Annotated in this window: 48 protein-coding genes, 3 tRNA genes and 1 riboswitch (2 of these 52 only partly in view); of the genes, 19 read left to right on the top strand and 32 right to left on the bottom strand. The window is 67.5% G+C overall.

All coding sequences use genetic code 11. From position 1 onward, the window contains the following. Window positions 1-833, bottom strand: partial view of a NifU-related iron-sulfur-binding protein gene (locus tag AC6CH3_RS16990; protein ID WP_498133522.1) — the 5' portion only. 361 nt of this gene lie to the left of the window's left edge; only the first 833 of its 1194 coding nucleotides appear in the window; the start codon lies at window positions 831-833; its stop codon lies beyond the left edge, outside the window. A gap of 208 nt (window positions 834-1041) precedes the next feature. After that, window positions 1042-1215, bottom strand: a complete 174-nt coding sequence (locus tag AC6CH3_RS16985; protein ID WP_498133521.1) for a hypothetical protein — start codon at window positions 1213-1215, stop codon at window positions 1042-1044. A gap of 88 nt (window positions 1216-1303) precedes the next feature. On the opposite strand from AC6CH3_RS16985, the gene AC6CH3_RS16980 reads away from it, so the two are divergent. Beyond that, complete coding sequence (locus AC6CH3_RS16980) at window positions 1304-1609, top strand: hypothetical protein (protein WP_498133520.1); 306 nt, start codon at window positions 1304-1306, stop codon at window positions 1607-1609. A 28-nt stretch (window positions 1610-1637) separates the two neighbouring features. Here AC6CH3_RS16980 and AC6CH3_RS16975 read toward each other — a convergent pair whose 3' ends face one another. Continuing rightward, window positions 1638-2255 (bottom strand): DedA family protein, encoded by a 618-nt coding sequence (locus AC6CH3_RS16975; RefSeq protein WP_498133519.1) that lies wholly within the window; start codon window positions 2253-2255, stop codon window positions 1638-1640. A gap of 80 nt (window positions 2256-2335) precedes the next feature. Here AC6CH3_RS16975 and AC6CH3_RS16970 point away from each other — a divergent pair, with 80 nt between their 5' ends. Further along, the gene (locus tag AC6CH3_RS16970; protein ID WP_498133518.1) at window positions 2336-2878 is read left to right on the top strand and encodes an O-acetyl-ADP-ribose deacetylase; all 543 of its coding nucleotides are present in this window, start codon (window positions 2336-2338) and stop codon (window positions 2876-2878) included. Here AC6CH3_RS16970 and AC6CH3_RS16965 read toward each other — a convergent pair. Further along, a complete protein-coding gene (locus AC6CH3_RS16965; protein ID WP_498133550.1) occupies window positions 2875-3864 on the bottom strand; it encodes an RluA family pseudouridine synthase in 990 nt (329 codons plus the stop codon). The two genes, AC6CH3_RS16970 and AC6CH3_RS16965, sit on opposite strands and share 4 nt — an antisense overlap. A gap of 93 nt (window positions 3865-3957) precedes the next feature. Beyond that, window positions 3958-5448 (bottom strand): MocR-like transcription factor YczR, encoded by a 1491-nt coding sequence (gene yczR / locus AC6CH3_RS16960; protein WP_498133517.1) that lies wholly within the window; start codon window positions 5446-5448, stop codon window positions 3958-3960. A gap of 60 nt (window positions 5449-5508) precedes the next feature. Between yczR and yczE the strand changes: the two genes are divergently transcribed. Further along, window positions 5509-6159: a membrane protein YczE gene (yczE, locus tag AC6CH3_RS16955; RefSeq protein WP_498133516.1), complete on the top strand. Its 651-nt coding sequence runs from the start codon at window positions 5509-5511 to the stop codon at window positions 6157-6159. A 133-nt stretch (window positions 6160-6292) separates the two neighbouring features. On the opposite strand, the gene AC6CH3_RS16950 is transcribed toward yczE, so the two are convergent. From AC6CH3_RS16950 to AC6CH3_RS16900, 11 genes are all read right to left on the bottom strand, one after another. Next, on the bottom strand, window positions 6293-7285 hold the full coding sequence (locus AC6CH3_RS16950; RefSeq protein WP_498133515.1) for a DNA-formamidopyrimidine glycosylase family protein: 993 nt from the start codon (window positions 7283-7285) through the stop codon (window positions 6293-6295). Next, window positions 7278-12320 (bottom strand): ATP-dependent helicase, encoded by a 5043-nt coding sequence (locus AC6CH3_RS16945; RefSeq protein WP_498133549.1) that lies wholly within the window; start codon window positions 12318-12320, stop codon window positions 7278-7280. The genes AC6CH3_RS16950 and AC6CH3_RS16945 overlap by 8 nt, the downstream gene beginning before the upstream one ends. Before the next feature lie 162 nt (window positions 12321-12482). Continuing rightward, a complete protein-coding gene (locus tag AC6CH3_RS16940) occupies window positions 12483-14003 on the bottom strand; it encodes an FAD-dependent oxidoreductase (protein WP_498133514.1) in 1521 nt (506 codons plus the stop codon). Window positions 14004-14129: 126 nt separating this feature from the next. Continuing rightward, window positions 14130-14825, bottom strand: a complete 696-nt coding sequence (locus AC6CH3_RS16935; RefSeq protein ID WP_498133513.1) for a DUF4232 domain-containing protein — start codon at window positions 14823-14825, stop codon at window positions 14130-14132. Window positions 14826-15011: 186 nt separating this feature from the next. After that, window positions 15012-15350 (bottom strand): hypothetical protein, encoded by a 339-nt coding sequence (locus tag AC6CH3_RS16930; protein ID WP_498133512.1) that lies wholly within the window; start codon window positions 15348-15350, stop codon window positions 15012-15014. Window positions 15351-15596: 246 nt separating this feature from the next. After that, window positions 15597-16640: a phosphotransferase enzyme family protein gene (locus AC6CH3_RS16925; protein ID WP_498133511.1), complete on the bottom strand. Its 1044-nt coding sequence runs from the start codon at window positions 16638-16640 to the stop codon at window positions 15597-15599. Further along, on the bottom strand, window positions 16637-17677 hold the full coding sequence (locus AC6CH3_RS16920) for a phosphotransferase (RefSeq protein ID WP_498133510.1): 1041 nt from the start codon (window positions 17675-17677) through the stop codon (window positions 16637-16639). Before AC6CH3_RS16920 ends, AC6CH3_RS16925 begins: the two co-directional genes overlap by 4 nt. A gap of 43 nt (window positions 17678-17720) precedes the next feature. Further along, window positions 17721-19703 (bottom strand): ABC transporter ATP-binding protein, encoded by a 1983-nt coding sequence (locus AC6CH3_RS16915; RefSeq protein ID WP_498133509.1) that lies wholly within the window; start codon window positions 19701-19703, stop codon window positions 17721-17723. After that, window positions 19700-20725 carry a phosphotransferase family protein gene (locus AC6CH3_RS16910; RefSeq protein WP_498133508.1) on the bottom strand — a complete coding sequence of 342 codons (1026 nt, stop codon included), beginning with the start codon at window positions 20723-20725 and terminating at the stop codon, window positions 19700-19702. The genes AC6CH3_RS16915 and AC6CH3_RS16910 overlap by 4 nt, the downstream gene beginning before the upstream one ends. Next, window positions 20722-24252 carry a glycogen/starch synthase gene (locus AC6CH3_RS16905; RefSeq protein ID WP_498133507.1) on the bottom strand — a complete coding sequence of 1177 codons (3531 nt, stop codon included), beginning with the start codon at window positions 24250-24252 and terminating at the stop codon, window positions 20722-20724. The genes AC6CH3_RS16910 and AC6CH3_RS16905 overlap by 4 nt, the downstream gene beginning before the upstream one ends. A gap of 248 nt (window positions 24253-24500) precedes the next feature. Further along, window positions 24501-25064, bottom strand: a complete 564-nt coding sequence (locus AC6CH3_RS16900; RefSeq protein WP_498133506.1) for an SRPBCC family protein — start codon at window positions 25062-25064, stop codon at window positions 24501-24503. Window positions 25065-25253: 189 nt separating this feature from the next. On the opposite strand from AC6CH3_RS16900, the gene AC6CH3_RS16895 reads away from it, so the two are divergent. Continuing rightward, window positions 25254-25592, top strand: coding sequence for a hypothetical protein (locus AC6CH3_RS16895; protein WP_498133505.1), 339 nt, complete (start codon window positions 25254-25256; stop codon window positions 25590-25592). A 117-nt stretch (window positions 25593-25709) separates the two neighbouring features. On the opposite strand, the gene AC6CH3_RS16890 is transcribed toward AC6CH3_RS16895, so the two are convergent. Further along, window positions 25710-25799 (bottom strand) — tRNA-Ser (locus AC6CH3_RS16890). Window positions 25800-25948: 149 nt separating this feature from the next. Here AC6CH3_RS16890 and AC6CH3_RS16885 point away from each other — a divergent pair. Genes AC6CH3_RS16885 through AC6CH3_RS16870 form a run of 4 tightly spaced genes read left to right on the top strand, consistent with a single transcriptional unit; the run spans window position 25949 to window position 29776 of the window. Continuing rightward, window positions 25949-26974 carry a zinc-dependent alcohol dehydrogenase gene (locus tag AC6CH3_RS16885; protein ID WP_498133504.1) on the top strand — a complete coding sequence of 342 codons (1026 nt, stop codon included), beginning with the start codon at window positions 25949-25951 and terminating at the stop codon, window positions 26972-26974. A gap of 3 nt (window positions 26975-26977) precedes the next feature. Beyond that, window positions 26978-27370, top strand: a complete 393-nt coding sequence (locus AC6CH3_RS16880; protein WP_498133503.1) for a 6-pyruvoyl trahydropterin synthase family protein — start codon at window positions 26978-26980, stop codon at window positions 27368-27370. Window positions 27371-27377: 7 nt separating this feature from the next. Beyond that, the gene (locus AC6CH3_RS16875) at window positions 27378-28487 is read left to right on the top strand and encodes a glycosyltransferase family 4 protein (RefSeq protein ID WP_498133502.1); all 1110 of its coding nucleotides are present in this window, start codon (window positions 27378-27380) and stop codon (window positions 28485-28487) included. Between the two features lie 29 nt (window positions 28488-28516). Continuing rightward, a complete protein-coding gene (locus AC6CH3_RS16870; protein WP_498133501.1) occupies window positions 28517-29776 on the top strand; it encodes a DNA glycosylase AlkZ-like family protein in 1260 nt (419 codons plus the stop codon). A 6-nt stretch (window positions 29777-29782) separates the two neighbouring features. Here the strand turns inward: AC6CH3_RS16870 and AC6CH3_RS16865 are convergent, their stop codons facing one another. Continuing rightward, a complete protein-coding gene (locus tag AC6CH3_RS16865) occupies window positions 29783-30295 on the bottom strand; it encodes a nucleoside deaminase (RefSeq protein WP_498133500.1) in 513 nt (170 codons plus the stop codon). A gap of 59 nt (window positions 30296-30354) precedes the next feature. Between AC6CH3_RS16865 and AC6CH3_RS16860 the strand changes: the two genes are divergently transcribed. The 4 genes from AC6CH3_RS16860 to AC6CH3_RS16845 are packed head-to-tail and all read left to right on the top strand — an operon-like array spanning window position 30355 to window position 33000. Further along, window positions 30355-31197 carry a phosphatase PAP2 family protein gene (locus tag AC6CH3_RS16860; protein WP_498133499.1) on the top strand — a complete coding sequence of 281 codons (843 nt, stop codon included), beginning with the start codon at window positions 30355-30357 and terminating at the stop codon, window positions 31195-31197. Window positions 31198-31209: 12 nt separating this feature from the next. Continuing rightward, window positions 31210-31845, top strand: coding sequence for a uracil phosphoribosyltransferase (upp, locus tag AC6CH3_RS16855; protein WP_498133498.1), 636 nt, complete (start codon window positions 31210-31212; stop codon window positions 31843-31845). Window positions 31846-31905: 60 nt separating this feature from the next. Further along, the gene (locus AC6CH3_RS16850; protein ID WP_498133497.1) at window positions 31906-32283 is read left to right on the top strand and encodes a VOC family protein; all 378 of its coding nucleotides are present in this window, start codon (window positions 31906-31908) and stop codon (window positions 32281-32283) included. Between the two features lie 36 nt (window positions 32284-32319). Then, complete coding sequence (locus tag AC6CH3_RS16845) at window positions 32320-33000, top strand: HAD-IA family hydrolase (RefSeq protein ID WP_498133496.1); 681 nt, start codon at window positions 32320-32322, stop codon at window positions 32998-33000. Between the two features lie 152 nt (window positions 33001-33152). Here AC6CH3_RS16845 and AC6CH3_RS16840 read toward each other — a convergent pair whose 3' ends face one another. The 3 genes from AC6CH3_RS16840 to AC6CH3_RS16830 form a co-directional block, all read right to left on the bottom strand. Further along, complete coding sequence (locus AC6CH3_RS16840; RefSeq protein ID WP_498133495.1) at window positions 33153-33977, bottom strand: aggregation-promoting factor C-terminal-like domain-containing protein; 825 nt, start codon at window positions 33975-33977, stop codon at window positions 33153-33155. A gap of 5 nt (window positions 33978-33982) precedes the next feature. Next, window positions 33983-34145, bottom strand: a riboswitch (cyclic di-AMP (ydaO/yuaA leader). Between the two features lie 94 nt (window positions 34146-34239). Then, window positions 34240-35802, bottom strand: coding sequence for a HAMP domain-containing sensor histidine kinase (locus tag AC6CH3_RS16835; protein ID WP_498133494.1), 1563 nt, complete (start codon window positions 35800-35802; stop codon window positions 34240-34242). 3 nt (window positions 35803-35805) lie between these two features. Further along, the gene (locus AC6CH3_RS16830) at window positions 35806-36546 is read right to left on the bottom strand and encodes a response regulator transcription factor (RefSeq protein WP_498133493.1); all 741 of its coding nucleotides are present in this window, start codon (window positions 36544-36546) and stop codon (window positions 35806-35808) included. A gap of 659 nt (window positions 36547-37205) precedes the next feature. Between AC6CH3_RS16830 and AC6CH3_RS16825 the strand changes: the two genes are divergently transcribed. The 4 genes from AC6CH3_RS16825 (at window position 37206) to AC6CH3_RS16810 (ending at window position 40577) form a co-directional block, all read left to right on the top strand. Next, window positions 37206-38075, top strand: a complete 870-nt coding sequence (locus AC6CH3_RS16825; protein WP_498133492.1) for a winged helix-turn-helix domain-containing protein — start codon at window positions 37206-37208, stop codon at window positions 38073-38075. Window positions 38076-38230: 155 nt separating this feature from the next. Further along, window positions 38231-38434: a dodecin family protein gene (locus tag AC6CH3_RS16820; RefSeq protein ID WP_400579948.1), complete on the top strand. Its 204-nt coding sequence runs from the start codon at window positions 38231-38233 to the stop codon at window positions 38432-38434. Between the two features lie 47 nt (window positions 38435-38481). Next, window positions 38482-39009, top strand: a complete 528-nt coding sequence (locus AC6CH3_RS16815; RefSeq protein ID WP_400579950.1) for a SixA phosphatase family protein — start codon at window positions 38482-38484, stop codon at window positions 39007-39009. Window positions 39010-39146: 137 nt separating this feature from the next. Beyond that, the gene (locus tag AC6CH3_RS16810) at window positions 39147-40577 is read left to right on the top strand and encodes a D-alanyl-D-alanine carboxypeptidase family protein (protein WP_498133491.1); all 1431 of its coding nucleotides are present in this window, start codon (window positions 39147-39149) and stop codon (window positions 40575-40577) included. An 85-nt stretch (window positions 40578-40662) separates the two neighbouring features. Here the strand turns inward: AC6CH3_RS16810 and AC6CH3_RS16805 are convergent, their stop codons facing one another. Then, on the bottom strand, window positions 40663-41223 hold the full coding sequence (locus AC6CH3_RS16805) for a hypothetical protein (protein WP_498133490.1): 561 nt from the start codon (window positions 41221-41223) through the stop codon (window positions 40663-40665). Between the two features lie 135 nt (window positions 41224-41358). Next, window positions 41359-42819 (bottom strand): dihydrolipoyl dehydrogenase family protein, encoded by a 1461-nt coding sequence (locus AC6CH3_RS16800; RefSeq protein ID WP_498133489.1) that lies wholly within the window; start codon window positions 42817-42819, stop codon window positions 41359-41361. A 226-nt stretch (window positions 42820-43045) separates the two neighbouring features. On the opposite strand from AC6CH3_RS16800, the gene AC6CH3_RS16795 reads away from it, so the two are divergent. Then, window positions 43046-43777: a FadR/GntR family transcriptional regulator gene (locus tag AC6CH3_RS16795; RefSeq protein WP_498133488.1), complete on the top strand. Its 732-nt coding sequence runs from the start codon at window positions 43046-43048 to the stop codon at window positions 43775-43777. 112 nt (window positions 43778-43889) lie between these two features. Here AC6CH3_RS16795 and AC6CH3_RS16790 read toward each other — a convergent pair. Beyond that, window positions 43890-43963: transfer RNA gene (locus tag AC6CH3_RS16790), tRNA-Arg, on the bottom strand. A gap of 279 nt (window positions 43964-44242) precedes the next feature. Between AC6CH3_RS16790 and AC6CH3_RS16785 the strand changes: the two genes are divergently transcribed. Beyond that, window positions 44243-46069: a phosphoenolpyruvate carboxykinase (GTP) gene (locus AC6CH3_RS16785; protein ID WP_498133487.1), complete on the top strand. Its 1827-nt coding sequence runs from the start codon at window positions 44243-44245 to the stop codon at window positions 46067-46069. A 284-nt stretch (window positions 46070-46353) separates the two neighbouring features. On the opposite strand, the gene AC6CH3_RS16780 is transcribed toward AC6CH3_RS16785, so the two are convergent. From AC6CH3_RS16780 to AC6CH3_RS16765, 4 genes are all read right to left on the bottom strand, one after another. Continuing rightward, window positions 46354-47514: a globin domain-containing protein gene (locus tag AC6CH3_RS16780; RefSeq protein WP_498133486.1), complete on the bottom strand. Its 1161-nt coding sequence runs from the start codon at window positions 47512-47514 to the stop codon at window positions 46354-46356. Window positions 47515-47649: 135 nt separating this feature from the next. Further along, on the bottom strand, window positions 47650-48099 hold the full coding sequence (locus tag AC6CH3_RS16775) for an RrF2 family transcriptional regulator (protein WP_498133485.1): 450 nt from the start codon (window positions 48097-48099) through the stop codon (window positions 47650-47652). A 48-nt stretch (window positions 48100-48147) separates the two neighbouring features. Then, a complete protein-coding gene (locus tag AC6CH3_RS16770) occupies window positions 48148-48627 on the bottom strand; it encodes a hypothetical protein (protein WP_498133484.1) in 480 nt (159 codons plus the stop codon). A gap of 8 nt (window positions 48628-48635) precedes the next feature. Continuing rightward, entirely contained in the window at window positions 48636-50054 is a 1419-nt protein-coding gene (locus tag AC6CH3_RS16765; protein ID WP_498133483.1) for a phosphomannomutase/phosphoglucomutase, read from the bottom strand. Between the two features lie 160 nt (window positions 50055-50214). Between AC6CH3_RS16765 and AC6CH3_RS16760 the strand changes: the two genes are divergently transcribed. Beyond that, window positions 50215-52428 carry a RecQ family ATP-dependent DNA helicase gene (locus AC6CH3_RS16760; RefSeq protein ID WP_498133482.1) on the top strand — a complete coding sequence of 738 codons (2214 nt, stop codon included), beginning with the start codon at window positions 50215-50217 and terminating at the stop codon, window positions 52426-52428. On the opposite strand, the gene AC6CH3_RS16755 is transcribed toward AC6CH3_RS16760, so the two are convergent. From AC6CH3_RS16755 to AC6CH3_RS16740, 4 genes are all read right to left on the bottom strand, one after another. Beyond that, window positions 52373-53857: an MFS transporter gene (locus AC6CH3_RS16755; protein WP_498133548.1), complete on the bottom strand. Its 1485-nt coding sequence runs from the start codon at window positions 53855-53857 to the stop codon at window positions 52373-52375. The genes AC6CH3_RS16760 and AC6CH3_RS16755 overlap by 56 nt on opposite strands. Before the next feature lie 50 nt (window positions 53858-53907). After that, on the bottom strand, window positions 53908-55530 hold the full coding sequence (locus AC6CH3_RS16750; RefSeq protein WP_498133481.1) for a phytoene desaturase family protein: 1623 nt from the start codon (window positions 55528-55530) through the stop codon (window positions 53908-53910). A 179-nt stretch (window positions 55531-55709) separates the two neighbouring features. Continuing rightward, window positions 55710-55797, bottom strand: a tRNA-Ser gene (locus AC6CH3_RS16745). A 100-nt stretch (window positions 55798-55897) separates the two neighbouring features. Then, on the bottom strand, window positions 55898-56307 hold the 3' end of the coding sequence (locus AC6CH3_RS16740) for a prolyl oligopeptidase family serine peptidase (RefSeq protein ID WP_498133480.1). It continues 1843 nt past the right edge of the window; the window shows 410 of its 2253 coding nt (coding positions 1844-2253); its start codon lies beyond the right edge, outside the window; it ends in the stop codon at window positions 55898-55900.

The following is a 56307-nucleotide window of genomic DNA, read 5'->3' as shown; positions in this document are numbered from 1 at the left end:
GCGTGGTGCACATCGAAATGGCCGCGGCAGGTGGGGCAGCGGAGGAGGCTTCCGCCGCTTTGTGGCGCGCCGGGCTGCAGGGCTGCGCCGGCCATGGAGCCGGTGCAGCGCGGGCAGTAGTCGCGGTACGCGTAGACATCCTGTCCGGCGCGGCAGGCCAACACCGGGTAGCCGCCAATCAGGAAGCCTGCAGCCTCCCCTGATTCGAGCCCGGCGATTTCCGGAACCGCTTCCCAGGTGCCGCCGGTCATGTCATGCCAGGACGCCGCGGGCGTTGCGTCTTGAGGATTGATCGCCCGGACGGGCAGTGAGTCCACAGGAATGAGCTCCGGCATTCCAGGCTGCTTCTCCTCTTCGACGACGTCGATGGCGGCGACCTCCGGTGCCGCTGTTCTGATGGCCTCCTCAACGGCGGACTTGAGGTCGGGGGACGACGGCGGGCCACCCGGCTCGGTGTAGAGCTTTAGCCGCACCACCCCGTCCGTGCTCGTCCCCTCCAGCTCCACGTCGCCGCCATGGGAGCCGAGATAGGGCCTGATCCGGTCCAGTGCCGCGGCCACCCGCGCTTCCAACGAGCGGGGGTACAGCCCGTGGACCAGCAGGAGGGCAGACACGAGGTCGTCCGCCGTCAGCGCCTCCAGCGTGGCCTCGTCGAGCTTCTCCTGGCGGTGCAGGATTTCCATGATGCGCCGCAGCCCCGATCCATACAGCTCCGCCACTTGGCGGACCAGGTCCTCGGCACCGCCGCGCGCGACCACCCCCTCATTGCCCCAGACCCGGAGCAAACCGCGGATCCAGTCGCTGCTCTCCAGCGGCCGGTCTTCGCCCGACATGGCCTACCTGCCCGTCAGATTCTGGATGGGGGAGTGGGCTTCTTCCGCCTTGCGGGCAGTTTCAGCAGGCATCGTTGCCTCTTTCAGTGGCCCTTGCCGGGCCTGGTGTCCTCTTGTCACGATCCGGGCAAGGTGCCGGACCGGTTTGTGCCCGTATGAAATGCGGATGGAGGCCTCGTTGCCGCACCCGCACGTTGTACGCATTGTTCTATGGCACCTCCGCGGACATCAGTCTGAGTTTTCGGCCGCTGCGGACGTCGGTGCGGCCGCAGCCATAGAACGGGAACAGGGCGGTACCGACGTTGAGTGCAGTGGCCGGCCGTTCTCCTGCAAGGTCCAGAACGGCGCCAGCAAGGCTCTGCGTGACAGAGAGTTCGTGCATGATCGCGCCCCTTTTTGCAAACATAGGCTCGACCCAGAAAAAACGCAACTGCCCAATTTTCATCTCCCGCGCCGTTAAGCTGGAGTCCATGCCGTCGTTCCAGACCAGATTGAAGATCACCGGGCTGAAGCCGGGCAATCCGCCCGAAGCCGTGATGGCCGCAGCCGTCGACGCCCTGGGCACACGCCACCACGTGGAGGCGAACCAGCTGGAACTGGCCGGGGGTGTGCCGCAGCTGAACCTCCGGTTCCTCGTGGAGCCCACCGAATGCAGCGGTGAGAACCACCAGGCGCTGGAGTCGGCCGCCATGATGCGCGACGCCGTCGAGCGCGTAGCGGTGACCGGCCCGCTCGTGGTGCTCCGCCGCAGCCGCGGCAAGTGGGCGCCCGTCTGACCCTTTGGGGGGTCTGTCAGGGGTCCGGCTACGCCGGCTCGTCAGGCTCGTCGACCGGGGACCTGCTGCCGCGGCGCCGGGTGGCGATAACCCCGACGACGGCGCCGACCACGAGGCCGGCGGCCACTCCGATGAGCGAGCTGGCCCAGAAGGGCAACTGGGTCGCTGAGCCGGTGAAGTAGCCGAGCCCGACGAGCCACGTGGCCCAGAGAACCCCGCCCAGCCCCGCGCAGAGGTTGAAGCCTCCCGAGGAGACGTCGGCGATCCCGGCGGCGGCGGATGTTGCGAGCCGGCCTCCCGGAATGAACCTCGCCCCAATGATGGTGCCGTACGTTGAGGAGCGCCCCGCCTTGGCGATCGCTTCATGGATGCCGTGGTGCAGTTTCCTGCCCCACCGCCAGCGGTCCAGCACATGGCTCAGCCGCCGCTTGAACAGCTGGAACACCACAACGTCGCCCGCCCAGGAGGCCGAAGCTGCCAGGAGGCCTATCAGGAACAGGTTGGCACGGCCCTCGGCGGAGAGTGCGCCGCCGGTGATGAGGACCATCTCTGAGGGGATGGGCGGGAAGATGGCGTCGCCCAGTACCGCCGGGACGATCCAGAAATAGATCGCGGCCCCCCAGTTGTCCGCGTTGCCGAAGTCCATGCGGCCAAGGTACCGCACTTATTGCCGGCGGGGGATCCGAGGGTCTTCGCCCCAACCGGCAGCGGTGCCACACTGGCTGCATGCAGATCGACATTGTTCAGGGCGACATCACCGGGCGGCCTGTAGACGCGATCGTCAACGCGGCAAATTCCTCGTTGCTGGGCGGCGGCGGAGTGGACGGCGCGATCCACCGGGCAGCAGGGCCGGAACTGCTGGAGGCCTGCCGCGGGCTCCGCGCCGGGGAGCTGCAGCACGGCCTGGCGGTTGGTGCAGCCGTTGCCACGCCGGGATTCCGGTTGCCGGCGAAGTGGGTGATCCACACGGTTGGGCCGAACCGCCACGCCGGCCAGACCAACCCGGCGCTGCTTGCCTCTTGCTTCACCCAGAGCCTGCGGATAGCCGAGGGTCTAGGGGCTCGGTCCGTGGCGTTTCCGGCTGTCAGCGCAGGCGTTTACGGGTGGGATGCCCGCACCGTGGCTCAGGTGGGGATTGAGGCGGTCCACGCCTACGCCGGCCGTCCGCGGAAGGACGGTGAGCAAAGGGTGGAGCTGGTGGAATTCGTGCTGTTCAGCGTGGAGACCGCCGAGATCTTCCGGCAGGCCCTGCAAGAACCCGGCGGCTAGCGGGCCTCGCTCAGCTCGAGCCGGCTCCGGTACTCCACGGGCTTCCCCGTGATCGGATCCACGAAACGGATCCCGCGGGCGAGGAGCTGAAGCGGCTTGGTGTAGTCGTCCGGGGCCTTGTCCAGGAGTTCCGGGTAGAAGGCATCGTGCAGGATGCCCAGGCCCAGCGATGCCATGTGCACCCGCAGCTGGTGGGTCTTGCCCGAGTGTGGCTCCAGCCGGTAGAGGCCCAGGCGCCGGCCCCGGTGGCCGGAGGACCCGGCGTCCGCGGGAGCCGCAGTGGCGGGCTGCCCGCCGTCGGCAGTTACGGCGTCGAACGTCTTCAGCAGGTCAATCCGGGTTTCGGCATTCGGCTCGCCGTCGATGACCTCGGCGAGCAGGTAGCTGCGGGACTTGGTCATCCGGTTCCGCACCACGACGGGAAAGTCGACGGCGGGGTGCCCGGCCGCGGGCTCAGCGGCGGCCACGCATTCATATTCCTTCTGCACTTCGCGTTTCTCGAAGAGCACCTGGTATCTGCCGCGCGTTTCCGGGTTGGTGGAGAGCAGCAGGATGCCGGCCGTCATGCGGTCGAGCCGGTGCATGGGAATCAGGTCCGGAAGGTTCAGCTGGTTCCGCAGCCGCACGAGCGCGGATTCCTGGATGTAGGTTCCACCGGGCGTGGTGGGAAGGAAATGGGGTTTGTCCACGACGAGGATGTGATCGTCCTGGTGCAGGATGTTCAGCTCAACGGGCAGCCGCGTCTCCGGCGGGAGGGTGCGGTAGTACCAGATGAACGTGTGGTCCTCGAGCCGCGTCCGGCGGTCCAGGGGGATACCGCCCTCGCCCACGATCTCGCCGGCGTCGAACCTGTCCTCAATGCCCTGGGGGTCGATGTGGCCCCATCGGTGCATCATGTAGTCCATCGCGGTGTCCCACGGCCCCTCGTCCGGCAGGCGAAGGCGGGTTGCATTCACGCCGTCGCGCACGGGGAGGGGGGATTGCATCACCGGTCCATTCTACGTGCCGGACCATGGTGGCGGACGTGTCAGGCGGCCCAGCCCCGGGTGACGCGTCTTCGGCTGCTTAATCGCCGAGAGTCAGGCGATGGCCACGGCCGGGGAATCCCTGAGGGTTCTGCGCAGCTGAGGGGAGGCGTCCAGCCGGTCCTGGGCCGAGCGCAGTGCCAGGACCGCCTGCTCCAGCTTGTCCGGCGGCAGGGTGAACGGCACGCGGAGGTGGTTCTCAAAGACGCCGCCCACGCCGAAGCGCGGTCCGGCTGCGAGGCGGATGCCGAAGTCGGGTGCGATCACGGTCAGCGCTGTGCTGCTGGCGGAGGGCAGCCGGCACCAGACGGCCAGGCCGCCGTCGGGCCTTTCGGGCTGCCATTGCGGCAGGTGGGCACCGAGCAGCTCCAGCAGCGCCGTCCGGCTTTCCCTGAGTGCGGCCAGGCGCGCCGGCAGCGGCTCATCCAGGGCCCGGACCAGGTGGGCAGCGGCCAGCTGCTCCACCACCGGGCCGCCGAGATCCATCGTGGTCCTGGCGGCGGCAAAGCGCTGGATCATGCTTTCGGAGGCCCGGATCCAGCCTGTGCGAAGCCCCGCCCAGTGCGACTTGCTCAACGAGCCGATGGAAACCACCGCGGGACTGAAGGCTGCCAGCGGCGCCGCGGTTCCGCCGTCGAGGTTCAGTTCCCGAAGGGTCTCGTCCGCCACCAGCACCGTGCCTGACGCCGCGGCGGCGCGGACCAGCCGGCGGCGCTGGGCGTCGGGCATGAGCCGTCCTGTGGGGTTGTGGAAGTCGGGGACGACGTACGCCAGCTTGGGCCGCTGCTGCATCAGGGCGGTCTCCACCGAGTCCAGGTCCCATCCGGATTCAGGCGCGGGAGGCAGTGCCACCGGGACCATCCGGCAGCCCTGCGCCCGGATGGCATCGAGGGCGTTTGGATACGTGGGCTGCTCAACCAGCACCCTGTCCTGCTTGCCGGCCATCGCCCGCAGCACGATATTCAGGGCATGCTGGGCTCCCGAGGTCACCAGAATCTGGGCCGGTGCGGTGGGCACCCCGACGGCGGAGTAGCGGGCGGCGATGGCCTCCCGGAGCGCTGGGACGCCCAGCGCGTCATAGCCGAATCCGGGCAGGAGCGCCGGCAGTTCGGTCAGCGCCGAAGCGAAGGCCCGGTGCACCACCTCGCCGCTGGCCGGGAGGGACGCGTAGGCGAGATCGATGACGCCGTCGGGAACGGCGAGGCCGGGAGCGCCCGAAAATGCTGTGCCTGTCTCCGCGCCTGCCTCTGTGCCTGAGCCAGCGCCGGAGCTGCGCGGAAGGCAGGTGCGGCCGCGGGTGCCTTGGCCGCTGCTCAGGAATCCTTGTTCGCGCAGGCTTGCGTAGGCGGCGGTCACGGTGGTCCGGCTGACGTCCAGCGTGTCGGACAGCGTCCGCTCGCTCGGGAGCGCGGTTCCCAGGGGAATGCGGCCGTCGAGCACGAGAAGACGGACGACGTCGGCCAGCTCGCGGTACGCGGGGGACGCGCCGCGGTGCCACCGGCCCAGGAGGCGTGCGAGTGCTGCGGGGCTGAGGGATCCGGACATAAGGCCAGTATTTCAAACTGGCCATGGAAAACAAGGCCAGTTGTCACACAAGATAGGTCAATGATGACTCGCAGACTGCTCCAGCTCTTCACCGGCCTTGCCATGTACGGCATCTCACTGGCCATGTTCATCCGCGCCGGGCTGGGCCTGGATCCGTGGGACGTGTTCCATCAGGGACTCGCTGGCAGGACCGGGCTGAGCATCGGGGCGGTGGTGATCATCGTCAGCTTCCTGGTGCTGCTGCTGTGGATTCCGCTGAAGCAGTGGCCCGGATTCGGCACGCTCTGCAACGCCGTGCTCGTGGGCCTATTCGCCGACATCGGCCTCGCCCTGATCCCCGCCTTTTCGCACCTTGGAGGCCAGATCGCCCTGCTCGCCGGCGCCGTGGTGCTCAACGGCATTGCTTCCGCCTGCTACATCGGCGCACGGTTTGGTCCGGGGGCGCGCGACGGCCTCATGACCGGATTGGCGCGGCGCACCGGATGGTCGGTTCGGGTTTCCAGGACGCTGATCGAGGTGGTGGTTCTTGGCGCGGGCTGGCTGCTTGGCGGATCCGTCGGCGTGGGCACCGTGGTGTATGCGCTGGCCATCGGGCCGCTGGTGCAGATCCTGCTGCCGTACTTCATGGTCCCGGCAGCCGTTCCAGCGGCAGCCGTTCCAGCGGCGGCCCCGGAATCGGCACGGACGGCTGACGCTACCCAAACGGTCTGACGACCCGCATATGACCTGGCGACACGCATATAACCTCACGCGACGGGAATACCCGCGTCGCCGGACCTTTTGCGCATCCCGTGGCAATTTGTGCGTCGGAGGGGCAGCGCCGGCTCGGATGCTGTTGCGGGCGTCAGGTGCCGGCCGCGCCCAACAGCGGCTGGCATTTCGGGCAGAAGTAGATGTCGCGCTCCTCCGTGACCAGCTCCGGAATGCCTGCCGCCGGAATACGCGCCGGTGCACCCGCCGGCATACCCGCAGGTACGCCGATGCCCGCCGCGCCCCCACCCGGCGCACCCCCATCCTGCATACCGGTGGTGGTCGGGATGGCCGCCGGCAAGCCACTGCGCGGCACGGTCCGGCCCAGCACGCCGTGACGGATGGGGGTCCGGCAGCGGAGGCATGGCTGGTGCTCACGCCGGTAGACCCAGTACCCGGGGCGGCCGCCTGCCCTGCCTGCCGGCGTGCCTCGCGCATTCAGCACGGTGGTGCGCCGGCCGGGGCCGAGGTTGGCTTCGAGCAGCTGTTTGGCATCGGTGAACAGGGCCGGCAGGTCCGCCACTGCCGAGACTGGCGAGGCAGGGTGGATTCCCGAAAGGAAGCAGGCCTCGCAGCGGTAGATGTTGCCGATGCCGGCGAGGTTTCGCTGGTCCAGCAACGCGACACCGATCGGAACGTCCGGCGCTGATGCCACGCGCCGCTCGGCCTCCGCCGGATCCCAGTCCGGGCCCAGGAGATCCGGCCCCAGATACCCCACAGCCTTGTCCTCCTCGGAGGTTTTGATGACTTCCAGCAGCCCGAGGGAAAAACCGACGGCGTCCGCCACCGGCGTGCGCAGAACGCACCGGGCGGTGAACCCCGGCTTCCGCCAGCGTCCGCCGGGCGGGTAGACCTGCCAGCTGCCCTCCATCTTGAGGTGGGAGTGGATGGTCAGCCGTTCACCGTCCGGACCGGCCAGCCGCATGAGCAGGTGCTTGCCCCGCGGAACCACTTCCTCCACTGTCCAGCCCCGGAGATTGAGCGTGGCAAAGCGCGGCACACGGAAGTCCGAGGCGGTCAGTTTCTGGCCGGCGAGGGCGCCATGCAGCTGATGGGCAGCGCGCCAGATCGAATCACCCTCAGGCACGGATTCTCAGCCCCTTCGGAGTGGAGTAGGCGCCCGCCGCCGTCAAAGCCGCCGCAGCCGGCGTGTCCAGGATGCTGTGGCCATTGACCTTCTCCATGACCAGCTTGTCCACTGCGCCGCGTTTCACGACATCGACCAGCGCCGCGCCGGCGGCTGCCAGCACCGCATCGTCCTCAATGAAAACGAGGAGTGTCTTGCCGCCGCGTTCCACGTACAGCGCCAGGGCGCCGTCGACCAGCACCACCAGCGCTCCGGCCTTGCGGCCGGGACGGTGGCCGCTGCCGGCTTCGATGCTCAGGGCCGGCCAGGGCAGCGCGGCGCCGTAGGGGTTGGCCGGATCAGTGGCGGCGAGGGCCAAAGCCACGGGTTCCGGTTTGGCAAGCTGGGTGTCCTCAGAATAGGAGCGCAGGCGGTCCACTGTGGCAGGAACGGCGAACTGGGCCGCTCCGAGGTGCTCGATGAAATAGCCCCGGCGGCAGCGCCCGGCCTCCTCCAGCCGCGCGAGCACTTTGTACATGAGTCCGAAGCCGCCCAGAATGTTTTCCGCCATGACCGATCCGCGGGTAACGACACCGTATCTGTCCAGGAGCAGTTCCGCTGTGGCACGGGCGTGAATGGTGGCATCGAGCTCAGGGGAGGGGAGGGCCGACCACCGGCCCGCAGCCAGCGGCGGCGTCGGGGCTTGTCCGGTGACGGTGCCGTACCGCCCGCCGGAAAGGCCCGGCGAACCCAGCAGGCCCGTTCCATGCGAGCGTCCCAGCCTGCTCATCCGCGGAGCACGGGCGCGGGGAGCGCGGGCTACCTGGCGGTGGGCCGTGTGCCCGCCGGCGATGAGGGCGCGGACGGGCGCGAACGTATCACCCGTCACGCGGCCCGCCCACACCAGGTCCCACAGCGCGGACACCACATCCTGATCGCTGAGCACGGCGTCCATCCCGCCAGCAATGTCGGTAAGCTGCCGGAAGAAGTAGCCGCCCCCCGCGGTCTGCAGGTGGTCCAGCAGCCTGCGCTGGGCATCACCGGGTTCGAAGTCGATGGCCGGATTCAGCGTCAGTTCCGCCGAATCGGCCAGATGCATGCTGATCCAGCCGTCGTTGCCGGGCAGGGAACCTGCCCCGGACCAGAGGACCTCACCGGCTGCCATGAGCTCGTCCAGCATGGCGGGCTGGTAGTTGGACACACGGCTGGCCAGCACAAGCGGCTCCCAGGCCGACGCCGGAACGGGCACCCCGGAGAGCTGGTCAATGGCAGTGACTATTCCGTCCAGCCCGCGCAGCGCCGGTTGGCCTCGGCGGGTTCCCGGACCCCGCACGTTCTGCCAGGCGGGCAGGAACCGGCCGTAGGCTGTCGCGTCGACGGGCTCCACTTCTGCCCGCAGTGCGGCCAGCGAACGACGGCGGAGCTTGCGCAGCACTTCGGCGTCGCACCATTCGCTGTGGGCGGGCAGCACGACGGTGGACGGCGGAACCGTCGCGGCAGGCGAACCGGGGCCGGAATGCTCGTCGTCCTCAGCCGCCGCAAAACCGCCGTCGTTCTGCCTTCCGGAGGCATCCGGGGCGGACTCCGCCGCCGGCTCGATATGGGGCCGGAACTCACCCTCCACCACGCGGCCGTCGGCGGCGAGCCGTTTCAGCGCAGTGCCCACCACGGCGACACCAAGCCCGAGCCGCGCTGCGGCCTCCGTGGCGGTGAACGGACCGTGCGTTCGCGCATACCGGGAGACGAGGTCGCCGAGGGGATCCGCCACCGGCTCGATGAAAGCCAGGGGCACACCCATGGGAAGGGGAACCCCAATGGCATCCCGCAGCCTGGCGGCGTCTTCCACCGCCGCGTAGCGCTCGACGCCCCCGACGCTCACCCTGATGGCGCGGTTGGCCCGCTGGAGTGCGGAGAGGTGCGAGGCCGCGTCCGCCAGCGTGGCCTCGGACGGCGGGCTGTCGGCACGCTCGGCTGTCGGCTTGGTTTCGACAGGTTCCGCCAGCCCGGTGTCGGCAGGTCCAACAGGATCGAGCCTGGCTGCGACCTCGTCCGGCGACAACGGGCCCAGCAGCCGAAGCAGGTCGGCGACCCCCTCGATGCCCCGTACCTTGCGGTCCGGGGCAAGACGCTGCAGCTCGCGCTCGGTCGCTTCGATGACCCTGGCATCCAGCAGTTCCCGCAGCTCCACTCGGCCGAGGAGTTCGTTGAGGAGCGTGGAATCCAGGGCCAGCGCGGCGGCCCTGCGCTCCGCCAGCGGAGAATCTCCCTCGTAGAGGAACTGGGCCACGTAGCCGAACAGCAGGGACTTGGCGAACGGCGACGGCTGCTGGGTGGTGGTCTGGACGATGCGCAGCTCGCGGCGTTCCACGGATGTGGCGATGTCCTTCAGGGCCGGCAGGTCATAGACATCCTGCAGGCACTCGCGCACAGTCTCCAGGACGATGGGGAACGCGGGGTACTTCCGTGCGACGTCGAGCAGTTGGGCGGAGCGCTGGCGCTGTTGCCACAGTGGCTGCCGTTTGCCTGGGGTTTGCCGCGGCAGCAACAGGGCACGGGCCGCGCATTCCCGGAAGCGCGAGGCGAACAGGGCGCTGCCACCAACCTCGGCCGTCACGATCTGCTCGAGCTCCTCGGGGTCAAAGAGGAAGAGCTCCGCGCCGGGCGGTTCATCCTCCATCATGGGAACGCGCAGCACGATGCCATCGTCGGCGGCCATGGCGGAGCCGTCCAGGCCGTAGCGCTGCTGGAGGCGCTGGCCCACGGCCAGTGCCCAGGGGGCATGGACGGGCATCCCGAACGGACTGTGCAGGATCACCCGCCAGTCGCCGAGTTCATCGTGGAAGCGTTCCACCACCAGCGTGGTGTCGCTGGGCACCACGTCGGTGGCCAGTTTCTGCTCATTGAGGTACTGGAGCAGGTTGTTGGCGGCGAAGTCGTCAAGGCCGCTGGCCTTGCAGCGTTCGGTTGCCGGGCCGACGTCGGACGCTGACAGTTCGCGGACGAACGCGCCAAGGGCGCGGCCGAGGTCAACGGGCCGCCCCAGGGAGTCGCCCTTCCAGAACGGCAGTTTGCCGGGCTGGCCGAAGGCGGGGGAGACCAGCACGCGGTCGTGCGTGATGTCCTCGATCTTCCAGCTCGTGGCGCCGAGGGCGAAGATGTCGCCGACCCTGGATTCGTAGACCATCTCCTCGTCGAGCTCGCCGACGCGCCGGCCGCCCTTTGCGGGAGCGGGCGTGCCGGAAACCCTGCCGGCGGCGTCCCCGCCGGAAGGTGAGGCCGATCCCTCAACTTCGGTGCCGATGATGTAGACGCCGAACAGCCCGCGGTCGGGGATGGTGCCTCCGGATGTGACGGCGAGGCGCTGCGCGCCGGGTCTTCCCTCGATGGTCCCGGCGTTGCGGTCCCAGATGATGCGGGGCCGGAGTTCGGCGAATTCGTCCGAGGGGTAGCGTCCGGCCAGCAGGTCGAGGGTGGCTTCGAAGGCGGAGCGCGGGAGGGTGGCGAACGGTGCGGAGCGCCGCACGGTGGCGAACCATTCCTCCACATCGATGCTGCCCAGGGCCGTCGCCGCGACGGTCTGCTGGGCCAGGATGTCCAGGGGGTTCGCCGGAACGCTGAGCCGTTCGATCTTGCCGTCCAGCATGCGCTCCACGGTGATCGCGGTGTGGACGAGATCGGCCCGGTGTTTCGGAAAGAGGTAGCCCTGCGAGATTTCGCCCACCTGGTGTCCGGCACGGCCCACGCGCTGCAGGCCGCTGGCCACGGACGGCGGGGACTCCACCTGGACAACAAGGTCCACGGCGCCCATGTCGATGCCGAGTTCCAAGGACGACGTGGCCACGACGCAGCGCAGCCGTCCGGACTTCAGGTCATCCTCGATGAGCGCCCGCTGGTCCTTGGAGACGGAGCCGTGGTGGGCCCTGGCCAGCAGCGGCTCGGCGCCGGAGGTACTTCCTGCCTGCGCCATCATGTGGGCGGGGGTGGCTGTGGAGGTCGGGAGGGAGCCTGACAGGTCGGGCGCCGGCTCCTCCCAACCGCCGCCGACAGCCATGAGCTGCCGCTCGGCATGGATCTCGTTCAGCCGCGCGGTCAGCCTTTCGGCGAGCCTCCGTGAGTTGGCGAAAACGATGGTGGACTGGTTCGCCAGCACCAGGTCCACGATCTTCTCCTCCACATGCGGCCAGATGGAGGCCTGCGGCTGCAGCCCTGAGGCAGGACCTGAATCGAAGGCTCCGGCCGCGCCCTGGAGATCCGACATGTCCTCCACAGGGACAGAGACGGTGAGGTCCCAGTTCTTGCGGGACGGCGGGGCCACGATCTCGACCGGGGCCGAGCCGGCCAGGAACTGCGCGACGAGCTCCCGGGGCTCCACGGTGGCGGACAGGCCGATCCGCTGGGCCGGTTTGGGCAGCAGCGCATCGAGGCGCTCGAGTGAGACGGCGAGGTGGGCGCCGCGCTTGGTGCCGGCCACGGCGTGGACTTCGTCCACGATGATGGTGTCCACCTCGCTGAGGGTTTCCCGGGCCCTGGATGTCAGCATGAGGAACAGCGATTCCGGAGTGGTGATGAGGATATCCGGCGGGTTGCTGAGCAGGGCGCGGCGGTCAGACGCCGTTGTGTCCCCGGACCGGACGCCCACGGTGATCAGCGGGGCCGGCAGGTCCAGCCGCTTGGCCGTCTGGGTGATGCCGATGAGGGGTGAACGGAGGTTGCGTTCGACGTCGACGCCAAGCGCCTTGAGCGGCGAAATATACAGGACGCGGGTTTTCCGCTTTGGCGGCCTGGCTCTGGGCTGTTTGGCGGCGGTGGGAGGATTCCCGCCGTCGGCTTTTTGGCTGTCCTCCTGCTCTGCGGGGCCGCCGGCCGTTGCCCCGGCAACCAGCAGTCTGTCCAGGGCCCACAGGAAGGCGGCGAGCGTTTTCCCCGAACCGGTGGGGGCGACGACCAGCGCGTGCGATCCCGAGGAAATGGCGCTCCAGGCACCGTGCTGGGCAGGGGTCGGCTCGGAAAAGGCGCCAAGGAACCACTCCCTGGTGGGCCGGCTGAACTGGCCCATGGAGTCCACCGAAGATGTGCCGCCGGATGTGCCGGCGGGCCCCTGCGACTGCATGCCTCCATCATGCCTCAAGGCAGCGACAGTATGGCCGCCGTCGGCGGGCGGTCACCTGGGCCGGCACCGGTCGGTCCGTCGGCCGCATCAGTCCGCGGGACGGTCGCTTCAGCTGTTGTCTTTCGGACCTGATTCCGCCGCAGGCTGCAGGTTGTGCGTGGCCGGTCCTTCCAGCAACGTGCCGTCGCTGCTGAAACGGGAACCGTGCAGGGGGCAGTCCCAGGATTTCTCGTTGTCGTTCCAGTGCACTATGCCGCCGAGATGCGTGCAGACGGCTGACAGGGAGCACGTCGTCCCGTTCACGGTGGACGTCGCGACCGGCTTGCGCCCGCGGAGTGCAACGGTCCCCGTCCCCTCCGCAGGCGGGGTGGTGCCTTGCTGCGGCAGCTTCTGCAGTCCGGCCCGTGCCCAGTCCTTTGCCAGGGTGGCTGCCACACCGGCGTTCAGCGACACAGCGGACGCAGCCCCGGGAGGGGCCGTGACGCGGCGGTGGATGGTGTTGGCCCACTCCAGCTGGCCGCCGAGGATATCCGCGGCGATACCCAGGGACGCCGCAACGGCATTGGTCATTCCCCACTTGTTGTACCCGGTGGCGAAGAAGATCCGGCCGCGCCCGCGGGGGAGTTTGCCGAAGAAGGGCATGAGGTTGACGGACTGGTAGTCCTGGGCGGACCAAGTGTGTGTCACCGTGGCACCGGGATAGTGCGAGTGTGCCCAAGCCAGCAGTTCGTCCAGGTGGGCCTGCTCCGATTCCGCCCGTCCCACGGGATGGCCGTTGCCGCCTACGAGCAACAGGCGCCGGCCGTCGGCAGGATAGTCGCGCAGCGACCGGACGGGGTGCTCCACCGACAGGTACATGCCGTCCGGGGGTGCAGTGGAGTCCGCCAGTTCCATTGCCGCGGCATAGGAGCGTCCGGGCTTGAGCTTGGCAAAATACAGGCCACGGTTCAGGATGGGCGTTCCGGTGGCGAGTACGACCTCGTTGGCGCGAACGGTACCGCGGTCCGTCTCAACCGTGGACGGCCCGGTACCGCTTACTTTCTGGACCCGGACGCCGCTGACCACGCTGCCGCCATGCGAACGAACGTCCCGGGCCAGGGCAAGGATGGCATCCATGGGATTGATCTGTGCCTGGCCGGGGAGCCGCACCGCACCGTGGACCGGGAAAGGGAGCCCGGGGTTCCGCACATAGTCCACCTCGACCCCCGCGGCCAAAGCCACGGCCAGTTCCTTGCGCAGCCTATCGGCGCCCTGCGGCGTGGCGGCATAGGTGTAAGCGTCACGCTCCTGGTACGGGAGGTTGCTGGATTCGAGGTACCGCAGCAGCCAGGCCTGCCCCTCGCGGTTGGCGGCCACGTACGCATCGATCATTTTCGCGGAGTATTGGGCACTGAGCGCTGAGAGAACGGTTCCCTGCAGCAGGGTGACCTTCGCGGTGGTGTTGCCGGTAGTTACTGCCCCGGGCGTCCTCGCTTCGAGCACGAGGACGCTTTTCCCCGAGCGTGCAAGCAGGAGCGCGGTGACCAGCCCGGTGAGGCCCGCTCCGACGACGACAGTGTCGTAGGCGGCGCCTTGGCGGAAGTCATCTCCGCTGAAAGTGTCGGTGCGGTCCAACCAGAGCGACGTCATGCAAATCAACCTGCCTTCAACCGTAGCCACATCGCGGAGCACTCCCGCCGCAGGCACTGCCAGGCGGCTAAGGCCTCCGAGTAATCGTAAGTGTACTTATGGAATCGGGGTGGAGGAACACCGGAGCTAACTGCGCTGAAACGCCCCGATGCTGAGGAGTTCGATGGAGGCATTGCTGCAGGCGTCCGAAGGTCTGGCCACGAAGAGGGATGCGGTGTCCTCGGGCGGGTAGATCCGGAAGCCGGCCGCCTGGGCCAGGATGCAGTCCGGGTAGTTGCGGGCCTGGGTGTAGCGCAGCACTGCTGAGCCGGACTGACCGGGGGCCAGCAGTACGTCGCTCACCGGTGTTGTCGCGTCCCGACTGGCCGGTGCGCCGATCGGCTGTCCGCCGGCTCCGTTGGTCAGCGAAACGCCGGGGAAGCCCTTGAGGTGGCAGGGTGCGGTGCCGCTGTTGGTCAGGATCAGCCGCATGTAGACGCTGCCGGCTGCGCCGCCGCCGGTGGCATCCGTGCTGGCCTTCAGCGCTGACGCCTTGCACAGCTGCGCGCCGGCGGCTGTGGAACCTGGCGTTGCCGCCGCGCCAGTCGGCGCTGGCTTGGACGGTGCCGGGACGGAAGTAGGGGCGGCAGAGGAGGACGACGGCGGATCCGAGGTTTCGGCGGCCCGGGGGCTGGCGCTGCTGCTTGCGCCGCCCGGGTCCGTCGTCTGCTCCGGGCTTGTCTGGCCGGAGGGTTGGCTCGGCCCGCAGGCTGTGAGCAAGAGCGCCAGTGCGGCAGCCGCCGTCGTGCCTGCCAGTCCGGTGGGGATTCGCTGAAGCCTCATGGGTCTAACTTTGCGGCCCGCGCCGCCGGAGTCAACGAAGGCAGGACCGCGTGGCGGATTTGATTCCCTGATTGTGACCTCCGGGCCGGGCGAGGAGGTTTGGCGAGGGGCAAGTCTGATGAAACCGAACCGGCAGCTCGTTAGCCGGATGCGCCGGGACCAATCGGCGCTATGGACATGCCGGCACTACAGGTCCGCCACGACTCCGCTTGGTGTCAGCCGCAAAGTCGTCACCCATTCCTCCGCCGTCTCCATTGCTTCCTGGACCTGCAGGCTGAAGGCTGCCATGGCCGCGTCCTCCCGGGACTTGCCCGGCCACCTTGAGTGCCAGGTGACCACGTCGATGGTGATTTTTGAATGGATTACCTCCAGCGGTTCCAGAAATGTGAACGTCCTGGTCTCACCAGCACCCCTTGCCGCCGGGACAAGCAGAGATACCACTCCCTCCGCATCGATGTGCACAACACCGAGGTGTCCGAGGGCCAGCTGCAATGCCGATGCAAAAGACTGCAGTTCCAGCGTCATCGCTGCCTCCTTGCGCTGCACCTGATGCGGGATTGGATCTGGGAACTCGTGCTCCCGCAGAGATGGGGACATACCGGTGGTACTTTGTAGACGCGTTTACCGGCGCTGCGGTTCAATCAGGGTGGCGTGGACTCAAGATTTCGTGGGCAGCAGCTGGTCGCCAAGAACTCCCTCACGGCGGCGAGTAATCAGGATAAAGGGAGCCGGGATCCACTCCCGCTACCCGGGCCACGTGAGACCGCAGTGCTATCCGCCCCGCCAAAAACCTGTCTCGTTGCATCCTGGAACTGAACATGTTCCCCCCATAGCTCCGCGGCAGGCGGCCGCCAAAGCATCCCGGTGTTCGTCCAGCCAGGCGAGTCGGTCGTCCTCCTGACGGATCTTCGCGTGGTCGTTGTCGGACAGCGGCTCCCCGTCCCGGAGGCGGCTACGCCGCCCCAAGCCCCGCTTCAGCCGCTTGGCCTCCAGCAGTAGTGGGAGCGCCTCCACCTCGGCTGCAGCGGGCCGCACCTCCCCGCTGTAGGCCACGAGCAGTTCGGTGACGCGGCCGAGGTCGAGCGCCACCTTGTTGTTGGCCTCCCCGTCGCGGGTGTAGACCTTGCTGACGTCGTGAACGGCAACCGCGAGATCCAGGACCCTGACGTCCGCGTGGGCGCTGTCGAAGTCCAGGACCCCCGCCACCTGGTCGCCGGTGAAGACGAGGCTGCCGCGCCGTGCGCCGCCGTGCACGACGACCCGGGGCAGGTCCGGCAGCAGCCCGGTCAAATGTTCGACCACCTGCAGTGTGCGGGTCCGCAGTGCCTGATCGACCTCGTGTTCACCTCGGTTGCGTAATTCCGTGAGCACGGGCGGTTCGGCTGGCGGCGCGGGCTGGTCAGCAATGACCCGGTGGTACTGGGCGACTGTCCGGCCCAGTGCCCGCACGTGCTCCCGCGAGCCGTCGTCGAATGGCGTCCCCTCGACGCCTCGGGTGGCGATCCACAGCCTGCCCGCGATCTCTACGTGGTCCGAGCCGTTGCAGGTTGGGACCACCTCCGGAGCCGGGAACCCCCTGTTCCGGAGCAGTTGCATCAGGTGCAACTGGCCGGTGAGCTCGTCACGTGACTTGGACCGGTAGGAGCGGCGCAGGTAGTGGGTGCCGTGCGCGGCGGCCACCCGTAGGTGCTCGTTCTTGCCCCCTGGTACGGGGGTGACAGAGGTCCAGCCACCGAGTGGCCACAGGCTGGCGAGCTCGGCCAGTGGGAGTTCCTGCCCGGCACGATCCAGCAGTATGCCTTCCGACGAAATCATGCTCCTGCCCATCCCTCTGCGACGCGCTCGAACTCGTCCCTATAGAGCCGGAACAGGGCGTTCCCACCGTTCCGCCAGTCGGCATCCCCGCTTTTGAACTCTCGGTTGAGGCTGTGAAAGATGTAACGTGCCCAGTGGAAGCGGAGGTTCACCAACCGGTCCCCGTCGGTCGCTTCCCGGTAGGCAGCGAGGAATGCATCGCATGGCCGGTCGGCCCGCCTGATGTCACCGGTGGTCGAGTGCATGCTCTGGCGCAACCGGTGCAGGAACTCGGCGACATCCCGGGCCGGGTCGGCCGGTGCGCTGCGGTCCAGGTCGATGACCGTCACGACGTCATCGGTCAGGAAGACGTGGATTGGCCGGTATTGCCCGTGGCTTTGGGCCACGATGCCGTCCACGGTATCCAGGCTGAGGGCGTCCAGGCGATCGAGCATGCCCAGGGCCTGATCGACGTAGCCGGGCTGGTCAACGGCGACCTTGGCCAGCCGCTTGGCCAGGCTCGTCAACTCTCCTGTCGCCAGGAGAGAGCGTGGGGCGCCGACCCGAATGTCCAGTCCGTGCAGGTGGGCCAGCCACGTGCCGGCGCGGGCGGCGCCTTCGGCGAGGGCATTGCCGTCCCCGTCGAGCAGCTGCGACAGCGGCTGACCGGGTGCTCCCCGGCAGAGCAGGACATTCTCCTCCCCGTACCACGCGAGCGGCTCTACGGCCTGGTACCGGGAGCCGGCCCCGAGCCCGGCAGCGCGCAGGGCGTGCAACTTTGCGTGGACCTCAGGACCGTCCTCGAAGGGGAACAGCTTGGCGAATACGGGGGACCCGCCGTCGAGTTCGATCTGCACGGTTGCTGCCCCGCTGCCGTCCAGTTGGATCACCTTGGTCGTCCACGTCCCGCCGCGCGGCGTGAGCTCTGTGACCAGGTGCGGCCGGACGTACCGGTCGAGGAACTCAGGGGCGCAGACCCGTTGGGCTCGTTCGCTCTGCTGCTCCTTTACCTGGCGGTTCTGGAGGCGGTTCCGGGTACGGCTCTGGATGCGGTTCATGCGTTCTCCTTAATGGAGTAAGGGTTGTCGGTGAGCCGGCGCACTACGGGCGGAGTCGGGCTTCAGGTGGAAACTGGGCTCGGTCGCGGTGGGGTTCCCCCTGCTGGGTGGCGGGCTGGTCGGCTTCAACGTCCAGAGGAGGCGGGTCCTGGCGCCCGTCGGCGGCGCTGTCCTTCAGGGCCGCCCGGGAGTCGATGATCCCTTGGATGAGGCACATCTCGGTATAGAGTCCGCCCGCCGCGATGAGCTGGTGGTGGGTACCGCGTTCCACCACCCGCCCTGCTTCAAGTACGACGATCTCGTCCGCGGACATCGCGGCTGCCATTCGGTGCGTGATGATCACCGTGGTCCGCCCCGAGCTGACGTGCCGCAGTGCACGGAGCACGGCGTCCTCGGAACGGGCGTCCAGCCCAGTCGTCGGCTCGTCGAGCACGAGGACTGGGCAACCCTGCAGGACCGCACGCGCCAGTGCCAACCGCTGTCTCTGCCCTCCGGACAACGTCGCCCCGCGCTCGGCGAGGATCGTCTCGTACCCGTCCGGTAGTGCCTGGACAAAGTCGTGGGCCTGGGCTACGCGGGCAGCGTGCTCGATCTCGTCCGCGGAGGCGCCAGGACGGGCGTACGCGATATTCTCCCGCACGGACACCCGGAACAGTACCGCGTCCTGCGTGACCAGCCCGACCTGGGTGTGCAGGCTCTCGCCTGTCAGATCGCGCAGGTCCGCGTCGTCCAGGAGGACTCGGCCGCTGGTGGGGTCTTCCAGCCGGCACAGCAGGGCGGCGATCGTCGACTTCCCCGCGCCCGTAGGTCCAACGATGGCGAGGGTGTTACCCACGGGCACGGTCAGGTCCACGTCCCGCAGGACGGGCTGGCCCTTGGTGTAAGCGAATCCCACCCCGTCGAGGCTCAGCCTGTTCCTTGGTGGGCCGGCGACGAGCGCACCTGGCTTGTCCTGCACGTCCGGGCGGCGCCGGAGGGTGTCGGCGATGCGGGCGGCGCGGACGCCGGCACGGGTCAGCTGGGCGGGCAGTTTGGACAATGCCCGGGTGGGGCCGAAGAAGTCACGCAGGTACGACGTGAAAATCACCAGGTCGCCGGGGGTGAGGGCACCCTCCAGCACGCGCTGGGCGCCGAGCCAGATGAGACCAGTGGTGGCCACGGCCACCACTGCGTCCACCGCGGCACTGAAGGCGGCACTCGTGCGCGCCGACCGGAGTACCGCCGCGACCGAGGCATCGGAATGGCGCCGGAAGCGGCGGGACTCGTGCTCTTCCCGCCCGGTGGCCTTGACCAGCTTGATCGCCACTAACGCCTCCTGCGCCACGGCCGCCAGGCCGCCCTCGCTCTCGCGGGAGCTCTCCTCCACCGCCCGGATGCGGGCGCGGAAGCTGGCGACCGTGAGCAGGAGCAGGGGCAGCACCAGAAGCAGCGCCACGCTGAGCTGCCAGTCCAGGACCAGCAGCACCCCCGCCATGCCCGCCAGCGTGAGAACGTGCGTCGAGGCGTCGACGAACGTCACGGTGAGCAGCGCTCGCACTTTGTCGACGTCCCCCGTCAGGCGCGTGGTCAGTTCACCGGTCGGCGTCCGCTCGTGGTAGCGGAGGGGCAGCCGCTGCAGGTGGTCGTACAGCCGTGTACGAATGGCTGCGGCCACGCGTTCGCCGACCACAGTCAGGGCGTAGCTCCGCGCGGCCCCGACCAGGGAGTCCAGGACGGCGATGCCGGCCAGCGCCACGACGATGAGGACGAGGATGTACTGAACGTCCTGACCGGTCGGATTGCCGCTGGGCAGCAGCACTTCGTCGAAGAGATATTTCAGTGGCCATGGCTTGAGCAGCGCGACACCCGTACCGGCGACGGCGAGCAGTCCGGCCAGCAGGCAGCCCGGCCATTGGGGCCGCAGAAAGGGCCCGAAGGTCCGCAGGATCATGCGGGCGGGCATGACAGGTATGGGGGAGGCGCCCGATGCGCGCCGCCTTGCCGCGGCGTCGGGACCAGTGTCCCGGGTGGTGCGCGATCGGCTCATCGGTACCCGCCCACCGCCGCGGCCTCGACGGCCGCCTCCCAGGCATCGAGCCAGCCAGGCACGAACGAGGTGTCCCTGACCGGCCGGACCACGAGGCGGTAGAAGAGGACCTCGGCGAAGGTTCGGGCTACGTATGCAGGGGCGGAGCGGACGGCACCGGCGTCCCCGCCGCCGTCGGAGTAACCGTCCAGGAAGGCATCCACCCAGGGCGCGGCGGCCTCCAGGGTTCCATGCCGCGAGGCACCCATGGTGATGGTCTGCCCGATGAAGTGGCCGAGGTCCCGCGCGGCGGGAGCCCAAGCTGCCCGGTCAAAGTCGATGACCATGACACAGTGTCGGTCCAGATGGATGTTCTTGGGCTGGAAGTCACCGTGGGTCAGCACCCGAGAGCCGCCAGCCCCGGCCAGCCCCTCCAAGGTTCCCGCCGTGAGCTCGCCCAGTCGGACGGCGGTCTGTGGCAGAATCCCGGCCAATGCCGCGGCGTATTCGGTGAGTTTGAGCCGCTCGAAGTCCACTTTGAGGTCCGGCACTTCCACGTCCTTGACATTGTGCAGGCGGGCGAGCCAGCGCCCGGCCCGCCCGGCTTCGGGTGCGGCCGGCCCCGGGTCACCGGTCAGGAGCGAGTGCAGCGTCGTGCTCGGCGCCTCCTCCTGTGCCAGGAGCTGGCGGGTCGGGTCGAAGCCGTACGGCGCGGGAACCCGGAACGGGGGGCCGCCGAAGCCGGCCCCATGCAGGCTTCTCAGCAACCGCCACGCCTGCTCGCCGCCGCCCGCACGGTAGCCCTTGCCGATTACCGCCAGCGGAGCCGAGGGCCGCCTGCCGGAGTCGAGGGTGATGGTCCATCTGACCACCGGCCGGCTGCGGGAGGCGTGTACGACCGAACGTGTGAGCACCTGCGGCGGACCCGGTGGCAGGGCATCGAGCGGTGGAGGCGAGACGAGCAGCGTCTCGGCGATCGCGATCCGCTCCGTCCGTGAGTCACCGGCAGATGTGGCCGCGACGGCGCCCGTGCCGGCGCTCACGTCCGGCCTCCCATCAGGTCGCGGGCAGTCAGGTCCGCGAGTCGTTCCCGGCCCGCCTGCACGGCTATACGGGCCATGTCGTCATCGATGTCGCCGACCCCGATAAGCAAGTGGAAGGACGGCTCCCGGGCGCGCATCCGGATGAGGACGCCGTGACCTGGATCCGGCCTGTCGGGGTCGCACCAGGTTGTATCCTCGTCGCTGGCCAGAGCGATCCACACGCCCGCTTCGCGGTTGCAGGCGCCCCGCCAGTTCCGTCCTCCGCGACGCTGCAGATCTGCCGTACCATTGCGGAGCAGCCGGTAGTAGTCCGGCGACAGGCAGGTCTCCACGGTAATTTCGGCTGTTGCCGTTGGCACGTCGTAGGACACCAGCAGTGCGGGGCTGACATCGTCGATAATGATCCGTTTGCGCAGCCCCTGCAACGGACTGTCCTCCTCCACGTTCTCCAACTCCACCCGGATCATCCCGTCTGCGGAGTGGACCGTAACGTCATGTCGGTCGTTGATGCCCCCGCCGTCGGCGAGCCCGCCGGGGTGGTTGGCCGGGACATGCATGTAGGTGTTCAACTCCTCCTGGCAGTTCCAGTCGTCGGTGGGGTTTCCGATAACCAGTACGCCTCCGTCCGGGCCGCGGTATGCCAGATAGATCAGACGCCCACCGCATGCCGGCGAAAGCACGGCGAACAGGTGTTTGCTCCTCAGGACCAGCTCCTCCGTGCCGTCATCGTCAATGTCGGTCAGTTCGGCCCCGAGCACGCGGGTGGAGCCGGCGAACCATCGGGCAGCCGAAGCCAGCACACTGGCTGCGCGCGCATGGCTTGCCACCGCCTTGGCCCAGGCGGCGGGAGGTCGCTCCGGCTGGTCCGTGTCGTGCCACGCCGTCTCGTATGCCGAAGCCAACAGGTGTTTCCAAGCCAGCGCAGTCAGCCGCGGCTCGGCACCGGCGCGTTCCGCGGCGGCTATGGCGCGGCGGGCTCGGGCAAGGTGCTCCTGGTAGGGGCGCCAGGCCTCGTCCTGGCTCCAGCCCGAATAGTCCTCTCCGGCATGCCAATCCTGAGCCAGCTCAACGAAGGTACCGCGTTCGACCATGCGGACGCCCGGGACACGTCGGCGCTGGCCGAGCCACGATGGCAGATCCACCGGAACGAGGTTCGACTGGGTGGCCAGCCATCGCAGAAACTCCTCGTACCGTCCGAGGGCACTGGGGTGCCACGGACCTACTCCGGCACTCTTCTCCATGTCGTCCGCATACACCAGGACGGTGTCATCACCGGGGGCGGTGGAGAGTTCAGCCATGCGCGACAGGCTGCGCCAGTGGCTTCGGTCATCTGGGGGAACCCAGTAGCGCAGCCGGGTCGACATCGGCACAACCTGCAGGCCGTTGCCTCCCTCGATGCGGTAGGGGCGGAGGGCGTCGGCCGGAGGAGGGCTGGCCGGATCGGCACCGTCGAAGTCCGCCCTGTCACTGCCTCCGCGGGTACTGTCAGTGGGATACAGCAGCCGGTCATCGAGCAGGACGTAACGGTAGCCGCCGTTCGGCAGGGTGGGGTCTGTCAGGTCTCCAGCGAGGCGATCGGTATCCCAAACCCGTTCGGGAACCCAGCAAATCTCCAGATCGTCCGGCGTGCATCCCAGATGGCGCCGGTATAGCCAGAACAGCTCGTGCAGCTGTCGTCGATTGAACTCCGGGTCGAAGGCGGTGAGGACGTTTTCCGAGTAGGTTCCGCCGATGAGCGAGAGCAGTCCGACGTCGCGCAGCCTCCGCACGTCGGCGAGGAACCAAGGGTGGTGCCACGCCGCCGCCTCGACCATTGTCCCGGACAGGTGGAGGTTGATCGGAGTGCGAAATTTCTCGTGTAGCCGCAGCAGCGCCGCATACCCGGTCACCAGCGAGGTCAGGCCTTCCCGGTCATGGTAGCCGTCGGTGATCAGATACTGATTGGCGTGGTGGACGAGCGCCAGGGGGAGCGGACTCGGGCGTGTCCTCGACCGGGTCATCGGGAGGCTGGCCGGCGCTGCTCTCAAGATGACGTCCGGGCTGCGGCGCGAGCGCACGGCCTCGTCGTACAGGGCGACGTATTCGCGTGCCGGTGCCCGCCAGGAGAAGTCCGCTCCCATCGCCCGGCACTTAAGGCTATGCCATTCAGGCGGGCGCCTGTAGACAGAGAGTGCGTTGTCAACAGCTGACAGCATTGACGCTACGCGGCGTTGGACGAAGACGAAACCCAGGCCCACGGTTGGATCCTCGGCGTAATCCTTTATGGTGTCTGCAAGGCCTCCGGTGCGACGCACGATCGGGATGGTGCCGTAACGCAGAGCGATCAGTGGCGTCAGTCCGCAGGGCTCGAAAACAGACGGCGCCAGGAAGAAGTCCGAGCCTGCATAGATCTGCCGGGCCAGGGACTCCCGAGATGTGGGGTGGTACGCCACGCTGCCTGGGAAACGCCGGGCAGCCGCCTGCAGTGCACGTCGGTAGCGGAGTGTCCCCTCGCCCAGCACCACCACTTGGGCCCCCCGGGCCACAAACTGCTCCAGCGCGGAGGACAACAGGCCAATCCCCTTTTGTGACACCAGCCGGGCGACCATGCCGAAGAGCGGACGGTCCGGTGCGCGCTCGAGGTTGCTCATCTGCTGCAGGACGGCCTTGTTCGCAAGCTTGCCGGCATCGAAGGAGCCGTCGTAGCGCGTGGCGATCCACGGGTCCACTTCCGGACTGAACTCCTCGTAATCGACGCCGTTGAGAATCCCGCGTGCGTTTTCGCCACGAGTGCGCAGCAACCCGTCCATCCCCGCGCCCAGTGCAGGGGTGAGGATCTCCTGCATGTAGCGGGGACTGACGGTGTTGACCCGATCTGCGAAGGCGATCCCCCGCTCGAGAAGGCTTCCCGCCGGGGGTAGTCCGATCAGCTGGTCGGTAGCGGCTCCGACCCGCCCCTGGTAGGCGATGTTGTGGATTGTAAAGACGATCCCGGTGCGCTCCAGCGCCCGCCGGTGGGGTCCCTGCCGGGCTTCCTGGGCGACGAGCCCGCAGTGCCAGTCGTTGCAGTGGATGATGTGAGGACGCCACGCCTCCTGGGCTGCCAGCGCAGCGACAGCCTTGGAGAACAGCACAAATGGCATGACGTCGTCGTCCTGGTAGCTGTAGGGGATCTCCCGGTCGAACCACCCCGGAATGTCCAGCGTCAGCACCTCCACTTCGCCAAGGGGCGGGAGACGACGGACTGTGACTCGCTCGGCGATCGGGCCAAAGGGCACATCGAAGGTGAGGACCGGGCTGCCGCCGAGCCCTCGATAGGCCGGAATCACCAGACGGACGTTGAAGCCAAGCTCGGCCAACCTCTTCGGCAGCGCAGCGCTGACGTCAGCCAGCCCGCCCACCTTGACGAACGGGTACGCCTCCGCGCTGGCGAACAGCAAGCGCTGCGACCGTACCGGCGGATCAATGAAGAGGTCCTCGGCCGGATCGGTCTGGCGAATGGCACCGTCGGCGGTCCCGTAGTTGGACGCAGATGGATCAGGAATCATCGCTTTGCCGCTTGGTTATCATGTCCGTTCCCGCCCTTGCTGGACAATACGCTGGCAGGGAATGCATGACCGTCCCTATGCGTCCTGCAGAATCCAGCCATCTTCAAGGTCATAGGTTGCAAAAACCTTGGAGATTGAGTTCGGGCCCCCTCTTTTCGCGGGGTGATGGCGGCTGTCAGGGCTTGGAACCAGAGCCTGCCAACGGCGGATTATCACCCATACAAGTAACTAGACCACCGGCCGCGTAACTAGGCTCGCCGCCCACGCCCCGCCGACCGCGGGAACGTGGGCGGCGGTGGTGTGGGCGCCGTGTGCTGGTCCGTGGAGCCCCGCCGGCGGCGCAGCTCCAAGGCGAGGCTTTCCTGCCCCCGTGCCATGGCCCAGCGGTGGTTGACCGCAAACGCCGGTTTCAGCAGCCAGCCCAGGCGGCGGAGCAGCGGTTTGCTGGCCCTGACACGCCAGTCATACGTGATGACGGTTTCCGGGCCGTCCTGTTCGAAAAGCCAGCGGCCCGTGCCGTTGAGGTCCCCGGTGGCCCGGAGGCTGAAGCCGCTGCTGGTGATGGGTGTGGTGACGGTCAGGGTCCAGCGGAGGGTGTAGGGCAGCCACCCCTTGGTGTGAAGCCTGACCATGCCGCCGGTGCCGTCTTCCTTGCCCGCGTGGATGGGTTCCACCGACAGGTAGACCGACGGCCACCACTGCGGAAGTGTGGAAGCGTCGCCCAGAATGGCTGCCACCTCCTCCGGGGTCCCGGCCACGCGCCATACAGTGCGGAACTCGTAATCGGTGCTTCTGCCACATTGCGGATCCACTGTTGCCTCCTCGCGATTACACGTCCGGACTTCATTGAAGCGCGTGGAATGGGCCCGCTCAATGCCTTTCCGCTGGGGTCTTTGCGCCGGCTCCAAGCGGCTCCAAACCGGTTACCTGCCGTCTGTACGGGTGTAACCCGGCGCCCATAGACTGCTGACGTACGTCGCTCTCTAACGCAAGGAGAAGTCATGGATTACGCAGGGACCGGCAATGAGAAGGCTGTCGTGGCCACCGACCTCAACAGGACCCATGTAGGGCTGACGGTCAGCTTCCAGCCCGACGACGGCACCCTGGTTTTTGGTCGCATCGGCGCCATCATCCGCAAGGACACCGGAGTGACGCTTGCCCTGGAAGGTGTGGACGGCACGGGAGGGCTGCAGACGAATTACACCGTTAACCCGACCCAAAACGTGTATGTCCAGCCGGACATGCTGACTAACACCGAATCCACCATCAAGGATCTGTTTGGCAAGGTGCAGGAGAATCTGCGGGGCCACAAGGGGGACCAGAGGCCGGACGCCATGTAGCGGACGGGAACCGTCACCTCCGGGCAAGGCTATAGCCGCTTGGACGCAGGAGAGTTTCCCGCCAATGCAAAAGACCCCGGTTCCCTCTGTTTACAGGGGAACCGGGGTCTCTCTACTTGGCGGTGACGGTGGGATTTGAACCCACGTTGGCTTTGACACCAAACAACATTTCGAGTGTTGCACCTTCGGCCGCTCGGACACGTCACCAACCTGACTAGGGTACCGGAGCCAGGCCCCCAACCCCAAAACGGCGGCCGCGAACTGGCCGCCCGCGGTGTATCCGCGCGTAGACAGAGGGGCCACGCCGGGCCTCCTCTTCCGCCTGAAGATGGCTGGGCACTAGATTCATAAGCAAGATGACTACCTCTCCGCAGCACGCAGAAGCAACCGCATACTGGACGATCGGCCCTGAGCAGGGCGAGCTCCGAACCGAGGAGCTCCGGCGCCCCGGACCGGACGAGGCGCTGGTCCGCGCGCTGTATTCGGGGATCAGCAAAGGCACCGAGCTCGTGGTGCATCATGCCGCCGTTCCGCCGTGCGTCGCGGAGCAGATGCGGGCCCCGCACCAGGAGGGCTCTTTCCCCTCGCCGGTGAAGTTCGGATACCTCTCCGTCGGAGTCGTGGAGGAGGGGCCGGAAGACTGGCCCGGCCAAACGGTCTTCTGCCTCCATCCACACCAGGACCGGTACGTTGTTCCGGTCTCCGCACTGACCCGCGTTCCCGACGACGTCCCTCCCCGCCGGGCGGTGCTCACCGGCACGGTGGAGACAGCCGTCAACGCGCTGTGGGAGGCAGGGCCGAGGCTGGGCGACCGCATCGCCGTAATCGGCGCGGGACTGGTGGGCGGCATGGTGGCAACGCTGCTCCGCACCTTCCCGCTCGCGCGGCTCCAGCTCGTGGACATCGACCCCGGGCGCAAGGACCTCGCCGACGCCCTGGGCGTGGACTTTGCCCACCCGGATGACGCCCTGCCTGACTGCGACATCGTCTTCCACTGCTCCGCTTCCGAGGGCGGCCTGGAGCGCAGCCTGAAGCTCGTGGGCGACGAAGGCGAAATCATCGAGATGTCCTGGTACGCGGACCGGAAGGTTGCCCTGGCGCTCGGGGAGGATTTCCACGCCCGCAGGCTCTCCATCCGTGCAAGCCAGGTGGGTGCCGTGGCCCGGGCGCGCCGCCACCGCCGCACCAACGCCGACCGCCTGGAGACCGCGGTATCCCTTCTGAAAGACCCCGTCTTCGACGCATTCCTCACGGGCACGTCCGCGTTCAAGGAACTGCCCGACGTCGTCGAGCGGCTGTCAGACGGCGTGCTGGCAGCGCTGTGCCATGTCATCGAATACCCCGCAGCCATCGAATTCCCCACAACAGAAACCACGAGGTAACCAGTGTTCAGCCTGACCGTCCGCCGCCACTTCATGATCGCCCACAGCCTGCCCCGGGAGGCGTTCGGGCCGGCGCAGGCCCTGCACGGGGCGACCTTCGTGGCAGAGGTGAGCTTCCGCCGTCGTGCGCTCAACGACGACGCGATCGTCCTGGACATCGGCGCCGCGGGCGCGATCATCGAAAAGGTGCTCGCCGGCCTCAACTACCGGAACCTGGACGAACACCCTGACTTCGCCGGCAAGCTGAGCACCACCGAAGCACTGGCGCAGTACATCGCCGGGGCGGTGGCGGGGCAGTTGCGCGATGACGAGGACGGCCGCGAGCTGTCCGGCCTGGACGTCACGCTGCGGGAAAATCCGGATGCCTGGGCCACCTACACCCTCGATTTCGAATAGGAGCCCCATGCAGCCCCGTCCAGCCGCCGTCCGCCTGCTCGTTCCCGGCAATATCGTCCACAACTCCGGCGGCAACGTCTATAACGCGTCCCTCGTGCGCGGGCTCGCCCTGCTGGGCGTCAGCGCGACCGTGGAACGCGTGGACGGTAACTGGCCGGTGGGCAGCAGTGAAGACCGACGGCGGTTCGCCCGCCTCTTGGGGGAGGGTTCCCCTACCCCGGACCAGGGACCCGCGGCGGGTGGAACGGTCACGATAGTGGACGGGCTCATCGCCTCCGGGGCCCCGGAAGCCCTGGAAGCAGCAGCCGCGGGCGGGCAGCAGCCGTGGATCCTGCTGCACATGGTCCTGGCCGACCATCCGGAGCTGGAGATCCGCGCCCTCCGCGCCGCGGCCGGCGTGATCTGTACCAGTGGCTCCGTGGCCGCCGAGATCACCCGCCGCCACGGCGCCGGCAACGTGCACGTGGCGCTCCCCGGAACGGACCTGGCGGAACTGGCTGAAGGCTCGGAACCGCCGCATCTGGTTTCCGTGGCGGCCCTGCTGCCAAACAAGGACCAGTTGATCCTCCTGGGCGCCCTGTCACGGCTGCAGGACCTGCCGTGGACGGCGGCCCTGGTCGGTTCCGATGAGGCGGACCCTGACTACGCCCGGGAGGTGAGAGCGGCGCTGCAGGAGTCCGGCCTGGAGGGCCGCGTGCGCCTCCCCGGTGAGCTGAAGGGGCAGGCGCTGGAGAACGAATGGCACGCGGCAGACCTGAGCCTGCTTGTCTCCAAGGTGGAGGCCTTCGGCATGGCGGTCACCGAGTCGTTGGCGCGTGGCGTGCCGGTGGTGGTCCGCGCCGGCACTGGAGCGGTGGAGGCCCTAAGCCTGGGTGCGCCGCACGGGGCAAGGCTGGAAGGCGACGAATCCGCGCTGCCAGGGGCCGTCGTCGTCCTTGACTCGGACCCGGCCCCGCTCGCGGCAGCGCTGCGGGGCTGGCTCACTTCGCCGGAGCAGCAGGCCGCGTGGCGCCGTGCGACGCTCGCGGGCAGGGAACGGCTGCCGGGCTGGGATGCGACGGCCCGGTCCGTCCTGGACGTCGTCGGCGAAGCGACGCCGCAGGCCGGGCATTCCTAGCCCCCGGGATGCTGATGGACAATGAGCCCATGACTACCCACCTCTCGACCCCTGACAGCGTCGGCGCCGACGGTCTCCACGCTGAACGGCTCACACCCGCGCTGCTCCGGGCGTGGGCCTGGCACAAACAGGGGCTGGACGGCACGCTCGCCGGTGCCACGCCGGAAGAGGTTTTCGCCCGCGCCGGTTGGGCACGGTCTGTGGGTGGGGCCAATCCCTACCTCACGCTCTTTGCGCGGGCCGGGATCCGCCGCGAACAAGTCGACCAGGACGTCCTGGACCTGAAAATCCAAGAGCTTCCCACGGCGCGGGGCTGCACCTACGTCCTGGGGCGGGCGGACTTCGAATGGGCCCTGAGCCTGGGCAAGAACGCCGAAGAGGCCTTCAGGGTCCTGGCCCGGCTGGGTGTGGACCGCGGCGAGATCACCCTGCTCGAAGAACAGATCCTGCACGTGCTCTCTGAAGCCGAAGGTCCCATGGACCCCAAACAGCTCAAGGATGAACTGGGCGAATCCGTCCGGAGCCTCGGCGACGAGGGCAAGAAAAAGGGTGTGTCCACCACCTTGCCGACGGCACTGGGGCTGCTGCAGGCGGACGGCCGGATCCGCCGGGTTCCCATCAACGGGCGCCTGGACCAGCAGCGCTACGCCTACACCCTCTGGGGGTTGCCGCGCACCGCCCTCGGCCCCGAGGACGCCCGCGCCGAGCTGATCCGCCGCTACCTGGGCTGGACCGGCGGCGCCACCCTCAGGCAGTCCCAGTGGTTCACCGGGTTCACCGTCACCCAGAGCAAAGCGGCGCTGGCCGCCGCTGACGCCGTCGAGATTCCCACCGCCGGGATTACTACCGCCGGAGGCGGGGCCCTGTGGATGCTGCCCGACGACGTCGACCGCCTCAGCGCGTTTACGGCACCAGGGAAGGAACAGATCCAACTGCTGGCTGGAACTGACTCGCTGGTGCTGCAGCGGCGAAACTCTGCTGACCTGTTCGCCGAGGCGGACAAAGGCAGGAAGCTGCTGAATTCCACCCTGGCCCTGCAGGCGGACCTCCCGGACCACCCCATCCTGGACCGCGGACGCATCATCGGACTCTGGCAGTACGACCCCGGCAAAGCGCGGATCGCCCACTGGGTCTTCGACGGTCCCACCCCTGCCGTTACACGACGCATCGCCGAGGTGGAGGCCTGGATCCAGGAGGACCTCGGCGATTTCCGGTCCTACAGCCTGGATTCACCGGCGTCCCGGCAGGAGCGGATCGACGCGCTAAATGCTGCCGGCGGCCAGGGTTAGGGAGCCCTACAAGCGCTGGGACCCCCGGTGCGCGGCGAAGAATTCCCGCAGCACGGCACCGCACTCCTCTTCCTGGACGCCCGCATAAACCTCCACCCAGTGGTTGAGGCGGCGCTCGCGGAGGATGTCGAAGACGGACCCGGCCGCTCCGGCCTTCTCATCCCAGGCGCCGAACACCACGCGGTGGATCCTCGCCAGCACGATCGCCCCGGCGCACATGGCGCATGGTTCCAGTGTCACCACGAGGGTGCAGTCCTCGAGCCGCCAGCCGTCTCCACGGCCGCCCTGGCGCACAGCCTGTTCGCGGAGCCGGGCGGCCGCCTCCCGGATGGCGACGACTTCGGCGTGGGCAGTAGGGTCGCCCAGCGCCTCACGTTCGTTCCGTCCGGATCCCAGCACCGTGCCGTCGGGACCGATGACGACGGCGCCGATGGGCACGTCCTCGGTGGCCAGCGCTCGCCGGGCTTCTTCGAGGGCAAGGCCCATCCATTCGAGGTGTTGCGGATCTGCCGGTGCCATGGCTCAATGATAGTTTCGAAGGGTACTTAGCTTCGGACAGCGCGTTACCGGGAGAGATGATGAAATCCCTGCATGATCGGTTTGGCCGGTGGCTCGGCCCGTACGCGGCGCTGTGGATCACACTCATAGTGGGCGGCTTCCTGGTCATCTCCCTTGCGCTGCTTGGGGCCGAGGTGTACGAGAGTGTTGTAGCCAAAGACGGCGTTGCCGGCCTGGACCAGCCGACCCTTGAGATCGCCAAGCAATACCGAAACCCCGGCCTGGATGCCGCGGTGACGGCGTTCACCAACATAGGCGGCGGCATCGGCATGCCCATTCTGGCCAGCATCCTCGTTGCCTGGCTGACCTATGTCAGCCGGAGCTGGCGGCCCCTCATCCTTGTGGGTGGGGCGGCGGCAGTATCAATCACAGCCACCACTGTGGGCAAGACGCTCATGGGCCGGGTCCGCCCGGAACATATCGACGCCGTTCCGCCGTTCGAGTTTTCGCCCTCGTTCCCCAGCGGACACACCCTAAACACCACGGTGGTGATTGGCGTGGTGGTATACCTGATGTGCCTGCAGACGTACAGGAACCTGGTCCGGGCGGCATTCATCACGGTGGGCATGCTGTTCATCATCGCCATGGGCCTGAGCCGGGTGTTCCTGGGCCACCACTGGATGACCGATGTGATGGCGGCGTGGCTGCTCGGCTTCGCGTGGGTGGGCATGGTGATCCTGGCACACCGGCTGTTCCACATCATCCGGCGCCGTGAGCATGCAGGTCCCGCTCCCACCTTCGAGCACCCGGCCCACATGCCAAATAAGGAGTCCTCTGACATAGGCGAATCCGAAGCGGAGAAAGGCTCCGACGGCACTGCCGCAAGGGGCGGAAGCCACGGCGGGGGGCCGCCCTCCGGGTGATAGTTTTGACCCATGCGAACTCTCGTCGTGGACCACCCGCTGGTCGCCCACAAACTCACCGTCCTGCGGGATAAGAACACACCGTCCCCCGTTTTCCGCCAGCTGGCCGAGGAGCTCGTCACCCTCCTCGCCTATGAGGCAACCCGAGACGTCCGCACCGAGCCTGTCACCATCGAGACCCCGATCGCCACCACCGTCGGCACCGCATTCACCAAGCCCACACCGCTGGTTGTACCGATTCTCCGGGCGGGACTGGGCATGCTCGAAGGGATGACCAAACTGGTCCCCACCGCCGAGGTCGGTTTCCTCGGCATGGCCCGCGACGAGGAAACCCTCGATATCATCACCTACGCCGAGCGGCTGCCGGAAAACCTCACGGACCGGCAGATCTTCGTTTTGGACCCGATGCTCGCCACCGGGGGCACGCTGCGGGAGGCCATCAAGTTCCTCTTCAAACGCGGAGCTTCCGACGTCACGTGCATCTGCCTGCTGGCCGCCCCTGAGGGCCTGGCCAAACTCGAGGAAGAACTCTCCGACGCCAACGTCACCATCGTCCTCGCTTCGATTGACGAGAAACTGAACGAGAAGTCCTACATCGTGCCCGGCCTGGGCGACGCCGGTGACCGCCTGTACGGCATCGCCCACTGACTTCGGCTACCTTGCCCGGACCCTTCCGGATGGTTCTGCCGCCGGGATAGCCTGTGCACCATGGACTGGAAACTTGAACTCATCTTTGTCCCGGTGTCCGATGTGGACCGAGCCAAGGACTTCTACGTCAACAAGGTCGGCTTCAACGCCGATTACGACGAGAGGCCCATGGACGGTCTCCGTTTCGTCCAGCTCACCCCTCCGGGTTCCGGCTGCTCGATTGCCATCGGCGAGGGCCTCAACGAGGCTCCTCCCGGTACAGCACCCGGCCTCCAGCTTGTGGTCAGCGACATCCACAAAGCCCACGATCAGCTGAAGGCCAACGGCGTGGACGTCAGCGACGTCGATGTGCAGGACTGGGGCCACTTTGTCTACTTTGCCGATCCCGACGGCAACAAGTGGGCGGTGCAGTACATGGCCCACCGGCCGAACGGCTAAACGTCCTCCCTGCCCTCCATGAGGCAGGATGGATCCATGAACCTTCCTGCCGAATCCGTCTCCACTGCCCTGGTTGCCCGTGCCGTCCTCTTTGACATGGACGGCACATTGGTTGATTCCACGGCGGTGGTGGAACAGGTGTGGGGTGAGTTCGCCGCGCGCTACGGTCTGGACATTGCAGAGATCCTGCGGACTTCCCACGGCGTGCAGGCACGGGACACCGTGCGGCGGTTTGCCCCCGTCGGCGCGGATGTTGCTGCACTCACCGCTGAGCTCGGTGCGATGGAGCGCGTTCGGACCGAAGGCATTGTCGCCTTGCCCGGGGCTGCCGAACTCCTGCGCGCCTTGCCTGCCGACGCAGTGGCATTGGTGACGTCAGCCGACCGGGTGCTGGCGAACGTCCGCATGGGCGCAGCGGGTCTGCCCATGCCTGGCACGGCCGTCACGGCGGACCTTGTCACCCACGGCAAACCGCATCCCGAGGGATACCTGCGCGCCGCCGAGCTGCTGGGCGTGGAGCCTGCGGACGCCGTGGTCTTCGAGGACGCGCCGGCCGGGATCGCTGCAGGCCTGGCGGCCGGAATCCGGACGGTGGCGGTGGGCCCGAATACCGGCGTCGTGCCCGACGGCGTGCCGCACATCCCGGACTACTCCGCTGTCACAGCCTCGGTGGAAGCCGACGAGGATGGACGCCGGATCATTTCCTTCCTGCTCTGACTCCTTACTGCTCTGACGCATTTCTGCACCACTTTCCCGCCGGCAGCATGTTGCACCGACGCCGAAGGGCCCCGGATCACGTGGATCCCGGGGCCCTTCGGACGCTCAAAACGGTGCAGAAATGCCTGCCGCGCTCTCAGACTGGTGCCGGTTTAGTACCAGTTGTTGGCGTAGTGAAAGTTCAGTGCAGCGCAGGGGGAGCCGTAGCGCTCCTTGACGTAGCCAAGGCCCCAGTTGATCTGCGTGCGGTAGTTGGTGCGGTAGTCCGCTCCGGCACTCGCCATTTTCTCGGCGGGCAGGGACTGCACCACGCCATACGCACCGCTGCTGGGGTTCGTCGCAGTGGTCCGCCACTCAGACTCCTTGGTCCAGAGCGTCTTGAGGCACTGCATCTGGTCCGCCGCCCAGCCGTACGAGGACAGCTTGCTGGCGGCATAGGCCTGCGCGCCGGCGGGGTCGTTCACTGCCACAGGGGCCGCGGGCTTGGGTGCCGGGGCCACCTTGGCCGGGGCGGCCTTTACGGCCGGAGCGACGGCCTTCGGCTTGGCGGCAGCGGCCTTGGCGGGCGCCGGTTTGGCGGCGGCCTTGGGGGCGGCCTTCACCGCGGGTGCAGCCTTGGGCGGCGCCGGTTTGGCAACGGACTGGGGTGCCACCGGGGCAGCCGTGGGGCTGGGCAGGGCGGAGATCAGCGTCTTGTCGAAGTTCAGCGTCGGCGGGGCCTCAGTTGTTGCCGATGCCGCCTCGGGCGCTGCCGCGGGGGTGGCGTGCTCGGCCGCCTGGCCGGCAGCGCCGACGCCGATCAGGACGGCGCAGGCTGTGGTCACAACGGCTGCGCGGCGGCCGAACGACGGGATGTTCGCGGTGAGACGGCCCCAGGCTGATGCGGGACGGGCGGGCTCGGCGCGGTGGCGTGAAATCTTCTGCCGGGACTGTTTTGGATCGCGTTCAGGGCGCGTTGGTACCTTGAATTCAGACATGGTGGATTGCCTCTCAACACCTGCGGAGTTAGCTGTCGGGTTCGGATGAGGTCATCCGGCCGCACGGAAACACACGTGTCGGCTTCACCCCAAGGGCTGATGCGGATTGCCCGGGACTCTGGTTCCCCCGCCTCTGCCTGGTCAAGCGGAATCCGGGAAGCGGCAGAGCTGGGCGTCCATCCGGATATGCGGCCCAGATGATGGCCGCACCTCATCGACCGTACAGGAGGCTGGCGCTTAAGTCACATTTAGGTAACGGACATCACGACGTCGGCGCGTCACCTTGCGCGGACGGCCGCACGGGCAGGGTGACGGTGAATTCGGTCCGGCCGGGGCGCGACGCGACCTCCACGGCGCCACCGTGGGCTTTGATGATGGACTGGACGATTGACAGGCCCAGGCCGCTGGTTCCCTCGCCGGCGGGGACAGCGCCGGCGGGGACCACACCGTCGGGGACAGCGCCTGCGGGGACCCGGACGGCGCGGGACGCGTCTGCGCGGGCGAAGCGGGCGAAAACCCGGTCCACGAATTCCGGCGGGATGCCTTCGCCGTCGTCGATCACGGTGATAACTGCAGTCCCGTCCGCGGCCGTCCTGACGCGGGTGACCACTGTGGTGCCAGGACCAGTGTGCTTGCGGGCATTCGACAGCAGGTTGACCAGCACCTGGTGCAGCTGGGAGGCATCGCCGCGCACCACCACCGGCTCGTCGGGCAGTTCGAGATGCCAGCTGCGGTCCGGAGCCATGACCTTTTCATCGCTCACTGTTTCGATCACCAGCTGGGTCAGGTCCACGTCCCCGAGCTTGAGCGGCTGTCCCTCGTCGAGCCTGGCGAGCAGCAGCAGGTCCTCCACCAGCGTGCTCATCCGCTCAGACTGGCTTTGTACCCGGGCGAGGGACCGCTGGCCGTTCGGGGTGAAGGTCTCGGTCATGCGCATCAGCTCTGTGTAGCCGCGGATGGCGGTGAGCGGCGTGCGGAGCTCGTGTGAAGCGTCGGCCACGAACTGGCGGAACTTCATTTCGCTCTGCTGCCGCGCCTCAAGCGCGTTGGACACGTTGTCCAGCATGAGGTTGAGCGCGTGCCCCACGCTTCCCACTTCCGTTCCGGGATGGGCGTTCGACGGCGGAACGCGGACTGCCAGTGCAACCTCGCCGGCATCGAGGGGCAGGCGTGAAACCTGCGTGGCAACCTCGGACAGCTGTTCGAGGGGCTTCATGGTGCGGCGGATGATCACTGTTCCGGCAAGCCCGATAAGCACAAGGCCGCCGAGCGACACGATGCTGATGGTCCAGATGAGGGAGGTCAGGGTGTTCTGCTTGTCGGCCAGGGGGAGGCCTGTGACCATGACATCCCCGTAGGGGCTCTGGTCGGCGACCAGTCGGTACGCCCCGGTGGACAGCGTCCGGTCGGCAGGGACCCCGCCGGGGGCGAGGCCCAGGAGAACCTCGTTGTCAGCGGCTGAGACTGAGGCCCGCGTGCCCTCCTTGGTGAGGAATCCCGCGCTCCAAACCTGTCCGTTTTCAATCCGGCCAACGAGCGTGCCCGGTCCCAAGCCTTTCGCATCCAACGGATCGGGCCTCTTCCCCTGCGCCCCGAGGGGCGGCCGCCCGAAAACACTGGCACGCTCTGATGCGCCGGTGAGCCGCTCGTCCAGCTGGCGCGTGAGGAAGGCGTCCATGGAGGCATAGCTGAACAGTCCGACCGCGGCGCAGATGGCCACGAGCAGGACCATGGCTACGAGTACCAGGCGGGTGCGGAGATGCCACGTTCCGGGGTTCAGCCAGCGGCGCTGTTGGCTCCGGGTGGCGCCGGTGGGCTTTGCCACGGCCTAGTCTGCCGGTTTGATGACGTAGCCCGCGCCGCGGACCGTGTGGATCATGGGCGGGTGGACGGCGTCCACCTTTCTGCGGAGGTAGGAAATGTAGAGCTTCACGATGTTGGCTTGGCCGCCGAAGTCGTAATTCCACACGCGGTCCAGGATCTGGGCTTTGCTCACCACGCGCTTCGGGTTTTCCATGAGATACCGCAGCAGCTCAAACTGCGTGGCCGTGAGCTGCAGTTCGTCCCCGGCCCGGGTGACCTCGCGGGTATCCAGATTCAGGACCAGGTCTCCCACGACGAGTTCGGAAGTGTCCATGGCTGCTACGCCGGAGCGCTGCACCAGGCGGTGGAGGCGCAGCAGGACTTCCTCCATGCTGAAAGGCTTGGTCACGTAGTCGTCCCCTCCGGCGGCGAGGCCCAGGATCCGGTCCTGCACCGCGTCCTTGGCAGTGAGGAAAAGCGCCGGCACCTCCGGTGCGAACGAGCGGATCCTGCCGAGGAGCTCAACGCCGTCGAACCCGGGGAGCATGACATCGAGCACCAGGACGTCGGGGCGGAATTCCTTCGCGAGCCTGACCGCCTCCGGGCCGTCCGCGGCCACGGCGACGGACCAGCCCGCCATCCGCAGGCCCATGCTCATGAGTTCGGAGAGGCTGGGCTCGTCATCAACCACGAGGGCACGGATGGGGGAGCCGTCCGGGTGGGTGAGCTGGGGAAGGTTGTTCGTCATGGAGTGCGAGGGAGCCATGGGACAACTCTCCGATCTGCTCGTTAGCCGGGGCTTTGGGATTCCTGTGCACCGGCTGTGAATCCAGCCTAGCGAGCCGGACTGGCCGCATGGGCCGAGCGGCGTGGTGCCGCCCGGCCCGCTTGACCGGACCGGGGAAAGAATGCCCTGCCCAAAATTTTCCGTTTGGGCCGCGTCATAGCTGGACAATTCGCGATTTGCGGCCGCGTAATTCCGGCATGTTTGAGTTGTCTGAATAATCGTCGATAAACAGGCTGTTGCGTGCAGATAATTCGGAAAAATGCTCTTTCTGAACGTTCGTTCTGGAAAAACGTCGGCAAAATCTGAAGTCGTCAAAGTTGTGATTTAGCCCACAATCGCGCGTTTCGTCTCACGATGCGGACCGACCGACCCATTGTTACTTGCAAGTTCTCATTGTTACGTTGCACACTTCCAATGTGAACAAGAACTCAACAGCACCTGCAGCCGCAGATTATTGGCCCAGCACACCCGCTGCTGTCGACATGCGCTGTTGTCGAATGCACGCCTAACTTTCCACCCCACAAAGTTTTTAGGCATTCGCCCCCAGAGCCCAGCGTCGGGCGCCCTCCCCAGAACTCATTGCGGGGAACCAAGCATTCGAGCCGCGATGACGGCCATTCACATTGAGGTAAGCATTCATGTCAGTTGCATCTGGATACGTCCACATCTCCGTCCGTAACGCCAACAAGCCTGGCCAGGCGTCAGGCCACCGCCCAGGTTTTGGCGCCCGCCCGGCGTTCCCCGCCGGCCAGGGCTCCGCCGTTCCCGCGCCGGGCTACGCCCCCCAGGGGTATAACCCCAACTCCTACGGCCAGCTCCGCGCGGTCCAGGCTGAAGAAGCCGCGCCGATGACCGCCCCCACGCCCGTTGTGGCTCCGGCGCCCGGCGCCACCGTCCGTCCGGTGCAGAACGACAACGTGGCGCGCGGATTTGTCCTGTACATGGGGATCGACGAGGAAACGGCCGCAGCTGCCGGCACCTCCATTGCCAAGCTGGCCCAGGAAATCCGGGCCTACGCCCAGTCGCTGGTTTCCGGCGCTGAGAGCTACGCTGCCGTCGCAGTGGCGCCGGCCAGCGCGCCCGGTTCCGCGCTCGACGTCGTCCGTTCCACCTTTGGCGACCCGACGGTGAACTCCCGGCAGCGCACCGAAACCACCCGGCTCCAGCCGGCCCAGGATCCCCGCCCGTCCGGTGTCCTGATCGACCTCGCGCGCCGCGAAGTGCACCTTGACGGCGAATCCCTGAACCTGACGTTCAAGGAGTTCGAGCTCCTTAACTACCTCGTCGAGAACGGCACGCGCACCGTGGGCCGCGACGAGCTTCTCGAAGGCCTGTGGCGCAACGCGGAGGAGGTGCCCAACGAGCGCACCATCGACGTCCACATCCGCCGCCTCCGCTCGAAGCTTGGCCGCCTCGCCAACACCGTGCGCACCGTCCGCGGCCAGGGCTACCGCTTCTACGAGCACCCCGAGGTTATCGTTTGGGCAGCTCCGGAATACTCGATCTAGTTTCCCCTTAGCGAATTCGCTCGTAAAGCGCCCGTTCCTCAATTGAGGGGCGGGCGCTTCTGCATGTGCGGCCGGGATCGCCTGTTCGGACCCTGTTGACTTTTCCAGGTCAGGCGTAGGCTCGGATCGTCCGTCCGGCCACCAGGAGGAAGACCATGTCTGTCGCACGCATCACCACCTTGAGCGCGAACTCCAAAACCTCTTTTGACGACGCCATCAAGGAAGGCATCGCCCGCGCCAACAAGACACTGCGCGGTGTCTCCGGCGCCTGGGTCAAGGAGCAGAAAGTCGAAATCACCGATGGTCAGGTAGTCGCCTGGCATGTGGTGCTGGAAGTGACGTTCGTCCTGGACGACTGAGCTGGCACTGCCCGGCCTGCCTCCGGCCCGGGTAGTAGGGTGAGTCCATGAGTGGGCACCACAAGAAGCGGCTGGTCATCATGCGCCATGCCAAGGCCGACTGGCCCGGCGGCGTGGCGGACCATGACCGGCCGTTGGAAGAGCGAGGCCATCGCGAGGCTCCGTTGGCGGGCAAGTGGCTGGTCAAGCACAACATCGTCCCGGACTTCATCCTGTGCTCAAGCGCCCTGCGGACCAGGCAAACCTGCACCTGGGTATGCAGCGAGCTGGGGGACAAGGCTCCGACGCCGAAACTGGAGGACGGGCTCTACGGTGCGTCCGCGCTCGGCATGCTGTCGGTGATAAACCACGTCCCGGACACTGTCACCACGCTGATGGTGATCTCCCATATGCCCGGAGTCCAGGACCTTGCCATGCATCTGGCCTCCCGCGATTCGAACCATGACGCCTATATGGACGCCGCCACCCGCTTTCCCACCAGCGGACTGACCGTCCTCGAAACCGAAAAGTCGTGGGCCGAGCTGGACGGGCAGGACGCCCGAATCACGCACTTTAAGGTTCCGCGTAAACATTAACTTCCTGGCCGGGCCCGCCAAGAGCCAGCTCTGATCCTGTAATTCCGGGCCCCTAATTCCAGACCCCGGCGCGTCGAACGCCAGCGGGGACGCGGGTACGCTTAACCCCAGCGTCGTCTAGTGGGGAAGGGCCCGCCATGCTTGATTCTGGTTGGATGCAGTGGCGGGCGCATGCCCGGCGGTGCGCGGCCGCCGTCGTAGTTCTTGCTCTGTTCCTGACCGGCGCCCCGGCTGCCCAGGCAGCGCCGTCCGGCGAGCAGTTGCCGACGAGCGTTGTGACCACTCCGAGCCACCCGTGGGTCCTGGTGAACAAGTCCCGGCCGCTGAACCCCCTGCAGTTCGTTCCGCCGGACCTGGTGTCGTGGAACGGCAGCGGTCACGTGCTGCGGCGCGGCGTCTCCACTGCCGCAAACCAGCTGTTCACCGGAGCGCGCGCTGCAGGCCACTCACTTGAGGTCATCAGCGGCTACAGGTCCTATGCCACCCAGCGTGACCTGTACAACTACTACGTCCAGATCTATGGCCAGGCGTACGCGGACCAGATCTCTGCCCGGCCCGGTCACAGCGAGCACCAGACCGGCCTCGCCATGGACGTGGGAAACGTCGGCGGCGGCTGCGGGCTGACTGCCTGCTTCGGGGACACCCCGGGCGGACGCTGGGTGGCGGCCAACGCGCACCGCTACGGGTTCATTGTGCGGTACCCGCAGGGCTACACCCACATCACCGGCTACACGTACGAGCCGTGGCACCTTCGCTACGTGGGGGTTGCGCTGGCCATCGACATGAAGAGCCGGGCCATTCCGACGATGGAGCAGTACTTCTCGCTCAGGCCCACCATCAGGAGCGCTGCTGATGTGCTTGCCGCCGACTCCGGCGGGGCCCTCTGGAACTATCCGGCAAATCGCCGCGGCGGTTTCGGCGCGCGCATCAAGATCGGCAGTTCCGGATGGACTGGCCTGAAATCCGGTTTTGTCGCGGACTGGAACTCCGACGGGATCAACGACATCGTGGCCCAATGGAACACCGGCAGGCTGACGGTGCATCGCGGCAAGGGATCCGGCGGGTTCCTCAGCCCCATCATCGTGGGAACCGGCGGCTGGCAGCCCATGAACATCACGGTGGGCAAGTGGCATAACGGGCACCGCTACCCAGGAGTGGTGGGAACAGGAACCGACGGCACCATGCTCTACTACCCGAACCCCGGCGGCGGCGCACTGGGCGCCCCCCAGCGCATCGGGTTCGGCTTTCAGGGACTGAAGCTGACCATGGCGGACTTCGACAATGACCGCAGGCAGGACCTGCTGGTCACGAGGCCAACGGGTGAGCTCCAGCTGTACAGGTCGGACGGCGCGGCCAGGTTCGTCCAGGAGCCGCGGAGGAAGCTGGGGAGCGGCTGGAACGCCATCGCCCAGTCCCATGCCTCATTCGGGTTCCTGGGATCGGGAACGCGGGGGCTTAGTGCCAAGGCCACCGACGGGCGCCTCTTCTACTACAGCCTCGGGACCAACCAGTTCACCGGCGGCCGGCAGGTGGGCAGCGGATGGGGCCCGTACAGCATATTCCGCTGACCGTATTTCTTTCTGTACCCGGGATTCCCCGCCTGCTAACCAGCCGGGTGCCTGTGGTGGCCACGGCGGTAAGCGTGCGGCCGGGTCAGCGGCGGGGCCGCCCGGCGGCGGACCTGGCCGCCCCGGTCTTCCCGGCCTGGCGTTGCGCAGCTTGGCGTGCGGCCGGTTGGCGTTGCGACGCCGGGCGGCTGGCTGAAGCGCGCGACGGCGCAGGGCGGCCCCTTCGGACGGGAGCACGGGAGCGGCGGTGCGCGTGGCCGCGTGACGGCCAGACCGCGGCGGCGAACACCACCAGAAGCGTGAGCGTTCCGGAACCGACAGCCAAGTAAAAGTAGATGTCCGAATCCGTCGTGGCCACGCCCGCATCAAGGGCGGCCGGATCCTGATTGAACGCAAGGCCCCACATTCGCAGGAACGCGATGGTGCACCCGATGAACAGGCTGGTCCCCGCGGCACCCGCCAGCAGGGCGAGGTGGCGCCGCCGGGAAAATGCCTCCGCCACCGAAGCCACGTAGCCGACTGCAACGAGTCCGAGGAATGTCAGCAGCACAGCTGCCTCAAGGGTGATGGCCGTCAGCACCAGCATGCCGAGGGCAGCGAGGAACGCCCCGACGGCGACCTTCCCGGTGTTACCCATGTGGCTCATGGGACTAATCATCCCTGAGGATCCGGCTACTTCAGGACGTAGCCGCACATGATTGCCAGGATGGCTGCAATACTTTGGTCACGGGCCCGCGCAGGGTTGGACGTCTGACGGTCCACCCGTCAGTTCACACGGTCGTCAGAGACCGTACTTTTCCAGGAGCCGCAGCCAGACTTCGCTGATCGTGGGATAGGAGGGGACGGCGTGCCACAGCCGGTCGAGCGGGACTTCGCCGACGACCGCTATGGTCGCCGCGTGCAGCAACTCGGCGACGTCCGGTCCGGCAAACGTGGCGCCCAGCAGGACCCGCCGGTCCTCGTCGATCACGAGCTGCGCCCAGCCCTGGTAATTCTCAGCGTGAAGGGACGAGCCGGCAACGGAAATGGGCAGCTCCACAGACGACGTGTTGTAGCCGTCCTTCCTCGCCTGCTCCACCGAGCGGCCAACATTCGCCACCTCGGGGTCGGTGAACACCACATTGGGAATGGCATGCTCGTCGGCTGTCTGTGCGTAGCGGCTCCAGGCCTCGGGGGCGCCCTGCAGTTCGCCCTTGGCCCGGGCGGCGATGGCGGCACCGGTGGCCCGGGCCTCATACTTTCCCTGATGCGTGAGGAGCGCCTTGCCGGCCGCGTCGCCGATGGCGTACAGCCAGGGGCCGTCCTCAGTTCCGGCAGCGGCGCTGACCAGTCCGGTCGAGTCGGTGCTGAGGGTCAGCGGCTTTCCGTCGCGGGCCCCAAGCCCCACGCTTTCCAGGCCAAGTCCGTCCAGGGCAGGATGCCGTCCGGTAGAGACGAGCAGCCGGTCCACGGAGCGGGTGCCGCCGTCGTCGAACGTCAGGGTGAGCGAGCCGTCGTCGTTCTGGCTGACGCTTCGCGTCTTGGTGTTCAGGTGGAGTTCCACGCCGTCGGCACGCAGTCCTGCCTCCACCAGCCTGCCGGCCTCTCCAGGGAAAGCGCCCAGCAGGCCCCTGCGCGTCACGAGTACGACGGCCGATCCGAGCCGGGAAAAAGCCTGGGCCAGTTCCGTGCCGGCCACCCCTCCTCCCAGGACGGCAAGGCGCTCCGGCACCTCCTTAGCCGAGGTTGCCTCGCGCGTTCCCCAGTACTGGACGCCGGACAGCCCATCGATAGGCGGGATGTTCGGCGTCGAACCGTTGGCCAGTACGACGGCGTGACGCGCCGTGAGTTTGTAGGGGTTGCCGTCGCGGCCGGACACGTCAACGGTCCGCGGGCCGGTGATCCGGCCGGTGCCGCGGAGCAGCTCGATGCCGGCCCCGTCCACCCATTCCACCTGGCTGTCATCCTGCCAGTGCGACGTGAAGGAGTCGCGGCGCTCGAGGACGGCTGCGGCATCCAGGGTGCGGGTGACTGCCTCGCTGGCGCCCGGGACTGTCTGTGCACCGTGCAGTGCGGTGCCGGGCCGAAGCAGGGCCTTGGACGGCATGCAGGCCCAGTAGGAGCATTCACCGCCCACCAGTTCGGGCTCCACGAGCACCGCGGTGAGGCCGCCCTGCACCACCCGGTCCGCAACGTTTTCCCCGGCGGCGCCGGCGCCGATCACAACGACATCGACTTCCCGCTCAACAACATCTGGCGTCATGGCAACAGCCTACGCCCGGCCCGGGCACGCACGGCGGGACGGGATGTTGCCGGCTGCGCCCGGGACTGCCGGATTCTCCGGTGGTTCCTCCGGCGGCACCTCCAGCGGCTCCGCCAGGTTTCGGGAGCAGGCGGCCGCACTCTGCCAGCGTAATAATGCAAGGCACCCCGGCCGGAGGACATGGGACATCCGATACCGTGGAAAACAGCCTCGCAAAGGAGTTCCAATGCCGCCGCCTGTCAACAGCGTTCCGCCCGCACGGTTCAGCGCCCAGGCCCGCCTCCGCGCCCTTCAGTCGGACATCATGGAACTCATCCTCGACCGCGACCTCGAAGCCGGCGATGCCCTGCCTACCGAGAACGAGCTGTGCGTCGCCCTGGGCGTCGGGCGGAACACGCTCAGGGAATCGCTCAAGGTGCTGCAGGCCCTCGGCGTCATTGAGATCCGCCATGGGTTCGGCATGTTCGTGGCGCCAAGCAACTTCGAGGCGCTCGCGGACGGGCTCATGTTCCGCGCCAGGTTGTCGCTGCGGCACCACGGTCTCGAAGCGCTGCAACTCGTGGACGTGCGCCAGGCCCTGGAGTCGGGACTTATCAGCAGCGCGATGGACGTCATGACCGCGAAGGACCTCGCCGCCGTCGAGGCGTCCGTGGCCCGGATGGAGGAACTGGCGGCCGCCGGCCAGACCTTCGTGGAGGCTGACTCCGATTTCCACAGCAGGCTCTTTGCGCCCCTGAACAATGAGCTGCTGCTCAACCTGCTGGGCGTTTTCTGGAGGGTGTACCGCAAGATCCACACCGAGATCGGACCCGGCAGCGAAGACCGGGTTGCCTTGGCCGCCCTGCACCGCGGCATCTACGCTGCCGTTGCTGCCGGAGACAAAGCCAAGGCGTCCGAACTGCTGACCCGCCACTTCGATGGCATCCGCCGGCGAATAAAGGAAGCAGTAGGGGAGTAGCCTCACGGCGGGGCGGCTGACTCAGCCCCTCGACCCGGCGGGCCACAGGCATATCAGTCACGGCTTAAAGCAGAAGATCCGCACCGGTCTCCCGGTGCGGATCTTCATTCTGTGCGCCCAAAGGGATTCGAACCCCTGACCTTCTGTTCCGTAGACAGACGCTCTATCCAGCTGAGCTATGGGCGCATCTTCCGGCCCCTGGCGAACTTTCCGCTCGCCCCGAACCTCGAATAACTTTACGCGAGGACGGCCGTAGTTCCAAATCGAGCGGTATGTAATATACGCTACTAGACCGGTCTATGTGACCTTCATCACGAATTTAGGAAAATCTCAATCACTAATTCTTGAGTTTCCGCGGTTTTTATCTTTGAAGGAGGTGGACATCAGATGTCTGACCACGAAATGGGCCAGACCATTGGAAATAACATTTAGGACACACCACTGAACCCGAAGAAGGGAACCGAAATGGGCCATCTGGCGCGACTGCCGCTGCTTGAAGAAGCACCTACCACACATGCCGGTCTACTGGCATGGGTTGAAGAGGTCGCTGGGCTGACCCAGCCGGACCGGATTCACTGGGTGGACGGCTCTGAGGAAGAAAACACCCGGCTGACCGACGAACTCGTCGCTGCGGGCACCCTGAAGCGGCTGAACCAGGAGCTGTTCCCTAACTCCTTCGCTGCGTTCTCCGACCCTGCCGACGTGGCCCGGGTTGAAGAGCAGACCTTCATCTGCTCCGAAAAGGAGCACGACGCCGGCTTCACCAACAACTGGATGGCCCCGGCTGAGATGAAGGAGAAGCTGCGCGGCCTGTTCGCAGGCTCCATGCGCGGCCGCACAATGTACGTCATCCCGTTCGTCATGGGACACCTCGACGCCGAGGACCCGAAGTTCGGCGTGGAGATCACGGACAGTGCCTACGTTGTCGCCTCGATGCGCATCATGGCCCGCATCGGCACCGACGTGCTCAACCGGATCACCGAGACCAACGCGTTCTTCGTTCCGGCCCTGCACTCCCTCGGTGCTCCGCTGGAGGCCGGCCAGGCCGACGTTCCCTGGCCCTGCAACCCCGACAAGTGGATCGTGCACTTCCCCGAGGAGCGCTCCATCTGGTCGTTTGGTTCGGGCTACGGCGGAAACGCCCTGCTGGGCAAGAAGTGCTACGCGCTGCGCATCGCCTCCGTCATGGCACATGACGAGGGCTGGCTGGCCGAGCACATGCTGATCCTCAAGCTGACTTCGCCGGAGAAGAAGACGTACTACGTCTCCGCGGCCTTCCCGTCCGCCTGCGGCAAGACCAACCTGGCGTTGCTGGACCCGACCATCGATGGCTGGAAGGTGGAGACCCTCGGGGACGACATCACCTGGATGCGCTTCGGCAAGGAGGGCGAGCTCCGCGCCGTCAACCCGGAGGCTGGCCTGTTCGGCGTCGCCCCCGGCACCGGCTGGGGCACCAACCCCAACGCCATGCGCGCCATCGCCAAGGGCAACAGCATCTTCACCAACGTCGCACTGACCGACGACGGCGGCGTGTGGTGGGAGGGCATGACCGAGGAAGTGCCCGCCCACCTCACCGACTGGCAGGGCAACTCCTGGACGCCTGATGCCGACAAGCCGGCTGCACACCCCAACTCCCGTTTCTGCACGCCGATCGACCAGATCGACATGCTTGCCGAGGAATACCACAACCCCGACGGTGTGGAGCTCTCCGCCATCCTCTTCGGCGGCCGCCGCAAGACCACCATCCCGCTGGTCACCGAGGCCCGCGACTGGTCCAACGGCATCTTCATGGGAGCCACGCTTTCCTCGGAGACCACGGCTGCAGCAGCCGGCGCCGTTGGCGTTGTGCGCCGCGACCCGATGGCCATGCTCCCATTCATCGGCTACGACGCAGGGGACTACCTGAACCACTGGGTGAACCTCTCCGCCAAGGCCAACCCGGAGCGTCTGCCCAAGATCTTCCTGGTGAACTGGTTCCGCCGCACGGCCGAGGGCGGCTTCGCCTGGCCCGGCTTCGGCGACAACGCCCGTGTCCTCAAGTGGGCCATCGAACGCCTCGAAGGCAAGGCTGACGCGGTTGAGACCCCGATCGGTTTCGTGCCGACCGGTGACTCCATCGACCTCACCGGACTGGACATGACCCCGGAGCAGGTGGAGGAAGCCGTGCACGTGGACCCCGCCGAGTGGCAGACCGAGCTGGCATCCATCGAGGAATGGTTCGCCAACTTCGGCAGCTCGCTGCCGGTGGCCCTTCAGCAGGAGCTTGAGGGTCTGAAGGCCCGCCTGGCCTAGTCCCCACTGCCTCCCCAACCTCGCAAGCTCGGTTGGGGCCCCTCGGCAGCGTGGGCCCACACTGCCTCCCCAACCTCGGTTGGGGGCCCTCGGCAGCGTGGGCCCACACTGCCTCCCCAACCTCGGTTGGGGCCCCTCGGCAGCGTGGGCCCACACACCCATAAGTACGACGGCGGCTCCGCACCTTTCACACGAAAGGTGCGGAGCCGCCGTCGTTCCCCACCGGCGCCCTAGCCTCGCAAGCTCGGCCAGGGAACCCTGCCGGCGTGGGCCCACTGTTGGATTCAGTTGGCCAGCCAGATGTCCGGACCGAAGACCTCGTAGTGGATCTTTGTGGCGGGGATGCCGGCATCGATTGCCTCGTTGCGGATCTTCTTCATGAACGGCAGCGGGCCGCAGAGGTACAGCGACGCGTCGGCCGGCAGGTCCACTTCGCGCAGCGACATGAAGCCGGCCCTGGAGCCGGCCTGCGGCTGCTCGAGCCAGAGCTGGAGGTCGGCGCCTTCCAGCCGTGCCACATCCTCGGTCATCTGCCCGCGCAGGGCCCAGCTGTCCAGTGTGCTTTCGGCGTGCAGCACCAGGACTTCGCGGTCTGTGCCGGCGTCGGCCAAAGAACGGAGGATGGACGCCGTGGGCGTGCAGCCGATCCCGGCCGAGGCCAGGACCACCGGGCCGTCGCCGTCCCTGAGCGTGATCTCGCCGTACGGGTTGGAAATCTCCAGGATGTCGCCGACCTCGACGCCGTGGTGCAGCACCGGGGATACCTCGCCGCCGTCGTCCAGCTTGGTGGTGAACATTCGGCTCGTGCCGGCATCGCCGGAGAGGGAGTACTGGCGGACCTGGCGCAGGCCATCCGGAAGCTGGACCTTCACGCTGACGTACTGGCCCGGAAGCGCGGCGGTGACCGGAGTGTCGTCCGCGGGTTCGAGTGTGAAGGTCATGGCCCCCGTGCCTGCGGGCGCTTTTGCGGCAACGCGCCACGGGGTCCACATCTCACTGTTGGCCTGTTCCGCGTAGAGTCCCTTCTCCACCTTGATCAGGGCATCCGCCATGAGCCAGTAGACCTCGGTCCAGGCCTCCGCGATTTCGGGCGTGATGACACCGGCCAGGTCTTCGGCGATGGCAGCGAACAAGTGCTCATAAACCACCTGGTACTGCGGTTCGGTGATGCCCAGTGAGGCGTGCTTGTGGGCGATCCGCGACAGTACCGTTTCGGGCAAGGTGCCCGGGTTATTGACGAGGTGCGTGGCGAAGGCGGCGATGCTGCCGGCGAGGGCCTGCTGCTGGCTGCCCGAGCGCTGGTTGGAGCGGCTGAACAGACCGTCGAGGAGTTCGGGGTGGGCTGCGAACAGCCGGGCGTAGAACTTGGGTGTGATGTCCCCGATCCGGGAGCCGACCAGCGGAAGCGTGGCCTCGATGACAGGGCGGGATTTGTCCGAGAGCATGTGTACTCCTGAGGTAGTGGCCCGGGGCCTTCGTCCGGACCGGATGCGAATATTGGCATTTTGAATGCCACTATTCATACCCACTTTCTACACCCTGTAGAAATGGTTCTCCAAATCGAAGAGCCAGGAAGCCTGTTAGAGGCCCGGGCGCAGGCCGATGGCCTCGAAGACCGGCCCCATCTGTCTGGAAGCGGGCAGGGAGGCGACCACGACGTCATCAAGCTCGCGGTAGAACGCCTCCCGGGCGCGGGCCAGGGCCCCCCGCAGGCGGCAGCCGTGAATCAGCGGGCAGTGGCCTCCCGGGCCAATGCAGTCCGCGGGGTCCTCGCGGGTATCGAGCTGCCTGAGGACCTGCCCCACCGTGACATTTCGGCCCGCAGCATTCAGCCGCGAGCCGCCGTTGCGGCCGCGCTCAACATCGATCAGTCCCAGCACGCGCAGCTTGGCCATGGCCTTGCTGACGTGGTTGTAGGGCGTGCCCACGGCGTCCGCCACGGCCTGGGTAGTGAGGAGGTCGGCCTCGGGCGCGGCTGCGAGCACCATGAGGGCGCGCAGACTGACGTCCGCGAAGGCATTGATCTTCATGACCTAAGCCTAATAATGCCGTCCAACTGACCTCCGCACATGCCCGGGCTAGTCCACCCAGATGACTGGTTCATTTGTGTCCGCGCTGAGGTCGCCGAATTCCCACTCCCGGGTGGACTCTTTGGCAGCGTAAGGCAGGACGGCGGCGAAGACGGCACCATCGCGGTGTTCCGTTGCCACATGGATGGCGTCAGAGCCTTCTTCTACCAGCGTGATGTCGCAGACGATTGCGGCAGCCCGGAAATCTTCGCGGTTCTGGCGCAGGAGTTCGGTGATGTCACGGATCATGCCGTCGGCATCGAACTCGTCACTCGATCCGCTGGCGGAATCCGCCGGCGAGACCGCCACCAGACGGACTTCGCCGTCGTTCTCCACCACCAGCGCGAACGGCAGGAAACCGCCGTTGCGCTCCAGCTGCTCCTGAGCGGCCCCCATTCCGGTGCCCAGGAGGTTTTCCAGATCGGTGGCGGTAGCCTCCGGAACAGAAGTCCGCCAGGATTGCCCCGGCTGCGGTGCTGTTTCTGCCACTGCTGGTCCTAGCTGCGGACCAAGGCGAGCACGCGGTCGCGGACGCGCTCCATGGTGGCGTGGTCGGTGGCTTCGGCGTTGAGGCGCAGATACGGCTCCGTGTTGGACGGGCGAAGGTTGAACCAGTAGCTGCCGTCCACTGCCGTGAACGTGCTGCCGTCCATGGTGTCCACGGTGACGTCCTCGCGGGCGAAATCAGCGCGGACGCGCTCCACGGCGCCGGCCTTGTCCTCGATCTCCGAGTTGATCTCGCCGGAGGAAACGTACGGCTCGTACTCGCGGCCGAGCTCGGACAGCGGGCCGTCCTGCTCGCCCAGGGCGGCCAGCACGTGCATCGCGGCAAGCATGCCGGTGTCTGCGTTCCAGAAATCGCGGAAGTAGAAGTGGGCGGAGTGCTCGCCTCCGAACACCGCGCCTTCCGTGGCCATGACGGCTTTGATGAAGGAGTGGCCCACGCGCGTGCGGACGGCCCGGCCGCCCTCCTGCGCCACGAGCTCCGGCACCGCACGGGAGGTCAGCAGGTTGTGGATGATGGTGGGCGTTTCCTCGCCCTGGGCCTTGGCGCGTGCGATCTCACGGCGGGCAACCATTCCGGTGATGGCCGACGGCGAGACGGGCTGGCCCTTTTCGTCGATGACGAAGCAGCGGTCGGCGTCGCCGTCGAAGGCCAGTCCGATGTCCGCGCCGTGCTCGAGGACGGCGGCCTGAAGGTCGCGCAGGTTTTCCGGCTCCAGGGGATTGGCCGGGTGGTTCGGGAAGGAGCCGTCCAGCTCGAAGTACAGCGGGATGATGTCAAGGGGCAGCTTCGGCAGCAGGGTGTCGCCCAGGACTGCGGGGGTGGTGAGCCCGGCCATGCCGTTACCGGCATCCACCACGAGCTTCAGCGGGCGGGACCCGGAGAGGTCCACGAGCGTGCGCAGGTATTCGGCATAGCCCTGGAGGACGTCCTGGATACCGATTTGGCCGCGGTTCGCGGCGGCGGGGATGGAGCCTGCGTTGAGGTACTGCTCGGCCAGGGCCTGGATCTCCTTAAGCCCTGATTCCGAGGAAATGGGCACGGCGCCTGCCTTGGCCATCTTGATGCCGTTGTATTCGGCCGGGTTGTGGCTTGCCGTGAACGTCGCACCGGCCGCGTTGAGGGCGCCGCACGCGTAGTAGAGCTCATCCGTGGAGATGAGGTCCAGCAGCTGGACGTTTGCCCCGCGGGTGGCGGCGCCGCTGGCAAAGGCCTTGCTGAACTCGGGGGAGGAGGGGCGCATGTCACCGCCGACCAGGACCGTCTGGCCTTCCAGTTCCAGCACGTCAACGAAGGCGGCCCCCACGGCTTCGACGATCTCAGCGGTGATGGAATCGCCCACGATGCCGCGGACGTCATACGCCTTGAACGAGGCTGAAAGATCAAAAGTATTGGTCTGGTTGCTAGTCACGGGATTTATCTTACGTTGCAGCGCCACGTGGGCCAGAGAGGAAGAGTCACGGAAATTCGCAGCAGGCGGCGGCTGACGTCCCGGCCGGGCCGGCGTGTGGGTTGTCCACATGGCCGGAAGCGCGCTTTGGGGTGTCTGAGGAGACTGGGATACTGAATCAATGGCCAATAACCAGCACGCCGCAGTTCTTCCGTCCGAATCCAGCGCACCGTCCGGCACGCCCTCCAGGACCGGAACGCCGGTTCCGGGATCCCGCGGCCAGGCGCTGGAGGTGCTGCGGGACCTCGTCGGCAACCCCGGCGCCGGCTTCCACGACGGACAGTTCGAGGCGATCGAGGCCCTGGTCGACGGCGGCCGGCGGGCGCTTGTGGTGCAGCGGACGGGCTGGGGGAAATCGGCCGTGTACTTCGTGGCGTCGCTGTTGCTCCGGCGGCGCGGGGCCGGACCCACGCTCATTGTTTCGCCGCTGCTGGCGCTGATGCGGGATCAGGTTGCTGCCGCAGCCCGGGCCGGGGTCAGGGCCGTGGCCATCAACTCGGCCAACCAGCTCGAGTGGGACACTGTGCGCGAGCAGCTCGCGGCGGACCAGGTGGACGTCCTGCTCGTTTCGCCCGAGCGGCTCACCAACCCTTCCTTCCGGGAACACCAGCTGCCCGAGTTGGTCCGCCGCACCGGGCTGCTGGTCATCGATGAAGCCCACTGCATTTCGGACTGGGGACACGACTTCCGCCCCGACTACCGGCGCATCGCGGACCTCATCACCCAGCTCCCGGATACAGTTCCCGTGCTGGCCACCACAGCCACGGCCAACTCCCGCGTGGTCCACGACATTGAAGAGCAGCTGGGCGACGGCGTGCTCACCATCCGGGGCTCCCTGGGCAGGGAATCCCTGCGGCTCGGAGTGCTCACCCTGCCGGATTCGCGCGAACGGCTCGGCTGGCTGCTGACCCATCTGGCGGATCTGCCGGGAAGCGGCATCATCTACACCCTGACCGTTTCAGCGGCCGAGGATACCGCCCGGCTGCTGGCCGAGGCCGGCCACCAGGTGCTGGCCTACACCGGCCGCACCGACCCCGCTGACCGCGAACGGGCAGAACAGCTCCTCAAGGACAACGAGGTCAAGGCACTCGTGGCCACGTCAGCGCTGGGCATGGGCTTCGACAAACCTGATCTCGGCTTCGTGGTCCACCTCGGCGCGCCGTCATCTCCAGTGGCGTACTACCAGCAGGTGGGCCGTGCCGGCCGCGGCGCCGCCAATGCGGATGTGCTGCTCCTGCCCGGGTCCGAGGACAGGGACATCTGGCAGTATTTCGCCACGGCCTCCATGCCCTCGGAGGAGAAAGCCACGGCTGTGCTGACGGCGCTGGCCGAGGCCGGGACGGCAGTGTCCACGCTGGCGCTGGAAGCACGCGTCGACCTGCGCCGGACACCGCTTGAGCTGCTGCTGAAGGTGCTGGCGGTCGACGGCGCCGTGGAGCGCGTGGGCGGCGGGTGGCGTTCCACCGGACAGCCCTGGATCTACGACGCCGAACGCTACAGCCGGATCGCGGAAGCCCGGGTGGACGAGCAGGATTCCATGGTTATCTACCAGGACACCGCCGGATGCCGCATGGAGTACATCACGTCGGTGCTCGACGACGAGACCGCCGCAGCGTGCGGCCGGTGCGACAACTGCGCCGGCCGGTGGTTCCCTGCCGATATCGCGTCGTCGGCGACCGAGGCCGCCGGGCAGACGCTCAGCCGTGCCGGCATGGTGCTGGAGCCCCGGCTGCAGTGGCCCAGCGGCATGGACCGGCTGGGCGTGCCCGTCAAGGGAAAGATCAAGCCCGACGAAAGCCTGTCGGAAGGCCGTGTGCTGGCCAGGCTGACGGACCTGGGCTGGGGCGGGGCGCTCCGGGAGCTCTTCGCAGCGGGCGCCCCGGACCGCACCGTGGACGCGGGCATGCTGCAGGCCTGCGTCCAGGTGCTGCGCGAATGGGGCGCCGGTGACTCGCGCGGTCCGGGCTGGAGCGGGGCGGGGCGGCCGGCGGCCATCGTCAGCCTGCCGTCGCGCGGGAAGCCGGCGCTCGTGGAATCGCTGGCCCGGGGCATCTCGGAGATCGGCCGCATTCCGTACCTGGGCCAGCTGGACCTGGAGCATGGCGGACCGACGGGCGGCCGCGGCGGCAACAGCGCCTACCGGCTGGCAGGAGTATGGGACCGGCTTGTTGTGGGCCCCGGCCTGGAGCCGGCCCTGGCAGGGATTGGAGGCCAGAGCGTGATGCTCATCGACGACCTCGTGGACAGCCGCTGGACCGTCACCGTGGCCGGCCGCGCCCTCAGGCGGGCCGGCGCCGGTGCCGTTCTGCCGCTGGTGCTCGCCCAGGCCGGCTGACCTCCGCCCCCGCATGGCGGTGCAGCATGAGGCTGTCCGCCGTGCTGAGGAGCATCAGCAGGGCGACGGAAAGGAAAGCTCCGCGGTACGGGGCCAGCCCGGGATCCTGCGAGGCACCCAGCACCCCGCCGATGCCGCTGGCAAGCAATGGAGCCGAGTCGAACACTCGAAGGAGGAGGGCCCCCACGGCGATGCCTGCCCCGGTGGAGAGCTGAACGAGTGTGGCCGAGACCGCGTTGGCCGAGGTCAGCTGAGCGGGCACGATGTCCGCGTACTGCACCGAGGCGTAGGCGGAAAACCCGATCGAGCGGAACGCGCCGCTGCACACGAGGAGCGCGAAGATCAGCGGTTCCGGCGTGCGCTCATCGAGCAGGGCACAGAGTGCGAAGGTTACCGCCGACGCCAGCGACGCAAAGACGAGCACGGGCTTGAACCCGAAACGCCGGATCAGCGGCGTGGTGGCCGGTTTGATGCCGATGTTTCCGATGAAAACTGCCGCCACCATGATGCCTGCGTGCAGGGGACTCCAGCCGAAGCCCTCCTGGAACATCAGCGGCAGGAGGAAGGGCACGGCGCTGATGGTCAGCCGGTAGATGAAGCCGCCGCTGTTCGTTGCCCGGAACGTCCTGGTGGAAAACACTGTGAGGTCGAACAGCGGATTCGCCGCCCGGAGCATCCACAGCACCCCGGACGCCAGGGCTGCCGTCCCGGACACCACGCTCAGCAGGGTCCACGGCCCTTCCGGATGGCTGCCCGCCAGCTCCAGGCCCACCACCAGGGCACCCACGCCGAAGGTGGTGAGCCCCAGCCCGAGCCAGTCGAGCCTGCGGTTCCGGTCACCGGCGGCCCTGGGCACCAGACGGAGGGCGGCCAGGAAGGCTGCGACGCCCAGCGGCAGGTTGACGAGGAAGATCCAGTGCCAGGACAGGTACGTGGTCAGCGCCCCGCCCACGAGCGGTGCCAGTACCGGGGCCAGGAGCCCGGGCCAGACAAGGTAGGCGGTGGCCCGCAGCAGCTCGGACTTGGGCGTCCCGCGGAGCACGACGAGTGTTCCAACAGGGACCATCATGGCCCCGCCGGCCCCTTGCAGGATTCGGCTCAGTGTCAGCATGGCCAGGTCCTGGCTCAGGGCGCAGAGCAGGGATGCAACGGTGAAGAGTGCGATGGCCACGCAAAAGATGCTGCGGGCTCCGAACCGTTCGGCGAGCCAGCCGCTGAGCGGTATGCCCATCGCCACGGTCATCAGGTAGGCCGTCATGGTGATGTTTACGCTGGCGGCCGCCACACCGAAGTCGCCGGCGATGCTGGGGATGGCGGTGACCAGCACCGTGCCATCGAGGAACTCCATGAAGAACGTCGCCGCCACGAGCAGGGCCAGCCGCGGGTTCCACGCGTGCGGGGCAGCCGGCTGGGACCCCGACGCCGGCATGTTCCCGGACGCGTTGGCTGCGGGCACGTCACGGCCGTTGCCGCCGCTGCTCATGAGCCGCGGGCCATGTCCAGGACAGCCATGGCGGCGTTGTGCCCTCCGATGGCGCTGACAGCCCCGCCCCGGCGCGCACCGGAGCCGCACAGCAGAATCCGCTCGTCGCGGGTGGCCACGCCCCAGCGGCGGGCAGGGGTGTCCAGCGGGCTGCCGTCCTCGACGAACGGCCAGTCGAGGCCGCCGTGGAAAATGTTGCCCCGCGGCATTCCGAGCGCCTGCTGGATGTCCAGTGTCGTTTTGGTTTCGATGCACTGGCTGCCGTCCGGTGCAGTCATGATGAGGGGCTCGATGGGCTCGGCAAGTACGGAGTTCAGGGACCCGAGCACGGCGGCCTGCAGCTCCGCCCGCCGGGCGTCGTTGTTCTCCCCGGTGATGAGGCGGTCCGGGACGTGCAGCCCGAACACCGTGAGGGTGTGAGCGCCGGCGTCCTGAAGCTCCTGGGACAGAATGCTGGGATCCGTCAGCGAGTGGCAGTAAATTTCGCAGGGCAACGGCTCGGGAACGGATCCGGATTCGGCCGTCAGATACGCCCGGTCGAGCTGCTCCCATGACTCGTTGATGTGGAAGGTCCCGCCGAACGCCGCCTCGGGGCCAACGGCGTCGTCGAGGAGGCGCGGGAGCCGGGTGAGCAGCAGGTTCACTTTGACCTGGGCGCCTTCCCGGGCGTGATTCGGATGTGCAGGCCTCCCGTCCGGTGCGCTCCCGGATCCAGTGCCGCGCGTCCGCAGCCGGTCCAGGACGGCAGGGGCAACGTTGGCGAGCACCCAGCTCGCTGTGGCCTCGTGCTGCCCGCCGGCGCGGCGGTAGCTCACGCGTCCGGCGGGATCGATTGCCGTCACTTCAGCGCCGGTGAGCACGGTGGCACCTGCTTCACGGGCGGCCCGCTCCAGCTCCGCGGAAACCGCCCCCATGCCCCCGACCGGCACGTCCCAGTCGCCGGTGCCGCCGCCGATCAGGTGGTACAGGAAGCAAATGTTCTGCTGAAGGTCTGTGTCTCCGGCCCGGGCGAACGTGCCGATCAGGGCATCGGTCAGGACAGTGCCGCGCACCAGGTCATGCTGCAGGGCGGCAGCGATGGCTTCGCCGATGGGCCGCTCCATCAAGGCGTCCCAGACCTCCCCGGCGCCGGCAGCCGCGGCAAGCGTCCGTGCCTCCGAGCGCGTCCGCAGCGGGGCCGTCATCGTGGGCCAGAGCGCCGTGGTGAGCTTGCGGCAACGGGCGTAGAAGCTGTCGAAAGCCTCCGCCTCGCCCTCCGGAGCGCCGATGGCGGAGAACGATGCCGCGGTGGATGCGGCATCGCCGTTGTCGATCAGGAGGCCCCGCCCCGGACGCGACGGGTCAGGCGTGTAGGACGAAATCCGCCGGCGGGCCAGCCGGATCCGCAGCCCGAGGTCATCGATGACCTGCTGCGGCAGGAGGCTGACCAGGTAGGAGTAGCGCGAAAGGCGGGCCGCGACGCCGTCGAACGCCTGGGCCGAGACGGCGGCCCCGCCGGACTGCCCGAGCCTTTCCAGCACCAGCACGCGCTGGCCGGCTTTCGCCAGGTATGCGGCGGCCGCCAGCCCGTTGTGTCCGCCGCCCACCACGATGGAGTCGAATGCCTCGTTGCCGGTCATGCGAACATCCTGCCACCCGGGACGTGACGACGGCGCCACGCGTCCGCTACCCGGACGGAGCCCGGCGTCGAAAGTCCGGCGTCGAAAGTCCTGCCGTCGAAACCCCGCTCGATCCCGGGTAGAGGACCCAAAGTGTCCGGGTACGCAAAAGGCCCCGGTCCAGGGACCGGGGCCAAACGCGGAGACGGGGGGATTTGAACCCCCGGTGGAGTTGTGCCCCACACTTCATTAGCAGTGAAGCCCATTCGGCCGCTCTGGCACGTCTCCATTCGCTATTACTAGCCAACCAAGGATACGCAGAACCGGCCATGCAGTGCAAAACGGCGCACAGCGCGGCCCTGTGGGCTCAGGTGTGCGCGGCCGGCGGTCAGGCGGTCCCGCCGGCCAGCGACTTCCAGAGAAAGTGCTGGCTCCGGGTCTGCAGCGCGGCGGCCTGCCTGTTGTCCGAAGCGCCAGCGTGCCCGCCCTCGAGTGCCTCGTGGAACCAGACGTTGGGGATGCCCATGGCCTGCATGCGGGCGGCCATCTTGCGGGCCTGCACGGGGCCCACCCGGTCATCGGAGGTGGCCGTCCAGATGAAGGTTTCCGGGTAGTCCACGCCGTCCTTCAGCAGGTGGTAGGGCGAGAAGGTCCGGATGAAGTCCCAGTGCTCCGGGAGTTCGGGGTCACCGTACTCGGCGATCCACGAATGCCCGGCGGACAGCTTGGTGTACCGCCTCATGTCCAGAAGGGGAACGCCGCAGGACACCGCGCCGAACAGGTCAGGGTACCTGGTCA

It is taken from the genome of Arthrobacter sp. GQ119 (assembly GCF_059759125.1).
Note: the sequence above shows the minus strand (reverse complement) of the source record. Positions and strands in the feature narration are given on the sequence as shown.

What these genes read in the sequence shown, in the direction of transcription:
- AC6CH3_RS16985 (WP_498133521.1), bottom strand. Translation starts at nt 1,215, where the DNA reads ATGCACGAACTCTCTGTCACGCAGAGCCTTGCTGGCGCCGTTCTGGAC.
- AC6CH3_RS16980 (WP_498133520.1), top strand. Translation starts at nt 1,304, where the DNA reads ATGCCGTCGTTCCAGACCAGATTGAAGATCACCGGGCTGAAGCCGGGC.
- AC6CH3_RS16975 (WP_498133519.1), bottom strand. Translation starts at nt 2,255, where the DNA reads ATGGACTTCGGCAACGCGGACAACTGGGGGGCCGCGATCTATTTCTGG.
- AC6CH3_RS16970 (WP_498133518.1), top strand. Translation starts at nt 2,336, where the DNA reads ATGCAGATCGACATTGTTCAGGGCGACATCACCGGGCGGCCTGTAGAC.
- AC6CH3_RS16965 (WP_498133550.1), bottom strand. Translation starts at nt 3,864, where the DNA reads ATGCAATCCCCCCTCCCCGTGCGCGACGGCGTGAATGCAACCCGCCTT.
- yczR (WP_498133517.1), bottom strand. Translation starts at nt 5,448, where the DNA reads ATGTCCGGATCCCTCAGCCCCGCAGCACTCGCACGCCTCCTGGGCCGG.
- yczE (WP_498133516.1), top strand. Translation starts at nt 5,509, where the DNA reads ATGATGACTCGCAGACTGCTCCAGCTCTTCACCGGCCTTGCCATGTAC.
- AC6CH3_RS16945 (WP_498133549.1), bottom strand. Translation starts at nt 12,320, where the DNA reads ATGGGCCAGTTCAGCCGGCCCACCAGGGAGTGGTTCCTTGGCGCCTTT.
- AC6CH3_RS16940 (WP_498133514.1), bottom strand. Translation starts at nt 14,003, where the DNA reads ATGACGTCGCTCTGGTTGGACCGCACCGACACTTTCAGCGGAGATGAC.
- AC6CH3_RS16935 (WP_498133513.1), bottom strand. Translation starts at nt 14,825, where the DNA reads ATGAGGCTTCAGCGAATCCCCACCGGACTGGCAGGCACGACGGCGGCT.
- AC6CH3_RS16930 (WP_498133512.1), bottom strand. Translation starts at nt 15,350, where the DNA reads ATGACGCTGGAACTGCAGTCTTTTGCATCGGCATTGCAGCTGGCCCTC.
- AC6CH3_RS16925 (WP_498133511.1), bottom strand. Translation starts at nt 16,640, where the DNA reads ATGATTTCGTCGGAAGGCATACTGCTGGATCGTGCCGGGCAGGAACTC.
- AC6CH3_RS16920 (WP_498133510.1), bottom strand. Translation starts at nt 17,677, where the DNA reads ATGAACCGCATCCAGAGCCGTACCCGGAACCGCCTCCAGAACCGCCAG.
- AC6CH3_RS16915 (WP_498133509.1), bottom strand. Translation starts at nt 19,703, where the DNA reads ATGAGCCGATCGCGCACCACCCGGGACACTGGTCCCGACGCCGCGGCA.
- AC6CH3_RS16905 (WP_498133507.1), bottom strand. Translation starts at nt 24,252, where the DNA reads ATGATTCCTGATCCATCTGCGTCCAACTACGGGACCGCCGACGGTGCC.
- AC6CH3_RS16895 (WP_498133505.1), top strand. Translation starts at nt 25,254, where the DNA reads ATGGATTACGCAGGGACCGGCAATGAGAAGGCTGTCGTGGCCACCGAC.
- AC6CH3_RS16885 (WP_498133504.1), top strand. Translation starts at nt 25,949, where the DNA reads ATGACTACCTCTCCGCAGCACGCAGAAGCAACCGCATACTGGACGATC.
- AC6CH3_RS16875 (WP_498133502.1), top strand. Translation starts at nt 27,378, where the DNA reads ATGCAGCCCCGTCCAGCCGCCGTCCGCCTGCTCGTTCCCGGCAATATC.
- AC6CH3_RS16870 (WP_498133501.1), top strand. Translation starts at nt 28,517, where the DNA reads ATGACTACCCACCTCTCGACCCCTGACAGCGTCGGCGCCGACGGTCTC.
- AC6CH3_RS16865 (WP_498133500.1), bottom strand. Translation starts at nt 30,295, where the DNA reads ATGGCACCGGCAGATCCGCAACACCTCGAATGGATGGGCCTTGCCCTC.
- AC6CH3_RS16860 (WP_498133499.1), top strand. Translation starts at nt 30,355, where the DNA reads ATGAAATCCCTGCATGATCGGTTTGGCCGGTGGCTCGGCCCGTACGCG.
- upp (WP_498133498.1), top strand. Translation starts at nt 31,210, where the DNA reads ATGCGAACTCTCGTCGTGGACCACCCGCTGGTCGCCCACAAACTCACC.
- AC6CH3_RS16850 (WP_498133497.1), top strand. Translation starts at nt 31,906, where the DNA reads ATGGACTGGAAACTTGAACTCATCTTTGTCCCGGTGTCCGATGTGGAC.
- AC6CH3_RS16845 (WP_498133496.1), top strand. Translation starts at nt 32,320, where the DNA reads ATGAACCTTCCTGCCGAATCCGTCTCCACTGCCCTGGTTGCCCGTGCC.
- AC6CH3_RS16840 (WP_498133495.1), bottom strand. Translation starts at nt 33,977, where the DNA reads ATGTCTGAATTCAAGGTACCAACGCGCCCTGAACGCGATCCAAAACAG.
- AC6CH3_RS16830 (WP_498133493.1), bottom strand. Translation starts at nt 36,546, where the DNA reads ATGGCTCCCTCGCACTCCATGACGAACAACCTTCCCCAGCTCACCCAC.
- AC6CH3_RS16825 (WP_498133492.1), top strand. Translation starts at nt 37,206, where the DNA reads ATGTCAGTTGCATCTGGATACGTCCACATCTCCGTCCGTAACGCCAAC.
- AC6CH3_RS16820 (WP_400579948.1), top strand. Translation starts at nt 38,231, where the DNA reads ATGTCTGTCGCACGCATCACCACCTTGAGCGCGAACTCCAAAACCTCT.
- AC6CH3_RS16815 (WP_400579950.1), top strand. Translation starts at nt 38,482, where the DNA reads ATGAGTGGGCACCACAAGAAGCGGCTGGTCATCATGCGCCATGCCAAG.
- AC6CH3_RS16810 (WP_498133491.1), top strand. Translation starts at nt 39,147, where the DNA reads ATGCTTGATTCTGGTTGGATGCAGTGGCGGGCGCATGCCCGGCGGTGC.
- AC6CH3_RS16805 (WP_498133490.1), bottom strand. Translation starts at nt 41,223, where the DNA reads ATGAGCCACATGGGTAACACCGGGAAGGTCGCCGTCGGGGCGTTCCTC.
- AC6CH3_RS16800 (WP_498133489.1), bottom strand. Translation starts at nt 42,819, where the DNA reads ATGACGCCAGATGTTGTTGAGCGGGAAGTCGATGTCGTTGTGATCGGC.
- AC6CH3_RS16795 (WP_498133488.1), top strand. Translation starts at nt 43,046, where the DNA reads ATGCCGCCGCCTGTCAACAGCGTTCCGCCCGCACGGTTCAGCGCCCAG.
- AC6CH3_RS16785 (WP_498133487.1), top strand. Translation starts at nt 44,243, where the DNA reads ATGGGCCATCTGGCGCGACTGCCGCTGCTTGAAGAAGCACCTACCACA.
- AC6CH3_RS16780 (WP_498133486.1), bottom strand. Translation starts at nt 47,514, where the DNA reads ATGCTCTCGGACAAATCCCGCCCTGTCATCGAGGCCACGCTTCCGCTG.
- AC6CH3_RS16775 (WP_498133485.1), bottom strand. Translation starts at nt 48,099, where the DNA reads ATGAAGATCAATGCCTTCGCGGACGTCAGTCTGCGCGCCCTCATGGTG.
- AC6CH3_RS16760 (WP_498133482.1), top strand. Translation starts at nt 50,215, where the DNA reads ATGGCCAATAACCAGCACGCCGCAGTTCTTCCGTCCGAATCCAGCGCA.
- AC6CH3_RS16755 (WP_498133548.1), bottom strand. Translation starts at nt 53,857, where the DNA reads ATGCCGGCGTCGGGGTCCCAGCCGGCTGCCCCGCACGCGTGGAACCCG.
- AC6CH3_RS16750 (WP_498133481.1), bottom strand. Translation starts at nt 55,530, where the DNA reads ATGACCGGCAACGAGGCATTCGACTCCATCGTGGTGGGCGGCGGACAC.